This is a genomic window from Bacillus sp. HNG (genome assembly GCF_003400205.1).
Classification (GTDB): domain Bacteria; phylum Bacillota; class Bacilli; order Bacillales; family Bacillaceae_L; genus Ferdinandcohnia.
This window is the reverse complement of record NZ_QUQV01000012.1, coordinates 1-57,671: the sequence shown is the minus strand read 5'-3', so window position 1 is coordinate 57,671 and position 57,671 is coordinate 1. Positions and strand designations below refer to the sequence as shown.

The following is a 57,671-nucleotide window of genomic DNA, read 5'->3' as shown; positions in this document are numbered from 1 at the left end:
TGATAGAAGTTTCCCCTTAATCCTTTAACCTCAAGCTCTGGATTTCCGAAAAATGACTGAACCGCAACATTACCCAAACATAAAATGAGCTTAGGTTTCTGTTCCTCCAACTGAGCATATAAATGCTTGATACAGATTTCGCGTGTCTTCTCTTTATCATAGGCGCGTTTGGGCTGTCTTTTTATAATATATGTAACATACAATTGTTCTTTATCTATTCCTGCTTCATAAGCTGCTTTCTGCAGGGTCTGCCTTGTTCCACAAATCATCGGATTGCCTTCACGATCTTCACGTGCACCAGGATTATCCAAAATAAGCATGATTGGTGCTTTCGGATTCCCCTCACCCCATATCATTCGCGAGCCCTGCTGATACAAACCACACTCCTTACAATCTTTTTGATTTTCAGGCGTTGGATCCTCCCGCCACATAACCGGACAAAACGAATTCACATCCCATCACACTCCTTGAGGTTAGGATAACCAAATCTGGAATATGAAAATCTGGACTCATTCATATAGTCCGGATTTTGTTAAAGTACATTTTCACTCACAATTTGGAAAATAAGTAGCACTGTTACAACCCTTAAAATCGGCTTAACATATTGAGGCTTTAACTTTTGGGCAATCCGCACCCCAATTTGCGCCCCTGTAAATGATCCTAACAACAATGCAATTGTAACTGGCCATATTATTTTACCAGTCGCAATATAGGTTATCGCAGCCCCAAAACAACTCGAAAACGTAGCAAGCCTAACTAATCCAACTGCACGAATATATGCGACATTTAAATGATTATATAAATAGAGCATTAACGTCCCCTGCCCAGGACCAAATAATCCATCATAAATTCCAATACAGAATAGCCCTGGTGCACTTATTTTATTGAACTTCAATGGTTCATTTCCTGTAAAATTTCCTTTTCCCACAAAGGAAACAATGAAAGCAAACAATAGCAAAACAATTGCCACTATATACATGTTTTCAGCTGAAATCCTTGAAGCAATAAAGCCGCCACTGATTCCACCGGCTAGGCTAACAGGTATAATCCATAAAGATTCTTTTAATGAGAGTTCCTTTTTCCGCAATAAGTAGAAAAAGCTTGAGAACGAACTAATTGTGTTCGAAACCTTATTCGCGCCAATCGCCGAATGAACCGGTACTCCTAATAGCAACATCGATGGCAGGCTGATTAATCCCCCACCACCAGCAAGCGTCCCTAAAGTCGTTGCACAAATCCCAATAAAAAATAGAATAATATATTCCAATTACTACCACCCCTTGTAACTTAAGTATAGTGGCAAAAGGCTGATTAGAAAATGTAATCTTCGTTATATGAATAGATAAGTTTTTCCTATAGTGTTGGACAAAAAAAGCCACTTGCTATCAATTTTAGCAAGTAGCCTTCCTCTTTTTCTCTATCCCATGATTAACAAATAAATAAAGAACACAACCATCATAACTAAACCAAATGGGGCACCGAATTTTGCCCATTCTTTACTTGTAATTCCAAGTTTGTTTGCTGAAATGATATTTGGAATATTTCCTGGGATTAACATTCCACCACTAATGATAAGTCCTAGTAACAAGAAGCGAATGGTTTCTGTACTCATCGATGAACTAATTTCAGCAGCCGCTAGTGTAGCATTATCTAGAACGGCTGAAATCATGTTGATCCAGTATAAAGCTCCTGGTTGTAAATGTAGTAAGTACTGGTTTACTAATGGTTCATAACCAGCGCCTAGAAGAGTTAAACCCATTACGAATAAGTAAATTTTAAAAGATCGAATAATAATCTCAGAGTAGCCTTCTGCTTGGTTGTCCCCATCTAGTCCACTATCACCCTCAATTGGTTTTAAGACAAAGAATGCTACAACCCCTATCGCAAGAACAGCAACAATAACCTCAACCCCAATCAACTGAAAGAGGTAAAAGAAATTCTCATTTAATTTGTTTGTTGTTATCGTTGATAATGGTTCCCCCACTGGTGTAAGCACGGCGCCTAATCCAATCGAAAAACATGCTAGGATAACAGCTCTAATTTCAGTCTTACGATCTAAACTTAAGGTACTTACAATTGATACGAGAACGATCGCTGCAATAATAGCAGTAATCACACTTGACAATAATCCTAAAACGACAATAATTATTGCAAGAAATAGACGAATGTCCATTTTGTGACTTACTTTTAAGATTGCCCCTTCAATTGGCTTCTTCAACCATTTGAACAACAAGCCCGCGATAAGGACTGCTAGCGTAATGAAAATTGGGTCTTTTAAGGCATGAACGAATAATTCCCCATTAAAGACGCCACTTACGAGTGCCGCTAGAAAGCCCATGACAAATAAAAAAGGTTCTAAGTTTCGTTCTATTGGTTTTACAACAAAAGGTAGAAATAAAACGAGTAGTAGAATGATAATAAGTCCAGCAGTCATAGTTTTTCCCCCAATCCCTGTGTTGTCGCGACTACTATTCAATAGTAATTCATTGTGAAAATTTTCACATGCCCTATTTGATAACGTTATCTCGACTATTTTTATTTTAACATACTTTTTAGAAGATCCTTCACTAAAATCCTTCCTAAGACGCACTTTTTAAAATTAACATGCCTACCTTTAACCTAAATCCGAAAATTCCCATACCCCTTCATGTTAATTATTCCTTTCGGCATCTTAATTACGCATATTTAATAGCATTTTATGCGTATAATTCGGTATTCAAGACTAATCCTAAGATAACAGCAGATTATGTCTACTAGATACGCTTAAAAGGAGTCTTATCACGATATACGTTGGATTATCACATTTGATTCCTTTACTTTATTATTGATATACTTACAATCGGTTAAGCGAACCGTACGTTACTATTTATTTTTCAAGAAATATTATTGTGAAATTATTCACAAACAAAAAAGGGAGTTGATAGGATGGGATCTGTTATCCAATCGGAGCAAAATCGCAACGAAGCGTTGAGTGATGATTATTCCTTGGATAGAGTACCACTTAACAAAAGAAACATGAGTTGGTTAAGTATAACGAATATTACATTCGGAATTGCAACGGCTATTTTTTATTTTCAAATGGGATCTGTTATGGCCCTTCAGTTTGGTGCTATTAACGCGATCATTTCCGCTATTTATGCGATCATCGTTGCCGGTATTCTTGGAACTTTCATTGCGTACTTATCAGCCAAGTCTGGTATGAACGTCAATCTATTATCAAGGGGTGGCGGTTTCGGTTATATTGGCGCATCATTAACCTCCATTATTTATGCCACAAACTTCATCATGTATTGTGCACTTGAAGGCTTAATTTTAGTTTCCGCAGTCCACGAATTCTTACCTATTATTCCTGAATGGGCTTTAATTCTATTCTTTGGTACCCTTGTCATTCCATTAAATTGGTTTGGAATCAAGCAATTGGACAAATTACAAAAATGGTCATTGCCACTATTTGGCGTCTTTTTAATTGCCGCAATTATTGTAGCAGCTATGACACCATCCTTATACGATGGAAGCTTTTGGTCTTACATGCCGGAAAATGTGCAAGTTGGAGGAACTGCTCTTCTTCTTTGTATTGGTATGCAGCATGGGATTATGGGATTAACTCCCCTACTTGCATCTGATTATGCACGTTTTCTTAAACCTAAGGACACGAAAATTGGAATATTTGCCATTGGATTTATTCCACAAATCTTTTGTTTCGGTGTGATGGGAGGCTTAGGTATTTGGTTTGGCGTTCGTCTTGGTGAGCCAAATCCTGGTGTGTATATCGTTACTCTTCTAGGTATGTGGGGAGCACTATTTACGATGATTACCCAAGTAAGAATTAACGTTACAAATATTTATAGTGGTTCACTATCACTTTCAAATTTCTTCGAAAATATTTTTCATTTTAAACCTGGAAGACGCTTTTGGGTCGTTGTCACCGGAGTATCTGCCATCATTTTAATGCTTACCGATATAGTCAATCATCTTGGCACAGTTTTGACCTTCCAAGGAGTTTTCCTTTTATCTTGGGCATCTATTTTAGTTACAGATGCTGTTTTTGTTAAGAAAATATTAAAGATTGGTCCTCGGTATTATGATGCTAAACAAGAGAACTTATTCAAATGGAATCCCGTCGGTGTTGGGGCACTGTTAGTTTCATGTAGTCTTGGTACTGTAGCTGCACTAGGATTTATGGGAACATTTTTACAAAGTACGGCAGCATTTTTTGCTAGCATTCTAGCATCGATCCTAACTGTTATTTTGGCGATTGCTACAAAAGGAAAATATTATATAAAGAAAGAAGCAACTGATATTAAAAAAGAAGAGTACGTCGCTTAACGTGTTAACCCTCTACATCTACGTGTAGAGGGTATTTTTTTGCAAACATTTACATTAAGCAGAATTTCACCTGAAAAATATATTAAAATAAGATATAATCAATTCTAGATATACTAATCTTATGAAAATTGCGAAATGGAGGAACTAATAATGTATCCTAATATCCTTAGACATCCTGGACCTACTCCAATTCCTAAAAAAGTGGAACTAGCAATGGCTCAGAATATGATCAGCCATCGCACTGAAGAATTTGTCAAACTATACCGAGACACTACGGAACGTGTCAAATCCGTTTTCGGGACGAAACAAGATATTTTACTTCTTCCTTCAGGGGGAACTGCAGCATTAGAAGCAGCTGTTGTAAATACGGTTTCCCCTGGAGACGAAGTAGTTGTCATTACAGTAGGCGCATTTGGTGATTATTTCGTTTCAATCTGCGAAAAGTATGGCTTAACGGTACATAAACTTGCAAAAAGTTGGGGTGAAGCTTGTACTAAGGAAGACCTGATTGACTTTTTGAAACCGCTATCTACTGTTAAAGCTGTTTTTGCTACTTATAATGAAACGTCTACAGGAATATTAAATCCAATCAGTGAACTAGCAGAAGTCGTACGCAATCATTCAGATGCTCTCTTTATCGTCGACGGTGTGAGCTGTATTGGGGGCGCCCCTGCTAAAATGGACGAATGGGGTATTGATATTTTAGTAACAGGTTCACAAAAAGCGATGATGCTTCCTCCTGGACTTGCTCTTTTAGCCGTAAGTGACCGTGCTTGGAAAGTGATAGAGGCTAATCCTACTACTGCCTATTATCTAAATCTATTAAGCTATCGTGAGTGGGCATCAAAAGGAATGACACCTAATACACCAGCTATTTCGCTCATTATGGGGCTTTCTGCGGTGTGCGATTTGATTGAAGAGGAAGGCGGATTTTCGAAAACGGTTGAACGACATGATGTCATGAAAAAAATGGTTCGGGAATCTATGAAGGCCTTATCAATTGGATTATTAACGAATGATCAGTATGCGTCACCAACTATTACTGCAATCCACGCCCCTGAAGGTTTGGATCTTCCAGCCTATTTAGGACACTTAAAGAAAAAGTATCATCTTGATTTTGCAGGTGGTCTTGGCCATCTACAAGGTAAAATTTTCAGATTTGGCCATATGGGCTACTGTTTCCCAAGCGATATCCTTCAAGCCGTTTCCCTAATGGAGGCAGGTTTACAAGACTTTGGCTATCGATTTGAGCCTGGTGCTGGGGTAAATGCAGCACAACATGTTTTCTTGTCCTCATTAAAAAAGTAACTCATATAAAATGCCAGGTCCCTTTCACATAACGCTAGTGAAAAGGGATCTGGCATTTGTTCTCTTGGAATGGTATGAAGTACTACTTATTCTTGGCTAATGTCGGCTTCAATTCGACTCATGAATTCCTCTGCCGCATTATAGCCTTGCTGCCTTAAATACCAGTTATTCGCTGCTGCCTCAATAAGACCAGCTACATCACGTCCAGGCTGGAGCTGGATTTCAATCGAAGGAATCTTAACACCCATATATTCCATGGTGTTAATTTCCTGATCCAAATCATTATACAAGCCATCTTTTTCCCATTTCGTTAAATGAATATCTAGAGAAATCCGTGTTTCATCTTGAAAAGCTTTACGTCCGTACATGCGTACCACATTTAATAATCCGATACTGCGGAGAGCCAGAAATTCTTTCGTCTTTTCATCATGTGTCCCCAGAATGGTTTGTGGGCTTAGCTTTTTCAAAACAACGATATCATCGGCTACGAGTCGGTGTCCTCTCCGAATTAGCGTATGGGCTGTCTCACTTTTTCCAACCCCTGAATTTCCACGAATCAGAATGCCAATCCCAGATACATTCATGCAAACCCCATGGACAGCAATTTCTTCAGCTAATTCCTTAATCAAAAAGGCATCCAATCTTACGATAAAGTCTGAAGTAATTTCAGGTTCTTTCGTTACTAACAATGGAATCCCTTGCTCGACACAATGCTTTTTTAAATAAGTAAGTCCTTCTTCCCCACATGTCACGATAAAACAAGGAGGATGATACTTAACAACATTCCCAATCCGGATTCTACGTTCTTCTTTTGTGAGTTTATGTAAATACGTTACTTCTTTTTTTCCTAAAATTTGAACCCTCTCTGTTGGAAAAAAGTCGAAGTGGCCAACGAACTCTAGCCCTGGACGATGCACACGTGATTGGCTGATTGGATTTTTCAACTTACTTTCACCGGCCAATACCTTTAATGAAAACTTGCGAACTAAGTCTTCTACTGTTATTTTTTTCACCCTACCATTCACCCGCCCGATAATCTTTTATTATTTGAATTATACTTTATGAATGGTGGAAGCGTCATCATGTTAGACCGTTTTTTTTATTAAAATTAGGAACGTTTTTCCACTTTTAAAATTTTGTACAATAACACAAAAAGAGCTCTCCAAATGGAAAGCCCCTACTCTTCTTATAACCTTTTCACAGTTTCCCAGATTTTTTCATTGACTGGAATTCCTTCTTTAAGATTCTTCTCGCGCTCTTTTGCTGTTCGTTCACCCGGGTAAAGTATATCTGTACCACCGTCCATTTTTGTTGAAGTTTTTATATACTCAGACATATTCTTAATATAAGCATCAGCGTAATTTTCACCCGCATAGGCGATTGGGTTAATTGCAATAAATACTTGTGAAATGCCTTCGTCCCTTTTATCCATTCTCATATCAAAAGTAGAGCGTCCTATAGATAAGGCCGAAACCACCATATCAATCGCTATTGAAAGCCCTGAGCCTTTCCAAAAACCAGCTGGAAGAATCTCGCCGCCGTTTAAAATAGCGTCTGGGTCATTCGTAAGAATACCCGCTGTATCATATCCTCCATCAAAAGGTAGTTTCTCTCCTGCTAACGAATAGGTTTGCAGCTTCCCGTATGAGAATAGAGATTGTGCCATGTCTAACAAAACATGTTCACCATTTTTTTTTGGGATGGATATAATCAACGGATTATTTCCAATTCGCTTTTCAGTTCCACCCCAAGGTGGCATATTAGGAAAAGTGTTCGTCATACAAATACCAATACAGCCTGCATTAGCTGCCTTCAATCCATATGTACCGCCCCGAAGCCAATGGTTTGTGTTGCTCAAGGCAACACAACCGATGCCAAATTCCCTAGCTAGTTCAACCGCTCTTTCCATTGCGATTGTTGCATTGATTGGACCAAAGCCCAGTTGCCCATCCCATTGCTCAAGCGCGCCAATCCCATTTCGTTTTTCAGGACGCACATTTGGTTTAATCGAACCTTCGTCTATCGCCTGCACAATAGAGGGAAACCTGTTCAACCCATGTGAATAGACGCCATCACGGCTATTATCGGCGATAATGGATGCTGCCGTCTCTGCCGTATCCTCTTCAAAACCTCTATTTAAAAGCACCCTTTTAAATTCACTTTTCAATTCATCATAAGGTACACGCATGTCCACTGCTCCCCTTGCCAAAATATTAACCCTCTATCCCTTTTGCTACTGGATTCTCCTCATAAGAAACCCAATCACTATAGCTTCCTGCATATAATCTTACATGTTTAAATCCTGCCATTTTTAAGGCAATAAAATTCGGAGTCGCTGTTACACCCGAGCCGCAATAAACGATGATCTCATCTTCCTTGTTAAGGTCTGCAAATCTCTTTTTCTGTTCGTTGCTATTTTTAAAGATACCTTGCTCCATACCTTCTACCCAGCACTTATTAATCGCCCCTGGAATATGCCCCGCAATTCGGTCTATCGGTTCAACCTCCCCTAAGTAGCGACTTTCATCCCTAGAATCTATTAAAACGGGAGATTTTTTCTTCTGCTTAACAATTTCCTTTACTTCCTCATAAGAAGCCAGCATGTCTTCACGGATACGAACTTCAAATGAAGCAGGTTCTCCTTTCGGTACCTCCTTCGTCATCGGGTATTCCGCTTCAACCCAGCCCTTAAAACCTTCGTTTAACACATATACTTTGTCATGACCAAGATAGGTTAGCAGCCACCAAAAGCGAGATGCAAACTGCCCCTCGCCACCATCGTAGGCAACGACTATTTTTGAATGGTCGATTCCTGCCTTCTCAATTTCATACTTAAACTGCTCCATATCTGGAAGTGGATGTCTTCCCCCATGCACTGATACAGGCGCGGACATCTGCTGTTCTAAATCAAAATAAAAGGCCCCTGGAATATGACTTTCCTGATAAAGCTGTTCCCCTTGGGTTGGATTTCCTAATGCAAACCGGCAATCGACTATTTTTACATCCTTGTTTTGTAGTTGATCAACAAGCCATTCCTTATTCACGACATAATCCACTCAAACCGCCTCCTTCTTCCAACTATTTACTGCATATCCCCATTTTACAATTAATTGTGGAAATCATTCAAAGAAGATGAAGAAAAATTGTTTTTTAATTGATTCTAGGAGAAAGATAAGGAAAATGAGGTTCGAAAGGATGAGTTCAATGAAAGCAACTGATCTACTTATAGATTGCTTGGAAAATGAGGGTGTTGAGTATGTGTTTGGCATCATGGGAAAAGAAACGCTTGATCTCATGAATTCGTTATCAAAATCAAAACAAATTACGTATATCAATGTACGTCATGAACAAGGAGCAGCTTTTATGGCTGACGTTTATGGAAGATTATCCAAAAAGGCTGGTGTTTGCCTGGCGACACTAGGACCAGGTGCTACCAATCTGATAACTGGAATAGCAAGTGCTACTCTTGACCATTCGCCGGTTGTCGCGATTACGGGACAAGCAGGCTTTGAAAGACAACATAAGGAGTCCCATCAATATCTTGATATCGTGAAAATGTTTGAACCTGCCACAAAATGGAGCGTTCAAATTAAGGATTCAAAAACCATACCTAAAATAATCCGCAGGGGTTTTAGGGAAGCTCAAATGGAAAAGCCAGGCGCCGTCTTAATTGAATTGCCAGAAAATCTAGCACCAGAAAACAGTGCTTCCCAGCCATTACCGGTTATACCTATCCCAAAAAGTAAACCTACTGTAGAAGCAATGGAAGCCGCACGGATTTTAATAGAACAGAGCCAAAAGCCGGTTATAATCGTAGGAAACGGGGTAGTAAGACAAGACGCTATGGCAGAACTCCATAAATTTGTTGAACAACTTCAATCACCGGTTATTCACAGTTTTATGGCAAAAGGAATTTTGCCCAAAGACCACCCACTTAATTATTTCACATTTGGGTTAATGAAGAAGGATGAAGCTTTACCTTTAATAGATGAATCGGACTTACTTATTGTCATTGGGTATGATGTAATTGAGAAACCGGCTATGGATTGGAATAAAAAGAAATGTCCAATTTTGCATCTCGACCCACTCCCGGCTGAAATGGATGAATACTACCCTGTAAAAGCAGAATTAATTGGAGACTTAAATGAGACATTACAGGCACTAACTCAACTGGAACTTCCATCAAAACAATGGGTACCCACTGGTAATCTAAAAGAACGAATGGAAACAATCTATCAAATCAATCAAGATGTAAAAGGAAAACAAGCTCTTTCCATCGAGAATATTCTTACCATTATCGAATCTCATTCAACAGAAAAGACCATTGTGGTCTCTGATGTTGGGGCCCATAAGCTAGCTATCGCCCGCACGTATCAACCAAAACAAGCTGGTCGACTTATTATCTCAAATGGATTAGCCTCAATGGGGATTGCCTTACCTGGCTCCATCGGTGCCAAACTAGCATGCCCAGATGCTCCCGTTATTTGTATTACTGGAGATGGAGGAGCTTTAATGAATATTTCAGAGTTAGAGACTGCCAATCGATTAGGGTTATCGATTATTGTGATTGTGTTAAATAATTTGACGTTAAAATTAGAGGAACAAATGATGAAGGAAAAGTTTTATCACAGCTTCGGAGCCAACTTTGGGAATCCCGACTTTCTGAAACTTGCTGAAAGCTTTGGGGTAAAGGGAGTTAGACCGACTCATTTGAATGAGTTCGACCAAATTTTGAAGGAAGCAATGAATAGCGATGAAGAACTTTTACTGATCGAAATTCAAATGCCAAGTTAATAGAACAAAATGGGGATGGCTATTCTGCATCAAAGCAAAATAACCATCCCTTTTTTCAAAATATCTTTAATTTCCCGGAACCAGATTACTTCATCTAACCATTCAGCTTTTCGATAAACACAACCTTAAGATAATTTCCTTCTTTAAACTCCCTAATGGTTTGGAAATCCCGAGGTAATGAAAATTCTTCGACCATTTTATATTTGCTGTTACTTTCCTTAAATGCCATATCAATAAAACCTTTAAATTTTTTCATATCAAATGACGCACTATTTGTTGAAGCGACAATGACCCCATTCTTCTCCGTTATCGCAATTGCTTCCTTCAAGAGATTCTTATAATCTTTTTCGGCACTGAAGGTAAACTTCTTTGACCTCGCAAAGCTTGGGGGATCAAGGATTACCATATCAAATTTCAAACCTTTTTTACCCGCATATTTAAAATAATGGAAAACATCTTCCACGATAATATCATGGGCTTCATAATCAATGCCGTTTACACTAAACTGCTCAATCGTCTTTGGTAAACTACGATTAGCCAGATCAACACTGGTTGTCTTTGCAGCCCCACCCAATGCCGCAAAAACAGAAAATGCCCCGGTATAAGAAAAGGTATTTAATACGGTTTTCCCTTTTGCATATTTATCACGAATGGTTCTTCTTACATCCCGCTGGTCGAGAAATACCCCAACCATCGCTTCCTCATTAAAATATACAGCAAAATGAACCCCGTTCTCTTTTACAAGAATCGGGAATTGGCCTCTTTCACCCGCCACAAACCCGTCTTCCTCAACAAATTTCTCATCTCCACGAAACCTTTTTTTCTGGTAAATCGCTTTATACTGAACAAGATTTTTTAGTGAGGTAAGCACATGGTCGAAATATGTATAAATTCCTTTGCTGTACCAATTAATTAAGTAATAACCATCAAAATAGTCAATGGTAAAGCCACCGATTCCGTCCCCTTCTCCATTAAATACTCGAAAGGCGTTCGTTTCCTTATCTTGAAAAAAAGACCTTCTTTTATCTAGGGCTGATTTAAGCTTCCTTTCGAAAAACGATTGGTCAATCTTTTCATCCTTGTTCCTCGTGAGCACCCAACCATACCCTTTATTTTGCTTACCGTAATAGCCCTTACCTATAAATGCATCATGTTCATCAACAAGGTTAATAAGTACACCTTCTTCCAAAGAACCGATGTTATTCATTACTTGCTTTGTAATCAAAGGGTATCCTTCCCTATACTTTTTCACAAGATTTGATTTTACCTGTATATTCAATTCCGTTCCCATGATCTCCATCCTTATCTCTTACCTACTTTTTACTTATGATACCTTTACCAAAGCCATTTTAAAAGGGGACAGTCCCACGTCACCTTAAAGTAACGAAGAACTGCCCCTTTTTTTACTTATTCATTGCAGAAAGGAAATCTCCTAATAGGCTGTCTAAATCGGATACATCCTCATCCTTTTCTTCTTCAATTTGGTTATCTTGCTTTGCTGTTTCCCAGTTAAATTGATTTAAATCATCCTCGAACGTATCACTATCATTAATAGAGGTAGTTTCATCCTCCTGTGAAGCTGCAATTTGCATCTCATTAGTCGCAACTTCCTCTTGAAGGTACAAAGCCTCGTCTAGATCCAAGGAATTGCTATTTAACGAAGCAAGTAGCGCTGTTGCACGAACTGGATCTGATAAGAGATGATAAATGATACTTCCAAGTAAGGCCTCGGAGTGCTCATGCTTTAGCCAGTTCCGCTGCGATTTACTTAATGTATGAGGGAGTGGAACCGTAATGACTTCTCTCTCCTTTGAGTAGGACTGACCAACACCTTGCATGACGAACTCGGCAATTTTACTTGAAAAATTTCTTCGCTCTGTTTCCTTTAATTTTTGTAGATGCTTTAATAAATGATCAGGTGTATCGGATGGTACGCGAAATGATATCGCTTGGCCCCTTTTCACCTCGGTTGAGGTAGACTTTTTCATAGAATCACCTTATTCTACTTCTTTACTGGTTCTTTCACCGGCTCTTGTGATACCTTTTGCTTCTCATTCTTCCTTACAAAATCCGTTATAAGCTTATAATAAGCGTTCGCCATCATCCAAATGCTCTCTTTTTCATCTTCAAAGAATTCAATATTATAGCCATCAAGATTATTATTTAATGTTTTGATATAATCCTTTAATACAATGGACCCGCCACCAACAAAATAGCAAATTTCCGTTTGCGAGTTTTTTAACCATACATTGCGGAGTAACCGATATTGCTTTTTCGCTAATTCGAGCAGAATTCGATCTGTTATGTCATGAACACTTGTCCGGCTCCCCTTTACCATAATATGATTACGGTTATTTTTTCTTGTGATAATTTCAACTACATCTCGGCGACTATCTAATTCTATTCCGTGCTTGGAGCGGATTTCTTCTCTAATTGCTTCCAATGATTCAGATACCCCAAGATTAAAGCCTTGAGCCTTATCATCATCGACCGTTCGGTTTCGAATAACCGCAATATCTGTTGAGAGTCCGCCAATATCTTGGATTAAAATTCGTTTATCAATTAAATCCTTATTGATTACCTTCAAATTATTATCCATTACCAGATTAATATAAGCGGCAAAGCCTTCAGGATAAATTTTAACTTCATTAAATTTAATATTTACCTTTAGCCCTTGGTATCTTGGTGTTACAAGAAATTCCACCTGATGAACGGAGCCAGTTAACTTTGATCGGTATCCAGCATCCTTTCCTTCCTTTACTTCTCGAAGCGGTAATCCTGTTCCCAACGTGTAATTCGCATCAATCACATTTTTTGAACGTGGAAAAGAAGCCGTGTTTTCTTCACTTACGGCATCCAATGCCAAAGTTGCAAAAAGCATAATCAATGTTTGATCTTCTTCTGATTTGCTGCTCCCTGGGTCCAATTCTGATGCACTGCCGCTTTTTGTCGCCAAATGGCCAACACGATAAATCACGTTATTTTCCTTTAAAGCAGGGGAGTGAACCTTAATATGTATTCCTTCCAGTGGGTCCTTACTATTTAATTCTTCTATTCCAATTACTGGACGATCCTCCGTGTCTCTAGCGATTATATTAGGTATATTTAATTCGTAATCTAGCTCTCCGAAGATCGCCTTTATAGAGTCATTTCCAACATCAACTGCTGCAATTCTAGACATAGACATTCAAACATCATCCCTTTTAGTAGATTTTTTTATTGCTATGTATGCCTTAATAAAAGGGTATAAGAGATTGCTAGATTCCTCAATAACTCTGGACGAAAAGAAACATAACTGTAAACCTGTAAACACCTTGTAAACATGTCGTTATTTGTAAACATTTTTGTTATCTTTGTGTACAAATTCGTACACATGGCGGTATTCCTGGATGTATACAGGTTTGTAAACATGTAAACGGAATTGTACACACTTTGTTTACAGTTTGTATACGTGTAAACAGATATGTAAACTTAAAAAATGAAAAGGGGATGCTCCAAAATATCTTGGATACATCCCCCACTGTTTGTATTCAACTTACCTAATTTGTCCATTTCCTCGAATTGTATATTTGGTAGAAGTAAGAGCAGGTAACCCCATTGGTCCACGTGCATGGAGTTTTTGCGTACTAATTCCGATTTCAGCGCCAAATCCAAATTCAAATCCATCTGTAAATCTGGTTGATGCATTATGGTAAACAGCCGCGGCATCCACTTCTGTGAAAAATTGCTCCACATTTTCAGCTGATTCAGAAATAATCGCTTCTGAATGCTTTGTTCCATATTGGTTAATATGGGCAATGGCCTCTCCTACATTCTCAACTACTTTTACGGCAACCTCTGGCCCTAAAAATTCCGTTCCCCAGTCTTCCGTACGAGCAGGAATAATATCCTTCCCTATTTGTTGGACTACTTCATCACCATGAATTTGAACATCATGCTCTTGTAAAGCCGTTATTAACTCCTCTAAGTGGTTAGACGCCCAAACCTTTTGTACAAGAACATTTTCAATCGCATTACATACAGATGGTCTTTGCGTTTTTGCATTAATCGCAATGTCTATAGCCATCTTAGCGTCAGCTGTTTCATCAATAAACACATGACAATTTCCTGCACCAGTTTCTAGTACTGGAACGGTTGAGTTTTGGACAACCGTCTGAATCAACTTTGCGCCACCTCGTGGAATTAAAACATCAAGATATTCATTTAGTTTGAACATTTCTGATGCTGTCTCTCGGCTAGTATCTTCTAATAATTGTACGGCCTCAATTGGTAGATTACTTCCTTCAAGCGCATGCTGGATTACCTTTACGATTGCTTTGTTAGAATGGATCGCTGTGGAGCTACCTCGAAGCACTACGGCATTTCCTGTCTTTAAACAAAGACTTGATGCATCTACTGTTACATTTGGTCGTGCCTCATAGATCATTCCAATTACCCCAAGAGGAACTCGAACCTGAGCAATTTTAAGACCATTTGGACGCTCCCATTCTTCTAATAATTGTCCAATTGGGTCTTCAAGCTCTGTCAAAAGAATAAGAGCGTCTGCCATATCTTGAATTCGCTGTTTATTTAGCGTTAAGCGGTCTAGTAATGACTCACTCATCCCATTTTCTTTTCCAGCCTGTAAATCTTTAAGATTTTCTTCTAAAATAAACGTTTGTTCCTTTATGAGTTGCTCAGAAATTGCAGATAGTGCCTTGTTTTTTTGTTCTGTGGACGCTTTTGCTAGAACCGAAGCTGCTTTTTTTGCCTTTTTCGCCTTTTCAATTAACTCACTCATATTTAACTCTCCTCCCTTTTTGACTTACCCAATTGTCCCTATGAATGACAACACCTTGATCACTGTTTACCTTAACCATGGCTTTGGTGCTGGATAATCCTTTTATTTCAATTAATTGATCGGAAGAAAAATTAACTTTTCCTTTTCCGATAATATCTCCCTTTACGTTCACAACCTCAACAACGTCATTGATTCTAAAATTGCCAATAATATTTGTCACTCCTGCAGGAAGAAGACTTTTACCGTGTCTTAGAATAGCCGTTGCTGCGCCCTGATCAACTTCAATTTTCCCATTAGGAATTGAATGTAAAGCTAGCCACTGTTTTGATGTATTCATACTAGTAAGTGAGGAGTTCCCAATATATGTTCCATCCCCTTTTCCTGCAAGGATATCAACAAATTTTTCCCCACCAGAACCAGAGCCAATAAACACTTTAACCCCGAGACCTAACGCAGTACGTGCTGCCTCAATTTTTGATTTCATTCCCCCTGTGCCTACCTTAGAACCTGTTTCGGTGGCACCACTTAACAGTTCATCATGAATGGTTTCGAGGAAATTGTACCTTTTTGCTTCTGGATGTGTTCGTGGGTTTTGATCGTAGATGCCATTGACATCGGTAATGATGATCAAAAAATTTGCATGTACGAGACCACTTACTAGCGCTGATAACATGTCATTATCCCCAAAATTTAATTCTTCTAGTGAGACCGAATCATTCTCATTGATAACAGGTACAACATTTCGTTTTAGCAGTTCCGATAAGGTTGCATAAGCATTATTATATTGGTCTTTATATAAGAAATTCTGCCTGGTTAACAACAATTGTGCAGCAACAATCCCATGTTTTTTAAATTCTTCGGTATACCCTTTTAAAAGTAAACCCTGTCCAACAGCTGCAGCTGCTTGCTTTCCCGCCACGGTTTTAGGTCGAGAAGAATATCCAAGATCCATAAACCCGGCTGCAACAGCACCTGATGAAATGAGAATGACTTCATGCCCAAGTTTCTTTAATCGTGCAATCGCATCAACGTGCTCGCGTAGTTTCTCAATACTAAGTCCACCATTTTGATTTGTTAATGAACTACTCCCTATTTTGACAACAATGCGTTTTTTCTTCATTTCATTCACCGCCAAATTGTTATAAAAAAAGGCCCTTCCATCCCTATAAAAAGGACGAAAAGACCATTGTCTCTCGTGGTACCACCTTTATTGGCACTAGAAATTCATTCTAATACCCACTCGAAAACCTTTAACGCGGGCAACGGTTAGGTTTTGCCTAACAGTTCAAGGGACAGGTTCAATAGCATTGCAGGCGCGTAAAATCTTTCAGCCGATGAATTTTACTCTCTTTTACCTGAGGACTATTTACTAGTTCCCTATCTTTACCTCTTATATATACAAGTGTGCATAACTAATTATGTTTTATGATTAGGAATATTATGAATCAAATTTGTTGCAATGTCAATGTCGCTAACTGATAATATGAGAGGAAGAATTGGGAATGAATGTTTTATCAAAAAAGGAAAATACTATTTAATTATAATTAATTAATGCATTATCGTTGACATAAATAATAATATCTATATAATAATTAGTATAAACAAGTAATAATTATAGATTTTTAGTCCATACTACTAATAATCTATTTTTAAATATAATAACAATGGAGGAATTTAGTATGTCACTTATTGGAAAACAAGTAGAAGAGTTCAAAGCACAAGCTTATAATGCCGGTACTGGCGATTTTATTGAGGTTTCTCAAGAAAACCTAAAAGGTCAATGGAGTGTTGTTTGCTTTTATCCAGCAGATTTCACATTCGTTTGCCCAACTGAACTTGAGGATCTTCAAAACCAATATGCAACATTAAAAGATTTAGGTGTAGAAGTATATTCTGTATCAACAGATACACATTTCACACATAAAGCATGGCACGATTCATCAGAAGCAATTGGTAAAATTACCTATACAATGATTGGTGACCCTGCACACGTTCTTTCTCGCCAATTTGACGTTTTAAGAGAAGAAGAAGGTGCTGCTGACCGTGGTACATTCATCATTGATCCAGACGGAATTATCCAAGCAGTAGAAATTAATGCAGATGGTATTGGCCGTGACGCTAGCCAATTAATTGATAAAATTAAAGCTGCACAATATGTACGTAACAATCCAGGTGAAGTTTGCCCAGCTAAATGGCAAGAAGGTGGCGAAACACTTAAGCCAAGCCTAGACTTAGTAGGTAAAATTTAAGGGGTGCCCAAAATGATACTAGATGCAGATATTAAGCAACAATTAGCGCAATATCTTCAGCTTTTAGAAAATGATGTGCTACTTAAAGTTAGCACAGGCTCGGATAATGTTTCAAAGGACATGCTGTCTCTCGTTGAAGAGTTGACAGCTATGTCTCCTAAAATTAAAGTGGAGCATACACAATTAGAAAGAACACCAAGCTTTAGTGTGAATCGTGTTGGCGAAGATAGCGGAGTGACCTTTGCAGGTATCCCTCTTGGACACGAGTTCACCTCATTCGTGTTAGCTCTCTTACAAGTTAGCGGAAGAGCGCCGAAAGTCGATCAAAAGCTGATCGACCAAATCATAGATTTGAAAGGCGAATACCACTTTGAAACATATGTCAGCCTAAGTTGCCATAACTGTCCTGACGTTGTACAAGCATTAAACGTAATGAGCGTTCTTAACCCTGGCATTACACATACCATGATTGACGGGGCTGCTTATAAAGAGGAAGTTGAAAGCAAAGATATCATGGCAGTACCAACCGTATTCTTAAATGGTGAAGCATTCGGTGGCGGTCGCATGACATTAGAGGAAATCCTATCAAAAGTAGGAGGTACTCCAGACGCTTCAGAGTTTGCTGATAAAGAGCCATTTGATGTTCTTGTTGTTGGTGGCGGACCTGCGGGTGCAAGTGCGGCCGTATATGCAGCACGTAAAGGCATACGCACAGGTATTGTTGCTGAACGCTTTGGTGGCCAGATTATGGACACACTTGGCATTGAGAACTTTATTAGTGTTAAGTACACTGAAGGTCCTAAGCTAGCAGCTAGCCTTGAAGAACATGTAAAAGAATATGACGTCGATGTAATGAACTTACAGCGTGCGAAACGTATTGAAAAGAAAGATCTTGTTGAAATTGAACTGGAAAACGGCGCTGTCTTAAAGAGTAAAACCGTAATCCTTTCAACTGGTGCCCGTTGGCGTAATGTCAATGTACCAGGTGAAGCTGAGTTCAAAAACAAAGGTGTTGCTTACTGTCCACATTGTGATGGTCCATTGTTTGCCGGCAAGCACGTAGCCGTTATTGGCGGAGGTAACTCTGGTGTTGAAGCTGCAATTGACCTGGCAGGCATTGTGAAGCATGTGACAGTTCTTGAATTTAATTCAGAATTGAAGGCTGACACTGTACTTCAAGATCGCCTTCACAGTCTTCCTAATGTAACAGTAATCACGAATGCTCAAACAACTGAAATTACGGGAACTGACAAAGTAAACGGTATTTCTTATGTTGACCGTGAAACTGAAAAAGAACATCATATTGAATTACAGGGTGTGTTTGTTCAAATTGGTCTTGTACCAAATACGGATTGGCTTGATGACACAATTGAACGTAATCGAATGGGTGAAATTGTTGTCGATAACCGTGGTGCAACGAGTATTCCTGGAGTGTTTGCTGCAGGGGACTGTACAAATAGTCCATATAAACAAATCATTATTTCAATGGGATCAGGTGCAACTGCGTCTTTAAGTGCATTTGATTACATCATCCGAAACAATTGGGATACAAAAGCTGATGAAGCTGAAAAGAAAACATTAGTTCATCAATAAGATTATATATAGGAAAGTCACTTTATTGCCCTACCGGTAGTAAAGTGACTTTTTTTATTTATATAAAAAAAGGTAAGAACGGTTTAAGTTCTTCCCTTTTTCTCATATTACGAATCCTCTTTATTCATGATGATTATCATGTCCATTATCGCCTTTAGGCAATGTCGTTGGCACCTGTGATTCTGTACCTGGTTCTACCAATAAAAATTGCCCCATCATACCGTCATCTTCATGACGCAGTAAATGACAGTGATACATATACGGAACATTAGGGTCAGGATAGTTACCAAACTCTACAACGATTCGAACCTTTGACCCATTTGGAACAAATACGGTGTCCTTTCTGCCTTTTTCATACTCTCGAGGTTCCTTATCGTTAATGTCCAAAATACGGAACGCTGCATTATGAATATGAAAATTATGAGACCAACCAAAATTATTAATTTCCCAAATCTCCGTTGTACCAGCTGGAACAACTTCATCAACCCGGTACATATCCATTACTTTGTCGTTAATTTTGTTCTCCATGGTTAATTTGAATTCACGAATCGGTGCATTCTTTGGTACTTCGATTGGCGGAACGGTTGAAAGCTGTCCATCTATTGGCTCTGATTCTTTTAAAGCTGAAGCTGCAATGATCTTCAACAAATCAAATTCCCCATTATCAATACCATTATTCCCACTATAACTACGGAGAATGGTTTCCTCTCCGGGCTTGAAATCCACCACGATTTCTGCACGTTCTCCAGGACTTAACATGATTTGTTCCATCGAAACTGGCTCTTGAAGAAGCCCAACATCATTCGCGACAAGCTTAAAAGAACGACCATCGGTAAAGCCAAAATGATATGCTCTTGCATTTGAACCATTCAACAATCGGAATCGAACCTGGCTTGATGTCACTTCAAGATACGGGTCATACGTTCCGTTTACAAGAATTTCATCCCCGAGTGTACCAAAAATCCCTTCTTCATCTTCTTTCATTTGACCATCACTCGCAAACAACTTATCTTGGATAATAAGCGGAATATCATCCACCCCATAATCAGAAGGAAGCTTTTTGGAATCTTCATCATCGATGATAAACATGCCAGCAAGTCCCTTATATACGTGTTGTGCTGTCTTCCCATGTAAGTGTGGGTGATACCAAGTAGTTGCAGATGGCTGGTCAATGGTCCAATGTGGCGTCCATGTCTCCCCCGCTTCAATCATCTGGTGCGGACCTCCATCCATTACAGCCGGCAATCTCATTCCGTGCCAGTGTAAAGTGGATGTCTCTCCTAGGTCGTTAACAACATTAAAAGAAACCTTGTCACCGCGCGAAACTCTAATGGTGGGTCCTAAATAAGTCCCATTAATTCCAAATGTGTCCGCCATTTTCCCTGGCAACAATTCAGTTTTTCCAGTTTGCATAGTTAAAGTAAAGTTTTTAGTGCCATCTGGTTCTATTGTAGGTTCGACAAGTTCTGGAATTTTTAATGGTTGCGTAAAGTCTAGCTCTCCTACATTTGTTATGATTTCTTCCTTTCCACAACCTGCCAAACTAATCATCAGTAAACTCATTAGTAGTGCAAAAAATCTATTATATGATTTCAATTTTTTCCCTTACTTCCTCTCTTACCCATTTGGTAGAATATGTTTTAAACCTTGTGTCTAGTCTATTTTACTACGTTTTTTCTTTGTCCATTTTGAATTACCACTTTGTCATAATTTTGACACATAATTAGTAAATAACGCCAACTTCTCGTCGATAAATAATTGTGTTTATATCCTAAACTTCGACAGTTTTGTCTCATCCTTTAAGGTACTATCTTAATAATGCTAATTACCTATTTTAAGGAGACCTAAGAAAAAAGGAGGTTTGTAATGAAGGATAAATTTGTTCTCATTACAGGTGCAAATTCCGGGATTGGAAAAGCTGCAGCGCTTAAATTTGCAGAAGAGGGATATCATGTGATTATGGGTTGCCGCAATATCGAGATTAGTTCTGTTGCCCACAGAGAGATTATTGAAACCACCAAAAATACCCATGTAGATTTAATGAAGCTTGATGTCTCTTCCTTCGATTCAATTCATGCATTTTGCACTGCTTTTAAAGAGAAATACCCACGACTGGACATTCTAATACATAACGCAGCGTACTTAAATCATGGAATAAAAGAATATAAACTCAGTCCCGACCATATTGAATTATCTTTTGCTACGAATACTTTTGGTCCTTTTTTAATGACGCGTTTACTAATTGATCATTTAGCAAAATCATCCGATCCAAGGATCCTCCATGCTTGTACAACAAACATCAAAAATTTCTTCGATCCAAAAAGAGAGATCGAATTCGACAATTTGCGTGGAGAACACAAGGATACACGTCCATATAGCACCTACAAGATGTATGGAGATTCAAAAATGGCGTTATTAATGTTAACCTTCAAAATGGCTGAAGAATTGAAAGGCATGGGTATTAAAATAAATGCTCTTCAAATTAACCGTGTAAAGCTATCAAAAGAGACGATTGACAAATTGAATTCTTTTTGGAAAGTGTTTGCCAAACTACAAAATCTTACTAACCCCGTACCATCTGGCATGGCCGACACATATTTTCATATCTGCACCTCGAATGATTTTAAAGATGTAACCGGACAGCTTATCAATCATAAAAGAGAAATTGTTCATCCAGCAACAACTGAAAAAGGATTTGCCCAATTAAAGAACGTCTTTGGTTCAAGTAGCTACCCTACTTACGCTATAAATCCTCAAAATGTAAAACAAATATGGAACATGAGCACTACGCTTACTAAAAATTTTACATTCTAACTGGTGAAAGCCCTTTTTTAGAACTGCTTAAAAACATCTACATCATTTTTTCCATCTCCATATATCAGATAGTAAAATTGTCTATGATTTAAATAATCGGATAAAATGGAAGATGTACATAAAACAATTTAGAGGAGTGGATGAGATGTCTGTAGATGTATATCTAGTTTTTAATGGCAATTGCCGGGAAGCTGTTGAATTTTACGCAAAAGTGTTTAAATGTGAAACACCTCAAATTATGACCTTTAGTCAAGCACCACAGAGTCCAGAATACCCGCTTCCAGAGGAAGCAAAAGATTTGGTGTTACATGCACGTCTTAACATTGATGGAAGTAATGTCATGTTTTCAGATAACTTCCCTGGTCAGCCATATACTGTTGGCGACAATGTTACACTTGCGTTAATTAGTAAAAATGTGGATGATTTAAAATCTTGGTATGAACAATTAAAAGATGGCGGCACAGTTGTTATGGAACTACAAGAAACCTTCTGGAGCAAGCTCTACGGTCAAGTAACAGATAAATTCGGAATCCAATGGCAAATTAACTATGACAACGGAGAGATGGCCATGTAAAAAAAAGATACAGACCTTTTCTTTTAAGAAAAGACTGTATCTTTTTTTGGCTTGTTTGAGTTTATTAAAATCTTCCGAAATGCCTCAACGAATTTCCCTCTTTTAAACTTTCCAATTCTTACATTGTTTTCCCAAAAAAAGACATGCTAATAAAAGGTAATGTGAAAAGACTTCCACTACATCCAAGATCCTCGAGTGATTACGCAGCTTTATAAACCTATGGTCGAAGGGAGTTTTATTGGTGAAATTGTTTCAAATCAGAAAAGGACAATTTGTCTATTACAATAATGAGTTACATAAGGTTTATGGGGTAAAACCAATGTATAAGCAATCTGTTCATCTTATAAAGTTAAGGGATTTATCACAGCATTTAACCAGTGCAGCACAAGTAGAAAGGTACAAGCCTAAGGAGCTTGATAGCTTTATTTTCAATCACAAGGCATATACGCTCAAACTCGACCAAAATGCTGAAGAAGGAGATTATATATTAATTCACAACCCAAGGCCCGATTCCTTAGATACGTATTCACTAAATGAAATTGAAATGGTTGAAACGGTAGATAAAAAAGGAATCATTACAAGTAATTCTCACGGCGTCAAGCACAATGAGTATATGTTAATGGTCCCCGGACGGGACAAAAACAGCCACCCGATTGATTTTAAAGACATGGAATCTGGTGATGTAGCAGACTTACAGGAGCTCCCACCCCAAAATGTGAATCTTTCAGACAATGTTTTGCTACCAGCCTTAGGAGACATCTATCAAAAAAAGGACAGTCCCGAATTATTTATAACGATGGTTCTGGCAGTTAAAGCCGAAACGGTTTATCTAGGAGGAGGACTAGAAGTATCGGCTTTTGAGTTGATGAACGCCGACAAGTGGGAGTTCCTTTATAATCTTCAGGATTAAGATAACCTCTTTTCATGTTCGAATGATGACACAAAAATATTGCATTTATTTTACTAGGAGGTTCCCATGGCTAAGAAAGGTCAAAACGGTTCAAGTGTTTTTATTATTTCATTAATACTTACTCTGATTTTTATTGTATGGGGAGTCTTTTTTACAGATAATCTCGCTCATGTCACCGATATCATCTATAATGGTTCAATTGATTACCTCGGCTGGGTATATCTTGCGGCGACCTTATTCTTTGTGATTTTCTCTGTATTTTTATTGTTCTCAAGATATGGTGATATCCGGCTAGGTAAAAAAACAGACCGGCCTGATTTCAATACCGCTTCTTGGCTTGCGATGTTGTTCGGTGCAGGGATGGGAATAGGGATTGTCTATTGGGGTGTTGCCGAACCAGTCACCCATTACACTAGCCCTCCCTATGGCGAGCCTTATACGATTGACGCAGCTAATACCGCAATGAAATATACCTTTTTTCATTGGGGTCTAGACCCTTGGGCGATTTATACAATCATTGGTTTAGCACTTGCTTTTTTTCAATATAATAAAAAGCTTCCCGCATCAATCAGTTCAGCATTTTATCCAATGCTTGGCGATCGAATCTACGGACCGATTGGAAAGACAATTGATATACTATCCATTTTCGCAACAGTTTTTGGAATTGCCACATCCTTAGGCCTTGGTGCCATGCAAGTTACGGCTGGAATGCATGACATATTCGGGGTTCCTAATGGGTTAATCGTACAGCTAATTGTGATTGCAGTCGCAACAGTCCTGTTTACAATCTCCATTAATACAGGCTTAGAGAGAGGAATCCAATACTTATCAAATGCTGCAATGATTTTATCGTTTGCGATTATGCTCGCAATTTTAATTTTGGGACCAACTTTGACTGTTATAAAAGTATTTTTTAATACAACAGGTCTCTATATTAGTGACTTTATTCATATGAGTTTAAGGTTACAGCCTTTTGGTACAGGGGAATGGATTGCATCATGGACTCTATTTTATTGGGCATGGTGGATTGCCTGGGCGCCATTCGTGGGAATGTTTATTGCACGCGTTTCTAAAGGAAGAACGGTAAGAGAGTTTGTTATTGGCGTCTTGATTTTCCCTACCCTTGGAACATGTCTTTGGATGTCCGTATTTGGGGGTTCTGCATTAGAACTTGTTCAAAACACAGGAAATCATGATCTAGCAACCCATATTACTGAAAATGTTTCATTGTCCATCTTTACATTCTTTGATTATCTCCCATTAAGTTCTTTGTTAAGTATTTTGGGGTTTGCGGTGGTCGCCATTTATTATATAACGGTTGCTGATACTGCCACCTTTGTACTCGGCATGTTGAGTGAAGGCGGAACATTAAATCCTTCGAATAAAATTAAAGTCACGTGGGGCGTTATTCAATCAGCTCTAGCCGCTGTACTGCTCTTAGCAGGAGGATTGGAGGTATTGCAAACAGCCTCCATCGCAGCAGCGCTTCCTTTTACAATTATCTTGATTGTCATGTGCTTCTCATTATTGAAAGGTTTAAAAAGTGAAGTTGACGTACAAAGAGGAAATAAAAATATAACCCGCTCCATAAAGAATTGACAGCACAAAAAATCTCCTTGATTCCAAGGAGATTTTTTATTGGATAACTTCCAAATAGAACCACTCTTATAAAGGATTGAAAAAGACCTGTCTCCCTCCTTTGTATGCTATAATAGTCTAATAGTTTTTGCGCATCAGGAGGTTACATAATGAAAATGAATAAGGGCATCTTATTTGTACTATTAGGTGCTGGATGTTTTGGTTTTACACCGATTTTTGCTAAATTGGGTTTTAGCTATGGTTATTCCCTCGGCCAAATTAATATTGTTCAGATGATTATATCCTCGTTTATATTATGGTCTATCACCCTAATAAAACGCCCTAGCTTTAAAGGGCTGAATAAAAAGAATGTCCCACAAATTATGATTACCGGTTGTTTTATCGGATTAACAAGTATTTTTTATTATGGCTCGATGCAGTATCTGCCAGCCTCATTGGCCATCATTTTAATGTTTCAATTCGTTTGGATTGGAATTATATTAGAGTGGATTTTCACCAAAATAAAACCCGCACCTATCACGATTCTATCTATCGTATTCATTTTGATCGGGGTCTTTTTTGCTTCCAATATAGTAAATGGCGACATCCAAGGGCTCCCTCTTAAAGGTTTCCTATTTGGGATTCTTTCTGCATTTACGTATGCGGGGTTTATTTTTTTCAGCGGAAAGGTTGCAGTAGATGTAGATCCATTAACTCGGACTTCCTTAATGGCAACTGGGTCAACCATCTTAATACTTGTCCTTTTCATGCGTGAAATACCATCCGTACTGCCATTGGAGACAAACTTATTATCAGCTGCCGCAGGTGTTTCACTATTTGGAGCCGTTCTTCCCCCACTCTTTTTCGCAGTGGGCTCCCCATTGGTTCCCGGTGGAATTGCGAATATATTAACATCCATTGAATTACCTATTGCTATTCTATCAGCCAGTCTTATTTTATCTGAAACCGTTTCGGGGCTTCAGTGGTTAGGTACAATTATTATAATAGCAGCGATTGCATTGAATGAACTTGGTAGTAGACTTACTAGAGCAAGAAAGCAAGTTGAGGGGTAGCGTTTTGGAAGCTTACTAGAACACCCTTCATAATTAAAGCGTCAATGACATAGAATAGTCTTTGACGCTTTTTTAATAAAAACCAATTATACCTTTTTAACAAACTCTGATTTTAATTTCATTGCTCCAAACCCATCAATTTTACAGTCGATGTTATGATCGCCTTCTACCAAACGTATACTTTTCACTTTGGTACCTTGCTTTAGTGTGGATGAACTTCCTTTTACTTTAAGGTCTTTAATAACCGTTACAGTATCTCCATCATTTAATATATTTCCATTTGCATCCTTGACTACATTATTATCTTCATTACTCTCCACTTCTGACCCTTGAGCCCACTCATGACCACATATTGGGCAAACCAATAATGCTCCATCCTCATAAGTGTATTCAGAATTACATTTTGGACAATTTGGTAGATTGCTCATAAATTTAATTCCTCCATTAATTATATTGATATCATCCTCTACATATTAGCATACTTTATACTTTACTATGACCAGCGGTATCCCTTTTTAAAGACTACCAGAAATATTCTTGCAATATAATTGCCATAGATGTTACCAAATTAACACCTCCCTGTTCTTTGTCTAGCAAAAATCTATGTTACGATTATTGAAAATTAGCAACTAAAGGAACATGGAGGGTAAAAGAATGCTTAAAAAAATGGTCTCAATTTTGGCGGGTACTGTGCTCTCAGTAACAGTAAGTGCTAATGTACAAGCTTCAACGATTACAGTTCAAAAAGGAGATACGCTTTGGGAGCTCTCAAGGGCAAATAACTCATCCGTAAAGAATATCAAAATGTTAAATCAACTTATGACAGACCTTATCCATCCTGGGGATGAACTTACTATAGTACCCGAAAAACAATATACAGTTAAGCAAGGGGATACATTATGGGATATAGCAAGGGATCATCAGGTTACAGTTTCTCAACTTAAACAGTGGAATCAATTACATACAGATCTGATCCATCCTGGATTAAATCTAGTAATCTTTGAAGGTGTAAAAGCAACGGCTGCTATTACTGCGGAAAAACCGGTACAGTCTGTTGAAGTAGCAACAAAGGTAAGTGCAAGTTCAGTACCTGCTGTTGAAACACAAAAGGAAACGATAGCTACAGCACCAACAACTGAAGCTGCAAATACTAGCACTGCATCAGCGCCAGCTACTGAAACAAGTAAGACAGGTTCAAAGGAATTTATCATGGAAGCTACAGCTTACACCGCAACTTGTGAAGGATGCTCAGGCATTACATCAACTGGAATTAATCTATTAGAAAACCCTAATGCAAAGGTGATCTCAGTTGACCCATCTATTATTCCTCTTGGCAGCAAAGTCTATGTGGAAGGCTATGGAGAAGCAATTGCTGGGGACACTGGTGGAGCTATCAAAGGAAACAAAATCGATGTCTTTATTCCTTCTAAACAAGAAGCCATCAATTTCGGAAGAAAACAAGTGAAGGTGACTGTTTTAGACTAATTCAGAATTAGCTTTGCTTTAGTTAGGACACTGCAAAATCATGAAATTCGAGGTTTCACAGTGTTTTTCTTATAAAATGTAAAAGCCACACTTGTGTGGCTTTTACAAAGGATTTTATTTAATGGCTCTCTGCGTTATTCAAACCATTCAATCGAACTTGGTTCAATATTAAAGCACCAATCATTTGAATGATCGTCTTAACAATAATTTGCCCTAAAATAGCCGCTGGTACAGCCTCCCAAGGTAGAATATTAGCCCCAAGAGGACTTAAACCAATCACTACAAAAATAACAGAATCAAGAAACCCTCCAACAATGCCACTGTAGAACACACGCCAAGCTATTGGTAGTTTCAATCTCGTATAAATTTCTGTATCAGCTGATTCGGACACAATAAATGAAATAGCCGAAGCCACCACAATCAATAATGTATCCCCCAGCATGAATGATACCAATGCTGATAAGATTAAAGCTATGAAAATAAATAAATATGTTTTCCTTCTACCATATTTATGTTGCACCAAGTCCCGGAGAATAAAGGTCGCTCCAACCAACAGCGTACCCATTGGCACGATAAAAATTCCAAACTGTAATGGCGCTAATGCTGCTGTTACCACATTTGCGGTAACAATCGATAACAAGTAAAATAGTATTCTCATGATATTACTCCTCTAAGTTTGATTTCCCTAAGTAAAATTCATCTAGCCCTTTTTTGCGCAATTTGCATGCCGGGCATTCTCCACAGCCATCTGCGATTATACCGTTATAGCACGTTAATGTTCTTTTCCGGACAAATTGAAGTGCTCCAAGCTGATCAGCAAGCTCCCAAGTTTGTGCCTTATTCAACCACATTAACGGTGTGTCTATCACAAAGGAATCGTCCATCGATAAATTTAACGTTACATTCAGCGATTTCATAAAAATATCTCGGCAATCAGGATATCCGCTAAAATCTGTTTCACTAACGCCAGTCACGATATGCTTTGCCCCTACTTGACGCGCTAAAACTCCAGCAAATGAAAGGAAGAGCAGATTTCGACCAGGCACAAAGGTGGATGGCAACTCGCCATTTTCTCCCGCTTCTACCTTTATTTCTTGACGTGTCAATGCATTCGGAGCAAGCTGATTCAGTAGCGACATATCAAGAATATGATGTTTGACACCCAGTTCTGCTGTTATATCCTTTGCACATTGGATTTCAAGCCGATGCTTTTGACCATAATCAAAAGTGACAGCTTCAACCTCTTCAAAACGCTCCTTTGCCCAAAACAAACATGTTGTGCTATCTTGACCTCCACTAAACACAACAATTGCTTTTTCTCGCTTCATTATCAAAACCACCTTTTAACGAAAAAACAGCACCCTAAGAAAAAGTGCTGTTTCTTAGTTTTTTTAAGAGGGTAGCTAAAAACCTCTTTCTTCATTCAATTCTTTTTTATCGATTATCGATTTTTTCAGGATTTAAGTCATGGTTCATTAAACGGTAATTCGCCATTTCCTCATATTTCGTTCCTGGCTTCCCATAATTACACCATGGATCAATCGAGATACCTCCACGCGGAGTAAATTTCCCCCATACCTCGATATATCTTGGATCAAGTAATTTGATTAAATCGTTCATTATGATATTCACACAATCCTCATGGAAATCACCATGATTTCTAAAGCTAAATAAATATAATTTTAATGATTTACTCTCAACAAGTTTTTTGTCAGGAATATATGATATATATATTGTCGCAAAGTCAGGTTGATGTGTAAGTGGGCATAGACTAGTGAACTCTGGACAATTAAATTTCACAAAGTAATCACGATTAGTATGAAGATTATCTACTGCTTCAAGTACCTCTGGTGCATATTCAAATGAATATTGGGTATTTTGATTACCTAATAGTGTTAAATCTTTTAAACCTTCTTCATGGCTTCGGCCAGACATAAAAAAAACCTCCTTGTAAATGTATCCCAACACTTGTCAAAAGAGGTTTAGCCAGTTCTATAAAATACGTATGTAAAAAACAGAAAAAGCCACATCCGCTTATGGACATGGCACTTGTCATGTTTCCATAGTTTTTTATAGAGGGTATCAGCTATGAACCTCTCCCATACTTGCCTGGGCATTCTTTACTTCAATCTAATATATAATATTTAGGTGAGAACGTCAAATGGAATGTTTAAAGATGCCATTATCCTTTCGGTGCAAAATCTACCGCCTGGCGAATAGCTTCAGTTAAGCTTCTTTCGTCCACAATCCCTTTACCTGCAATATCAAAAGCAGTACTATGGTCAACACTCGTACGAATAATGGGTAAGCCAACTGTTCGGTGCCGATAACAGCATCGGTTGAACTATTTTATAGAGACGTACTCCTTATCCTCCGATTCGACATAAGGTATGGTTAGTGGTCCTAATGGAAGTACCGCAACAGACATGTCTTCTCCATACTTTTCTTTAAGATGTTCTAACGTTGCTTCAATATTGTGTGTTGGCTTCAACATCGCCTGTGTCACTTGTTCATCAGTAAGCAGAGAATATACATATACATCCGCCCATACTTGTATGACTGCCTGCTTTTGTACTTGCCATTGATCAAAGGTTTTAAATTCAGGATTATTAATCATATCTAGGAGTTCTTGTGGGGTATTGGCCATCTTTAATATGTCCGAATAATTCCCGTGGCTTGGAAGTCCATCCGAGCACTCTGACGCGACAATAATCGATCCGCCTTTTTTTACGATTTTGTGGGCTGCACTCATACCTTTTACAGCTTGGTACAAATTTTGATCGAGTGGGTAGCCAGAATTTGATGTGATAACTACATCAAAACGCTGATCACATTTCGTCATTGCATGCTCTTTTGCAAATTCACAGCCTTTGTCATGGGCTGCTATTAATTCTCCAGCAAACACATTTGTAATTTGTTTTTCACGGTTCAAGGTAACATTCAGCATGAAATGTGGTTTGCACATCATGTTTATCTCTCTTGTCATCTCCTGCAATGGGTTATTCTCCATATTTCCCCAAGTAGCTAATGGATCACCGATCATCCTTGCATTATGGAAGGTCATTATGGTTTCTATCCCTGCAATCCCAGGCATGATTCCCTTTGGTCCACCCGAAAAGCCAGCAAAAAAATGAGGCTCAATAAAACCCGTTACAATTCGAAAATCTGCTTCAACATATTCTTTATTTAAATATACATCACATCCAAATTTACTATGTCCTACTTTGACCAGTGTTTCCTTGTTATGACATTGGTTATTAATAATCCGAATGTTATCAACAACCCATTGTCCTAACATTTGGATAAACTCTTCCTTCGTTTGGTCACGATGTGTACCCGTCCCATTAATAATCACAAAGTTTTCAAGCGGAACATGACTTAATTCTTTTATTAAAGCTGGGACGAGTTTTTCATTTGGTGTCGGCCTGGTAATATCACTAATCACAATGGCTACCTTATCCGTTGCTTTTACCATTTCCGCTAAAGGTGGTGACCCAATTGGATTTTTGAGTGCCGCTTTTAAAGCCCCCATTTCATCATTCAGTCCTGAGAGATTTTTCGGTTCAAGAATGAGTGCATGATCCGGAACATTGATCGTTAAGTTGTCTTTTCCATATAACAAAGTTGTTTGCATTTTCTTCTCCCTTTCATCCATCATTTCTAATAAATAACCACCCCTAGCCTCTTAATCAGCCAGGGGTGGGGTACTTTTTTATACTGGTAATCCAGGATCTTTTGGCATCTTAGGATTTTCCAGTTTACCGTCAATGCCTTTACTTCGTTGGTATTTATCCACCATTATTACAGCAACTGGACAAAGAATGGCTGTCGTTAAGGTAGATATTGAAATTTGCATCGTCGCCAAGTTCGCAATATCCTGATAAGCCTGGGCTTCTGCAGCGCTCATCATACCAGAACCTGATGCAACAACTGCAGCAGCTGCGATTGCTGCCGGCGTACCTACTGCATTACCTGCTGTAGACGCCTCAGCTACTGGCGCGATATAACTTTTTTCTCTAAACAGCTTAAATACGAGAATTCCAGTTAATCCAGTTAATACGACCGTCATAATCCCCAGAAGCAACCCAGCCCCAACGACGCTTGGATTGAAGAATGTCATAAAGTTCATCCCAGCACCTAGTGCAAACGCAAAGAATGGAACTGGTAGGATTTCACCCGGAGCTAAAAATTCACGAACCTCAGGGTCAAGGTTCCCAAGAATCATTCCTAATGCAATTGGCAATAAAACAGCGATAAACGCAATAATTGGGAATTTAGAACCTAAAAGACCTAATGACATTAACGTAAAAAATGGACCATCATTTAAGGATAAGACAGATACGGCACCTACATCCGATCTATTTCCATATTGGCCTGTCAAAGCTGCATACATCCCACCGTTTCCATTTGTCATTGCCGCAATTATTGCCATCGTTGATAACCCAAGAAAACCATTCATTGGATCAAAAAGGTATCCAAATACTATACCAACAGCAAGACCCGTTAAATATTTTGACGATGTCAGCAATACTCCTTTTTTCAAAGCAATTCCACCGACTCTAAGATTCATCTGGCTACCTGCACAGAATAGGAATAATGCGATCAATGTTAATGAGCCATTTTTAAATAACGCTTCAGAAAAACCACCAATACGTAAAAGCTCATAATGGCCGTCAGCTGTTGGAGCAACTCCTAAAGCTTTTAAAAAATTCATAACTGCTGGTATGTGCATTTGATCCACTGTATTAAACAATGCCCCTAGCATCAATGGTACAACCATCAATCCACCTGGTACTTTTTCAATTGCTTGCTTAATCTTCATTTCTTTTCTCCCCCTGTCTATTAAAAAAATAAGTGCGGCAAACTTGCTCAGCTGTTTGTTCTAATAACTTTTTCGTTTCCTGCATCGCATCCTCTAAACGTAATGGACGATTAATAATACTAAATACCGCAATGACCCCAAATTGATACAACGTTTGAATTCCTTTACCAACAGACCCTGCAATTATAATAGTTGGGATGTTTAGTTTATTTGCTGTTTGTGCCACCCCCATTGGAGTTTTTCCAAATGCCGTTTGAAAATCTACCTGTCCTTCCCCCGTGATCACAAGATCAACATCCTCAAGATGATCGACAAGTTTTGAATATTGGATAACAACATCTATCCCTCTTTTCATTGTTGAAGGGAAAAATGCTTGAAAGGCTCCGCCTATTCCTCCGGCAGCTCCAGCACCCGGCATATCATGTAATCGGATTCCTGTTACCTGTTCTACCACATTCGCCCAATGGGTAAGATTTTGATCGAGGATCTGAACCATTTCATCTGTTGCACCTTTTTGTGGTCCAAACACATGAGAAGCTCCGTTATCACCTACAAGTGGATTTTCCACATCCGAGGCAATTAAAAAATGACTTTCATAAATCCGTTTGTCAAAATGATCCATACGTACTTCGTGAATTTGACTTAATGCACCTCCACCAAAGCCAATATCGTTCCCTGATTTGTCAAGAATTTGTATACCAAGAGCCTGTAGCATACCAACTCCACCATCATTTGTGGCTGAACCACCTATCGCTAATACAAATTTTCGGTACCCATCGTCAAGTGCTCTCTTAATTAATTCTCCGGTACCAAAGGTTGTTGCAGTCAATGGGTTACGCTCTGAAAAACTTATTAAATCCAAGCCAGAAGCACTGGCCATTTCAATAATGCATGTCTCATTATCACCTAGAACCCCGAAAAATGCCTCGATCGGTTTACCTAGAGGACCAGTTACAGTTACTGCAACTTTATGTCCTGCCGTCGAAGTAATGAGATTTTCCATTGTTCCTTCTCCACCATCTGCCATAGGTATTAATTTTGTTTCTGCATGTGGAAATGCATTTATTATTCCCTTTTCAATTGACAAGGCTGCTTCAATTGCTGTCACGCTGCCCTTAAATGAATCGGGTGCAATTAAAATTTTTATTTTGTAACCCTCCCGTTGTAAACGTTTACAATTATCTGTTTATTTATTATAACGTACTTGCTTCAAATCTTCTTTATATGTAAAATACAAATTATTATATAAATTCAAATAATTATTTGTGCGCAATAACCAAAAGGAGAATTCAATGATCACGCGGGAAATTGCTGAGATGCTTGTAAAGGAAACATCCAAAGTTATGAATTTAAATATTAATATAATGAATGAAGAAGGAGTCATTATTGCAACGGGTGACCCCTCTCGTCTGAATTCAATCCATGAAGGTGCTTTAGAAGTTGTTAAAACCGGACAACTACTTGAAATTACATCCGAAAATCAAGGGCAACTTCGTGGAACACAACAAGGAATAAATTTACCGATTCATTTTCATGATGAGGTTGTTGGAGTCATTGGTATTACTGGAAAACCAAGGATGATAGGTGATCGTGGTGGTCTTGTAAAAATGATGGCAGAACTTTTAATTAAGCAAGCTTATATGGCTTCACAGACGGAGTGGCGCCAAAGAACAAAAGAAATGATTATCGAAGAACTATTAAAGGAAGAACCGAACACAAGTAATATTGAACGCTGGCTTAGTCTACTTCAAATGAAGCTAAAGGGTCCTTTCGTCATTAGCTTAATCGAGATCGTTGATTATTCTTTTTCAAGTCACTTGCTTATTAAAAACACGGAAGAAGTGATTGGTAAAGGAAAGGTGCTAGCAGGATTTGTACATGTTAACAAATTGCTGTTGATTTTATCTGAGGTTTCTCATGAGGAAGCAAAAAAGAAGTTAACAAACCTTCATAAAGAATTTGAAAGAATGCAGGTTCATGCTCGTTTGGCATACTCTTCACATATTGATCATCTTCTTATCATTAACCAAGGTTTTTGTGAATGTGAAATGGCCTTAGCCATAAGTAAATCTGAACATAAAGTAATTTCTTATCTAGACATCGAACCTGAGGCACTCGTTCACCAAATTCACCCGAAGCTAGCTGAACCGTTTTGCAAAAGAATACTACAGGGCGAAGGTGATCTTAATAATCATTTAGACACGCTCCAAGCATTCTTTGACTCTAATTTTAATATAAAGGAAGCGGCAAAAAAACTTTACATTCATCGCAACACTTTAATTTACCGTCTGAATAAAATCAAAACAGAAAGCGGATATGATCCGCAAAACTTTAACGATGCCTTCGCATTACAAATGGCCATTTGGTTACATAAAAGAGCTAGTTCTCCACCGAATTGAGGAGGTAGAGAACTAGCTGTTAAAAGAATCATAGTAATTGTATTAATTAGTGTAACGAATACATCTTTTTAATCCTTCATATCCTTTTTCCATCGTTAAGTCGTTGCTGCCGAGGAAGCAGCTGCTTGGTCAGCTTTCACACAATCAATGGCGACAACGATTGCAATGATGATGGCTTCCACCTCTTCATTTAAGATTTCAACCTTGTAGCTATCACCCCATGTAAACCACTCTTTGCTCACTTTGCCGACAACTTCCCCATGCTGTAAAACCTGAAAATCCATATCCCACCAATTGCCATGTACTTCAATCCCTGCAGCATCAATCGTATAACGTGCTTTAAAGAAGGAAAACTCTTTTTTAATTGTTAACACTTCCCGACCATTCACCTCAACGAAAAAATTGGGTAACCAGCTAAATACTTTTTTCGTAATGAGTGCAACTTCATCTCGTTTTGTATTCATAATGGAGAAGGTCTTAGGAACTTTCATAAAGCTTCCCTCTACATAATAGACATCCTTCTCCTGCTGATCTTTAACCGTAAACTTGCCACTTAAACTAAATACCTTTTGTTTTATATACAGTTGTTTCATCCAATCCTCCTCTCTCATTTTCGGAATTACCTACTACTTTCTATTATAAAATTATCTTACGATATGAATCAGTACATCTTTATATGTTCTACATGTTTTCCTCGAATACCTTCCTACCGAAAAAAGGGCATGCAACTATGGTTGCATACCAGACCCTGATTCATTCAACTTTTAAATGATCAAACTATTTTACATAATTACGCAGTTTGCCGATATGCTCAACCTCAACAGTAACTATGTCTCCTGATTTCATTGGGCAGCTTCCTGAAGGTGAACCAGTAGCTATTACATCGCCTGGCTCCAGAGTCATCACATTCGAAATCCAACTGATAAGATAAGGAATGGACAAAGACATCTGATTTGTATTGCCTTCTTGTACCACTTCCCCGTTTAACGTTGTAACTATGTTTAAATTAGTTGGATCTACTCCTGTCACAATCCAAGGACCCAAAGGTCCAAATGTGTCAAAACCTTTGCCTCGTGTAAATTGGGGATCCTTTTTTGTTAGATCCCGAGCCGTTACATCATTAAATATGGTATAGCCAAAAACAAAATCCAACGCTTCATCTTCCTTAATATTTTTCCCACGTTTCCCTATAATGAGTGCCAGTTCGCCCTCCATTTCCACCTGCTTCGTTAAGTGTGTTGGGGGAAGAATGATTTCCCCCTCATTTGGAATCAGGGAAGATGTAGGTTTTAGAAATAAAAATGGTTCTTTGAGATTAGCCGTACCCCCGGTCTCCTCTGCATGTTGTGCATATGTCCATCCAAAATTGATAACCTTTTGGGGTGTAACAGGCTCTAGTATTTTCACATCTTTAACTTTAACTTTTACGCCATCAAATTTGAACTTATCGTTTATCATGTCATTAAAATTACTCGATAACTGTAAAATTTCGTCATCTTCTACAATCCCATAATATACTTGGTTATTTTGACTCTGATAACGAACGATCGTCTGCGTTTTTTGCAATAACTTCATTTTCATACTTGTACCACCTAATTTTTTCATTTACTCTACTAAACTAGTCCGTACCTCTCTCTAATAGTAACCAAAATACCTTAAAATGAAAACGTTTCCTTAATAAAGTTATTTTCGGTAATTAAATACTATTTTGTACATATTGTTCACAAAAAGTAGAGTTTTACTAAAAGGCATTTCTAGCAAACGTATGCTAGAATCATTTTAATAGAAAAGGTACCAAACCTATCTATTGACATCATATTGTTTGATCATCGTTGGAGGAAAGAAAAATGAAAACAAACATAAAAGAATGGACAAGTGGGTTGAAAAATGGAATTCCCATTGCAATCGGTTATTTTGCGGTTTCGTTTACCTTTGGCATTCTTGCCGAGCAAGCCGGGCTAAATCCGTTTGAAGCCGTCTTGATGTCCGTAACAAATTTAACATCAGCTGGACAGTTTGCTGGACTTTCGTTAATTGCCGGTGCTGCAACAGTCGTCGAAATTGCTATCACACAGTTAATTATCAACTCTAGGTATTTTCTAATGTCGTTTGCCTTATCCCAAAAGATTGACCCAAACACATCCTTTTTCCATCGTTCAATCATGGCATATGGGATTACAGATGAGGTCTTCGGGGTGACGGTTGCGGTTCCTGGAAGGTTAAGTCCTTATTACGCTTATGGCGTGATGAGTGCTGCGGTCCCAGGTTGGGCACTGGGTACATTATTTGGAGTTATTTCTGGCAATATACTACCACCAAGATTAATTAGTGCCCTAAGTATTGCCCTGTTCGGAATGCTGATTGCTGTTATTGTCCCTCCGGCAAAAGGGAATAAAGTCCTTACCGGATTGATTGTCATATCGATGGTACTAAGTCTACTATTCGCTGAGTTGCCGTTTCTTGAATCCATCTCATCCGGTGTGAAAATTATTATCTTAACGATTTTAATTGCAGGTATTGCAGCGTTTGCCTTTCCGGTAAAGGAGGATACGTATGAATAATGCTATTTTTTATATTTTGGTAATGGCCGTTGTGACGTATCTCATTAGGGTGCTTCCACTTACCCTTGTCAGAAAAGAAATCAAGAATGTTTATATCCGATCGTTTTTATACTATGTTCCATTTGTGACATTGGCTGTGATGGTTTTTCCGGCCATTTTAGACGCAACAGAATCGACATGGTCTGCGCTAGTTGGCTTTATTGTAGCCATTCTTTTTGCCTACCGGGGGGCAAGCCTAGTGAGTGTCGCGTTATTGGCCTGTTTATCGGTTTTTTTAATCGAACTGCTTTTGTATTAGGTAAGAGATTTTATTCAAAACCATATCACCTCCTACATATTTGAAGGATGAGATATGGTTTTTTGCATTGTTCTACTCCTTTTTACCTATATGCAACTCTCCTCTTCAGTAATGCACGCTAATTGAACTAGGACTAAATAACCAAAATATTTTAAATATTATTAATAATAAATGCACATTTCCTTAACATTTGAATCCTATCATTAATTTGTACAGGCCATATATCAAAAATTTTAGGAGGAAATAGTCAATGAATAAGAAAAAGCTAGTCATTCCCGTTTTAAGTGCAGCACTTCTATTCCCGACTGCAGCAAACGTATTTGCACAACCAAATAAACCACTTGAGGTTACAAAGGTTGATTTTATAGGTATGGAGGCACCTAAAACACAAGAGGAAAAATCAACTATGCATACGCATGCTAAAGCCCTCGTGACATTATCAGATGGCTCCCAAAAAACGATGGAATTAGACTATCACTCCTTAGCTAAGCCAGGTGAAGTCATTAATGGAAAAATTGTTGGGGGTGCCGTGGATGTTAACGGTAACGCTATTACACGTGCCGATGGAAGCCCAATTTTTTCTACTGCACCAGATATGAATTCCCTGTTAAGTGTAAACGGAAAGAGTGGAAAATTATATTTAATCAACCATTTTGAAAGTATGCCAAAAAATGAAATCGGTGAAATGCCAAAAGCCGTTTACTTAAATACTGTCGTTCAAAATAAGGAAACGGGTGAATTGAAAATAACGGATATTGAACCAATTGATTTTTCTGCTGATGGTGGAGTATGGACACCTTGTGCGGGCGTTCTTTCCCCTTGGAATACTCATTTAGGCAGTGAAGAATACGAACCGGATGCACGTGCACATGAAAAAAATCCAGAAAACTCTAAAGTCACACAATTTGCACGTAACTATTATCAAGATGCAAATGCTGTAGGAAATCCATACCTTTACGGCCACACGACTGAAATTACAGTATCCCCAAATGGTAAAGCAGAAGCTGTAAAACACTACAGCATGGGTCGCTTATCCTTTGAAAATGTAGCCGTTGCTCCAGATAATCGTACGGTTTATTACGGTGATGACGGTGGTTATGTAATGCCATTCATGTATATTGCAGACAAAGCTGGAGATTTATCCGCTGGTACGCTATACGCTGCTAAATTTAATCAAACCAGTGCTGAAAATGGTGGTGCTGGTGAATTTGAATGGATTGAATTGGGACATGCAACAGATGAAGAAGTGAAAGATCTATCCCGAACTTTAACCTTCAGTGACATTTTTGAAGCGACAGACGATCCCGCCTATGCTGAGGCAAATGGATTTTCTCATATCAAAACAACTGTTGGCGAAGAATACTTAAAAGTTAAACCAGGTATGGAAAAAGCCGCGGCATTCTTGGAGTCTCGTCGTTATGGTGCCATTCTTGATGCAACATCTGAGTTTAATAAAATGGAAACACTAACGTTTAATAAAGCTGATAACAAGATTTATATGGCAATGTCCTATGTAGAAGGTGGGATGTTAGAAAAACCGAATGACCCTGTTGATGATATCCGCTTGCCAAAATTAAGCGCAGGTACAATCTATCAAATGAATATTGCAGCTAACCAAAAGGATATGAATGGAAATTCCATAAATAGTGATTATGTTGTTACTGATATGCATGGGATGTTGAACGGTGAAGATCTCCCATCTCCAGATGCTGATGGGAATACAGCACATCCAGATAAGATGGCGAATCCGGACAATATTGTATATGATGAAGAATTAAGAACTCTGTTTATTGCAGAAGATAGTGGCATGCATACCAATAACTTTGGCTGGGCTTATAATATTGATACGAAAGAACTTGAAAGGATTATTTCAGCTCCGGATGGCGGTGAAGTAACTGGCCTACAAGCCATAAACGATTTAAATGGGGAAAATTACCTCATGGTCAGTTCTCAAAATCCAGGAAACATTGGATATATTGATCTTCCTAATGTCGGAGAAAAAATAAAACCTGGAAAAAACAAATAATTTATTTCTCATATGGAAGTAAAAATCCGCCCTCGCAAGTGCTTGGGCGGATTTTGATTTTGCAGCTATAAATTAAAAAACTCCAACCAAGTCAATAAAAGGCAGGATTTTTTTTAGATTTGAAGTTTTCACCTCTATTTGCAATGATCGACCATAGATCCCATGGATAACGACTTGGTGGTAACGAATAAACCCCTATCGGTTCGTTCCTAACAGGATGCTCGAAATAAAGCGAATGGGCCCAAAGCGCAAGTTGCTGGCCTGACCTCTTTAGATGCCCTCCATACTTTTGATCCCCAAAGATTGGATTACCTATAGTTGATAACTGAATTCGGATTTGATGAGGTCTCCCCGTGTGAAGATTCACAGAAAGTAGACTAAATCCTTTTTTCGATTCCATAACCTCGTAATCTAGCACTGCTTTTTTAGCGTTGGGATGAGTAGAAGGGACAACGAATACCTTATTCTTCCGATGATCCTTATGAAGATAATGTACAAGCTGCCCCCTTTTCTTCTTTAGGGATCCATGAACAACTGCAAAATAATTTCGTTCAATCACATGTCTGCGAAACATATCCGATAATCTAGAAGCCGCCTTAGACGTTTTTGCAAACACCATGGCACCTCCAACGGGACGGTCTAAACGATGTATGAGTCCCAAATATACATTACCAGGCTTTTGGTAGCGTATTTTTATATCGTTTCTTAGCATCGTTAACAAATCAAGGTCTCCACTACTATCTTCTTGTACAGGAATATTAATTGGCTTTTCTACCAAAAGCAGATGATTATCCTCATACAAAATGGGAATTTTCATAGAATTCTCTTCTCCTTAAGGCATATTTCATCTATCATACCATCTTTGTAAGAAATATTCGCCAATTGCCTACATTCCCTTTTTAATGTTATCCTATGTTTTCAGATATTGTGGTGACCGTAAACCTTGTCCATATTTTTTTATCATTCTAAAGAATGATGTCTGGGTACTTTTTCTAAAATAAGGGCAAAATATCCATTGCAATCATAAAAATAGAGGTTGCTATGCGAGCGGAAACGATACTGGAAGCATATACATCATGTTTAAATCATCAGGAGGTTACATATGCAATATGTTATTTCAATTTTAGGTATTCTTGTTGTCTTATTTTTAGCTTGGCTAGCAAGCTCCAATCGAAAAAAGGTGAAAATTAAACCTATTATCACAATGCTTGTTATTCAAATCATTTTATCCGTGTTCCTATTAAATACAGAATTTGGATTTATCCTTATCACAGCCATTTCAAATGTTTTTAACAAACTGCTTGAATATGCAGGCGAAGGGATTTCCTTTGTATTTGGCGGCATGGCAAACGAAGGAGAGGCTCCCTTCTTTTTAACTGTATTGTTGCCAATTATATTTATTTCTGTCTTAATTGGGATTCTCCAGCATCTGAGAATTCTACCGCTTCTTATGAAGGGAATTGGATGGCTATTAAGTAAAGTGAATGGGATGGGGACCCTTGAATCATATAACGCAGTGGCTTCGTTAATGGTGGGACAATCCGAGGTTTTCATTACATTAAAAAAACAACTCGGCCTTCTTTCAAAACAGCGTTTGTATACTCTTTGTGCTTCAGCGATGTCGACTGTATCCATATCCATAGTGGGTGCCTATATGACAATGCTTGAACCAAAATATGTTGTCACAGCTTTAGCATTAAATTTATTTGGTGGTTTTATCATAGCTTCTATTATTAATCCGTATGAGGTACAACCAAATGAAGATATGTTAGAGATACAGGAATCTAGAAGGCAATCATTTTTTGAAATGCTCGGGGAATACATCCTTGATGGTTTTAAGGTTGCCATTATCGTCGGGGCCATGTTAATCGGGTTCATTGCACTAATGGCGGGAATCAATCACGTGTTTGAGCTCATATTTAATATATCCTTTCAGCAAATTTTAGGTTATATTTTTGCTCCAATTGCCCTCATTATGGGAATTCCTTTATCAGAGGCCGTTAATGCCGGGGGAATTATGGCGACTAAACTCGTGACGAATGAATTTGTCGCGATGTTGGATTTATCCGGAGGTAATCATAACTTTAGTTCCCGCACCCTTGGGATTCTTTCTGTATTCTTGGTATCCTTTGCCAACTTCTCATCCATCGGGATTATTACCGGGGCGGTAAAAAGCTTGAACGAAGAGCAAGGAAATGTCGTCGCAAGTTTCGGGCTGAAGCTATTATATGGTGCCACACTTGTAAGTATCCTATCAGGTATCATCGTTAGTTTAGTTTTATAAAAAATGGAACCCACTACTTAAGTAGTGGGTTCTATGTTTAATCTAGCTATTTAAGGAATACATTAATACCCATTAACAAAGTTATCAATGGTTTCCCTTTCGTCTTCTGTCAGTTCCCTTTTTACGTGCTTTTCGTATTCCTCTATGATTTTCGATTTATCACCACCGAACATATCTGTATATTTCGCAACGGTTCTAAGCTTTGCGACTTCCTGATTATATTCATCTTTTGAAATCGGCCTTTGGTGAGAAGGGATATATGTATCTGCATCAAATGATTCTAACTCATCTAAAAGCGCAAGAGTTGTCTTGATTGTATAGTTATCCTTTTCCGAAAAAATATCAGGATATATACAATCACCCAAAAATAGAATTTTTTCTTCTTTGATATACACAATGACCGAGTCGGCTGCGTGATCTCCCCCAACGTGTTGAACTACACAAGTTACCCCACCAAGGTCAATTTCCGCTCGTTTTTCTATGGTTATATCCGGTAAGACAATCTTGATATCTCGGTGATCTGTATATTCATTCTTAATAGCCCTCGCACAAAATTCAATTTCAGTTCCTTCTTTAACTCGTTCATCTATAGCCTCGTCCGACCATGAAAGCGGAATGAGTTTCTCCATTTCCTCTTTTGTTTTTGTAGAAGCAATTGAAACTGTATTTGGTAAAGCTGAAAGGCCAAAGATATGATCCCAATGCCAATGAGTAAGAACAACCATATCAGGATGCCCTACCTCATTTTTCAACGTTTCTTTCATAAAATAATGGGCATGGTCTTCCGAGTTACCTGCATCAATCATTAATGTCTTGTTATTTCCAACCACCATCCCTAAAATGGGCCGGTCGGTCTCAGATATTGGCGTGATATACCAAAAACTCTTTCCTATCTTGTTTATTGAGTGCATAACGGGGTGACTCCTTTCTTTTATCACTATCTTTCGTCAAATCGCGGTTAATTACTCTTTTCTCAAAAAGCGAAAAAACCGCATTTACTTATAGTACGGCTCTTGTGTGATTTTTTAAAGGTTGTTTTCACAAACTTATTGCTAATCGTTCAAAATACTTTTTTATTCCACCCAAATTATCTCTGTGTGTCTGGAATATTAAGATAACAAACAATATTTTTACAAATTATTTACAGCAGGTTAAAAGAGTACCTTTAGAATGAAAATGTTGACTTTGGTATTACATTTTATTGGGGAGGTTACACCTTGAAACTAGAGTTAAAAGATATATCCATGAAATTCGATGATGTGACCGCAGTTGACCATTTAAATGTCTCGATTAATGAAGGTGAATTAGTTTGTCTTCTTGGACCAAGTGGCTGCGGTAAAAGTACAACATTATTCATGTTAGCAGGTTTATATAAGCCAACTTCGGGTGAGCTATATTTCGGTGATAAATTAGTAAATAACATTGAACCGGAAAACCGCGGGATTGGTATGGTCTTTCAAAATTATGCACTTTATCCGCATATGACAGTGCTTAAAAATATCATGTTTCCTTTAAAGATGACAAAAGTACCAACAAAGGAAGCCGAAGAAAGAGCTATTGAAATGGCAAAGCTTGTTCAAATCGATCATCTACTCGACCGTAAACCAAAACAACTTTCTGGCGGACAGCAACAGCGTGTAGCGATTGCACGTGCCCTTGTTAAAAAGCCATCATTATTACTTTTAGATGAGCCCCTTTCAAACCTTGATGCACGCTTACGTTTAGAAATGCGTGAAGAAATTCGCCGAATTCAGCAGGAAGTCGGTATTACAACAATTTTTGTTACACATGACCAGGAAGAAGCTATGAGCATCTCTGACCGAATTTTATTAATGAAGGATGGAAAATATCAACAATATAGTCCACCACAAGAAATGTATGATCATCCGGTCAATGCTTTTGTTGGAAAGTTTATGGGAAGCCCCCCTATTAACATGATTCCAGTCTCATATAATCAGGAACGATCTATTTTCACAGTTGAAAAATCGGACGAGTCTTTTACAAGTGACCTGCGTTTGAATACAGAACTTTCTACTTCAAACAAGATGATTCTAGGTGTGCGTGCTGAAGATTGGTTAATCGGGGCTCATAACGCAACTTTTTCTCTAAAAGCAAAAGTAGAAATGGTTGAACGAATTGGGCGGGATACATTATTAAGTGCAATTATAGGTGAACACTCAATCCGTGCCTTAATTAATCCAGAATTTGAAATTCAGGCTGGTGACCATGTGGATCTATCCGTTCGAAATAACCGATTCCACTTATTTGATGCTCAATCTGAAGTAAATCTAAATGTCATTCCTTTACAAGGAGGGCTTTTGATTGAATCAAAGACCAACATTATTTAGTACATTTAAAGCTCTCCTATATTTAGCACCAGCACTCGTCATTTTAGGTGTTTTTAATTTTTATCCAATTATTAAATCCTTTTTAATGAGTTTTTATACAGACTATGACTACTTTAATGACATTGTAAAAGAATATGGGTTTGCAAATTTTACATATATTTTTCAGGATAAGGAATTTTGGACAGCGATTAAAAATACCTTTATTTTCGTCCTTGGTGTAGTTCCTCTATCCATATTAATATCGCTAGGTATTGCGATTCTACTAAACTCCAATATTAAATTAAGAGGTTTATTTCGATCTATTTACTTTATTCCGTTCGTCACCTCTGTGGTAGCTGTCTCTATCGTTTGGCGCTGGATCTACCATACAGAATATGGGTTAATGAACTATTTTCTTAGTTTCTTAAATATTGAACCTATTAAATGGTTAACCGATCCACAATGGGCAATGCCTGCACTGATCATCATGAGTATTTGGAAAGGATTAGGCTATAACATCATTATCTTCTTAGCAGGCTTGCAGAATATAGACAAGCAGTATTATTTAGCAGCTCAAATTGATGGTGCCAAACCTTTTAAACGATTTTTACATATTACTGTGCCACTTTTATCACCTACAACATTCTTTGTTTCGATTGTGGCGATTATCAATAACTTTAAAGTGTTTGATGAAATCTTTGCTTTGTTTGACGGTAAACCCGGTCCAGCTTATAGTGCCCAAACGCTCGTTTACTATATTTATGAAAAGTTTTATAACGAGTGGGAATTTGGTATTGCCTCTGCAGCCGCCTATGTTTTATTTATCATCATATTCATCTTTACCCTTATCCAATTATACATTGGAAAACGCAGGGTGACTTACTGATTGGAGGGGGAAAGAAAAATGCAGGGAAAAGCAGCACTTTCAAAAGGTTTTATCTATCTCTTATTGATTCTTGGAAGCTTATTAATGCTATTACCATTTATTTGGATGCTTAGTACATCCTTAAAGTCTTCCGGTGAGGTAACAGCAATGCCTCCTATTTGGATTCCAGAGGATTTCAAATGGGAAAACTATGCAGAGGCCTTTGAAATGGCTCCTTTTGTTAGATATATCATCAATAGTGCCATTGTAACGGTACTATCAACAATTGGAGAATTATTAACGACAATCCTTGCAGCCTATGCATTTTCACGAGTGAATTTTTATGGACGCGATTTTATATTTGCTATCTTGCTCGGGACTATGATGGTTCCAGGGGAAGTACTGTTAATTCCAAACTATGTAACTCTATCGAATCTCGGTTGGATTGACCAATATGAAGCACTGATAGTTCCCTGGCTTGCTAGTATCTTCTCTATCTTTTTATTACGTCAATTCTTTTTGGGAATACCTAAAGAATTGTCTTATGCAGCAAAAATTGATGGCTGTCGTGATTTTCGATTTCTGTGGACGATTATGGTGCCATTAGCGAAACCCGCTCTCATTACCATTGTATTATTAAAAGCAATTGGAAGCTGGAATGCATTCCTTTGGCCATTAATTGTGACTCAATCAAAAGAAATGCGAACTCTTCCTGTTGGACTTACCTCCTTTAGTACAGAAGCAGGAACAATTTATGAATTATTAATGGCTGCATCAACCATGATTATTCTACCGATGATTATCCTTTATATCATCCTGCAGAAGTACATTATTGAAGGTGTTGCGAAAGCTGGAATTAAAGGCTAACCAGGTCTCATCCTTTAAGGAGGTGATACTCACGAATCTAGTCATCTATCATGGGCCCTACTCAATTTCATACGAATAAAAAATATTATGTTGATTTATAGGAGGAAACGATTTTGAAAAAATTCTTACTAACAATGCTTTTTTTAATTTTAGCGGTGACATTAATGGCATGTAGCGATGGAGAAAAAACAAACACAGATAGCAAAGAAGCTGAAAATAAAAATGCAACAGAGGGTCTTGTAACTTCATTAGATGAGCCAGTTGAAATTGAATTCTGGCATGCTATGAGTGGTGGACATGAAAAAGCATTAGAAAAAATCACAAATGATTTTAATGAGTCTCAAGAAATGATTACTGTTAAACTAGTCAATCAAGGTAGCTATGGTGACTTGTCTACAAAAAATATGGCTGCAGCGAAAGCGAAGAATCTTCCTGTATTAACTCAAGCTTATGAAGACTGGATTACTGAGTATCTTGAAAATGATCTAGTAGCAGACTTAACTCCATATATAACCCATCCTGAAGTTGGTTTCAGTGATGATGAATTAAATGATATTGTTGAAGTTTTCCGTGAAATGAATGTTTGGGATGGCAAATATTACGGAATGCCTTTTAACAAAAGTACTCGTATTATGTTCTACAATGTGGATTACTTAGAAGATGCTGGTGTTGAACCTCCAACTACTTGGGACGAGCTTTATTCAGTAGCTGAAAAATTAACAGGCGAAAAAGATGGAAAGAATGTAATCGGGCTTGGCTTAGAAAACTCTGTAACTCTAGAGTTTAACCAGTGGGTTCATCAAGCTGGTGGTGTCTATTTCGATGAGGAATCAGAGAAATTTATGATGAATTCCCCTGAAGGAAAAGAAGCATTAGAATTTGTTTACGGAATGATTGAAGATGGTATTGCACGTACAGCTGGTGAAGATGGATATATGTCTGAACCATTTGCACGTGGAGATGTAGGCCTTTATATTGGATCTTCTGCTGGTATTCCTTATGTAGCTGCCCCTGCTGAGGAAAACGGAATAAACTGGGCGGCAACTGTATTACCCGAAGGTAAAAAAGCAGCTACTCCATTTGCAGGAACAAACGTATCTGTTTTCGCATCTGCAACCGATGAAGAAAAATTTGCTGCTTGGGAATATATTAAATTCTTAATTAACACTGAAAATACAACTTATTGGGCAATGCAATCTGGTTACCTACCTATTCGTTATTCTGCTTTAGAAAGCGAAGAATGGAAAGCATACATTGCTGAAAACCCTGAATATGGTGTAGGTGAACAACAATTTGATGCAGGTTTCTATGATCCTCGTATTAAAGGAGCTTATGCTTTAAAAAATGCTGTGGCAAAAGAGCTTGATCGAGTACTACTTGGTGAAATTTCTGTTGAAGAAGGCTTAACAAATGCAGAAGACGCTGCCAAAAGAGAGCTTGGTCAGTAATAGATAGTTTTGACGTTTAACATGAAGGAGCCTGGAAGTACCGGTTCCTTCAATTTTATTTTATAAAAGGTGGAAATGGCATGACTCATAAAACAACTCTTACTTTTTATGGTGGTCTAAGAACAATCGGCGGAACCATCATCTCTTTGCAATATGGTGATTCTCGGATCATCTTTGACTTCGGACTTGTATACAATCCCCAAAATCATATATTTGATGGACAAATCAAGTTAAGGAAAAGCTCAGTTGTGAGGGACTATTTAAAACTTGGTCTTATTCCAAGTATTGATGGAATATACAGCAAAGAAGACCTTCCCGATCATACAACTCTTATTTCGGCTGATACCTATCATGGCAATACAGCTATTCTTATTTCCCATTTACATTTAGACCATATGGGAGCAATGGGATTGATTGCCCCCTCCATCCCTGTATACATGACAGAGGACTCCTTAAGTTTATATCAAACGTTGGAATTAATTGGTGAGAGAGTACAAGGAAATCGGGATTTTCAATCTTGTACGTCCAATCGGCCTTTTTCAGTCGGTAAAATTACGATTACACCAATTCAAGTTGACCATGATATTTTAGGCGCTTGTGCCTTTCATATTCAAACACCTGATGGATCTATCCTTTATACTGGAGATTTGAGAATTCATGGTGCACATCCAGAGCGGATTCGATCGTTTATTCTGAAAGCAAAGGAAATCGGATTCGATGCTGTGATTATGGAAGGAACCACTTTATCTAGCGAAGAAGAATTACCTGAAGAAGCGCTTGTTGCTAACAAGGAACTTCCCGAAGATGTGGTTACAGAAACAAGGATTCCATCCAAAATGGCTGAGGTATTAAAAGCAACCAATGGTATAGGTATTTTTAATATCTACCACCGAAATATTGATCGCATACGCGGGATCTTACAAGCTGGAGTTGAATCTGGTCGAAAAGTTGTGTTAGAAGCTGAGACTGCCCAAATCGCATTAAACCATTTAGGAGCACAAAATTTCCTCGTGTTTCAATCCGAAGAAATGAGACAATCCCCTGTTCCGAAATGGCAAGCTCAATTATTTAATAAGATTTCTACGATTTCATATAAGGAGATTAACCAAAATCCAGAGCAGTACCTTGTTCAAAATTCCTATGATCGTTCCCTGGATCTTTTTGATTTGAATGTAGAGAATGGCATTTATCTTCACTCAAATGGAGTACCATTAGGTTCATTTGATCCTGCATTTCAAAACCTGGAACGGGTATTGCAGCTCATTGGACTTGAACGAGTAGCGATTGGAACTGGCGGACATGCGATTCCGCAACATTTAAAATACATTGTCGATGAACTGGATCCAGCAACACTTATCCCGCTTCACAGCTTTTATCCAGAAAGATTGAAGCCGAAAAATGGAGTGCAGCTATTACCTCAATATGGCAAGACCTACCTTTTAAGTGAAGGAAAAATAATGGAGCAATAAAATGAAGCCGCCACTGCGCGGCTTCTATGTTCTATTTTAAAATGTCTGCAATGGAATTCGTTACAATAATAGCCCGTGGTTTATAATCAGCAAGATAGGTGACTGCCCCTTGGCCACCAAGGTAGAAGGCTATATCCTTTTGCTTTTTAGCAAATTGCTCCAATCTTTCTAGAAGATGAGGATCCGTTTCAAAAGGTATTGTGGTTGTAGCGGACAACAAAACCACATCTGGCTTTAATTTGCTTACCAATGATTCTATTGCTCCTGGAGCTGGAGATGCCCCGATTAATTGGGTTTTCCACCCTTTCATCATGAACTGCAATAAGGTCAGATGCAGGGGTACTTCATGATGTTCATAAGGCAGACATGCTCCGAGAACGAATGGTGCATCTTCCCGATATTGATAATTTCGTCTAATCTGAACTAAGAAGTCTCTTACAACTAGACTCGATACAGATTCCTGATATTCATCCCACTCATGGTTCTCCCACTTTTTCCCTACCTCTTTTAAAAAAGGAACCACGATATTTGTTAAAAAGCGCTCTAACCCTACATGATGGTATGCTTGTTTTAAAATATACGTTAATTCTATTTCATCACAGTGCCTACCTTTTTCTAGAAGCTGGAGGACATACTCATTCCACTGCTCGTAATTAGGTAATTTTTCCTCTTTCATTGGTACTTCAGGTTCTTCAGAAAACTCTTTTACAAGAAGAGCCGCTTGTTTTAGCGAGTGACCTTGTTCCGAAAGTAATTTGATTTTTAAAAGCATTTTTACATCCTGTTGACTATATATTCTATAACCATTCTCTAAACGCTTCGGTTGAATAATCCCATAACGTTCTTCCCATTTCCTAATCACTTGTTTCGATAATCCGGTCATATCTGCAACTTGTTGAATGGTAAATAACCCTTTTTCATCTGATTGAATCATTCCGTTCATCCCCTTAATACCTTGTCGAGTCCTGTAGATATGTTAAGTATAACCAATGCTTTCAGCTTGTACAATGTTGTCCAGATAACATTGTACAAACATTTAAGTTGAAGGATCTCCTTCATGATGATCAAACACTCCCATTAATGTATAATGTTTATAAAATATAATTATACAAACATTTGACAAAGCGAGTTGTCTTAGTTAATAATGAAATAAAATATAAATCTAATATGTTATTAGAGAAAGGGAGTGAAATGGTGTTCTTAGCATGGCAGGAAATAAAAAAAAATAAACTTCGCTTCACCTTAATTACAGGAATTTTAATGCTTGTTTCTTATCTTGTATTTTTTCTCTCTGGACTTGCCACTGGTCTCGCTAGTCTAAATAGGGAAGCCGTTGATAAATGGAATGCAACTGCTATTATCCTAACCGAGGAATCAGATAAAAGCTTATACCAATCATTCATGTCCACCGAGCAACTTAAAGACATTGAGGCGAAAAAAACGGCTGTAATTGGTCAACTAAACGCGATTGCCAACAACGGGGAAAACAAGCAAAATATATCTCTCTTTGGTATTAAAAAAGAAGAATTTCTGATGCCAGATGTGACGGAAGGAAAACCTTTTGAAAGAACCAATGAGGTTATTGCCGACGATTTTCTTAAAGAAATGGGATTCAATTTAGGTGATCAATTATCCCTATCCTCCAGTGACCAACTGTTAACCATCGTTGGATTTACAGATCAAGCTCGATTTAATGCTGCACCTGTTCTATATTCCAATCTTGAAACCTTCCACCAAATTAAATTCGGTGAAGGAGCTGATCAGAAAATAGATCAAATTAACGGGATTGTTGTTCAGGATGAGTCTATTACAAATCTCACCCAAAATACTGACCTGGAGACCATCGAAATTCAATCATTCATTGAAAATTTACCTGGTTATACGGAACAGAAACTCACCTTAAATTTCATGATTTACTTTCTCTTCGGGATTTCATCCATCATCGTAGCCATTTTCTTGTATGTGTTAACCGTGCAGAAGATCAGTTTGTTCGGGGTCATGAAAGCTCAAGGTATTTCCAGTTCTTATTTATCGTGGTCCGTTGTTGCACAAACCTTTATTTTAGCGTTTATCGGGACATTGCTCGGATTTGTCTTAACACTTCTTTCAGGAGCCTTTTTACCAGCAGCTGTTCCTGTTTCATTTGATCTCGCCTTAATGATATTTTATGGGCTAATCCTAATAATTGTTGCAACTGCCGGTGCCGTTTTCTCAGTCTTGACGATTGTTCGAATTGATCCACTGAAAGCGATAGGAGGATAAACATGGCCGTATTAGAGTTACATCAAGTAAAGAAAAGTTTTGGTAGTGGTCATAAGATGGTAGAAGCCTTAAAGGAAACGGATTTTCATGCTAACCGAGGTGAATTGATTGCTATCATTGGACCATCAGGGTCTGGAAAAAGTACCTTTCTTACTATTGTTGGCGGGTTATTATCACCTACTTCAGGTGATGTCATCATCAATGGGCAAAACCTAACCGCTTTGAACGAAAAAGCACGCTCACAAATTCGACTTAAGGAAATCGGATTTGTTTTACAAGCGTCCAACTTAGTTCCCTTTCTCACCGTAGCCAATCAATTGAAACTGTTGGACAAAGTGAAAAAAGGTAATATGACAAAACAGGAGCGAAATCAACTATACGAAGACTTAGGTATTGATGACTTACTCATGAAATATCCCTCCGACTTATCCGGTGGGGAGCGCCAGCGTGTAGCTATCGCGAAGGCTCTGTATAGCAATCCTTCAATTATTTTGGCTGATGAGCCGACAGCCTCCCTCGACTCAGACCGAGCCTATGAAGTTATGGGTCTATTAAAAGAGGTAACAAAGCAGAAAAATACAACGACTATTGTGGTAACCCACGATATTCGGCTCGTAAGTTATTGTGACAAAGTTTATAAAATGACGGATGGTGTCCTTTCCACTGCAATCGAGAAACATGTGAAAAGGCCGCAAGTTTCATTCGAAGAGAGAATGGATCCTGTACTTCAATCAGAGGGGTGATAAAAAGGTAATTTTCCTTTCATAACCATCTTTGATTCAGAACTAAAAAGTAGCTCTACCCTATGCGTAGAGCTATTTTTGTTTATAATGACAAAAAACTTAAATCTTTTTAGGATTAAGACATATATCTATTAAAAAAGATGGGAGTTGATTACTTGAGCACTTTTTATCCTGAAAAATTATCTGTTGAATATATGGATGGTGTTACCTCTACGCATCCTGTTATACCAAGACGTTACACACTAACACACTCTGATTTAACAGGAGACCTATTTTTAACCATTGGATTTGATTATGCCTGGAATAAAATCAATTCAATGAGAGATGAGGTATTAGGCGAATGGAGGCAAAGTGGAAGTTCCTTTTTTTATTGTGTTTATGTATATATCGATCAAGGACAATTTAACCAGAATGTAGCAGCAAAACGAAATGAAATATTTAGACGTGAATTACCACTTGCATTAACAGCAATTCGCTATGGCGATCGAGAATTTTTCAACTCATTCCCTCATTTAGACCAAGTTCCCATCATTATTACCTTTATGTCCACGTATCCACAGTTTGCAAGACAGGAAAATTGGGGTACCTTCCAGAATTTTAACAGCTATATTTAATCACAAAATGGTCCATTCCCATACGGCTGACCCTTAAGTCCGAGTGTCATTTTGGCATGTAAAAAATAAGCTTGGGTATATTAACTTTATACTTTTTATACCTGGGGTGATATCAATGAATTTACAATCTGGAACATATTATTGGCCTGTTACTTTTCCTGATGCTCCCTCATACCCAGCATTGGAAGAAGACCTATCTTGTGATGTATTAATTATTGGAGGTGGAAGTTCCGGGGCACAGTGTGCATATTATCTTGCTGATACTAATTTAGATGTGGTTGTAATTGAAAAATCAAAAGTTGGCAGCGGTAGCACTAGTACGAATACAGCTCTCATTCAATACTCCGGTGAAAAAATGTTTACAGATCTGATCAATACCTTTGGAGAAAATTACATAAAGAGGCATTTACACCTACTAAAAGAGGCCATTAATGACATTGAAGCATCCTCAAAAAATGTCTCAATTGATTGTGAATTCAACAGAAGAGATACTCTTTATTCTGCTAGCTGTACAGAAGACGTGGAAAGCCTAAAAAAAGAATATGAATTTTTAAAGCAGAATAATTGTGAACTTTCTTTTTTAACAAAGGAAGATATTGAAGCAAAATATCCTTTTAGCAGAGATGCCGCTATTTATTCGTACAATGATGCAGAAATCAACCCTTTCCGATTCACCCATGCTTTGTTGGATTACTCCACCAAAAAAGGAATCCGTGTATATGAACATACAGAAATGAACGGTCACCATTATGATTAACTATACTATAATAATAGTAGACCAATTAGTATAATATATAAACCTATTCTATTATTTTTTTACATATTGTAATTATTAAACAGATTTTAAAAAATAGGTTCAATATGTATAATATGTCGGTTCAGGGGGGGACATAGATGAAAGTTCAGGAAGTCATATTGGAAAACAATATGAAAAGATACATGTTACTGGATGACAAAGGGATGCCAGTCCTTTCAGTGATGAAATACATAAAATACCTAGATACACGGGGGAAAAGCCCAAATACTCAAAAAACGTACTGTTATGCATTGAAGGAGTATTTTATATTCCTAGAGGATGTAAATCTAGGATATAAAGATGTAAGATTAGAAGATTTGGTGGACTTTATTGCATGGCTTCGCAATCCATACGGAATAAATAAAGCAGTTCCACTTCAACCAACTGAAGCGAGAAAAAAGGAAAACACTATCAATCTAATTCTTACAGCTGTAAATGGTTTTTATGATTATTTATATCGAAATGAAGAGCTAGATAAAGCCATGGTTGATTTAGTCACGAAAGAACAATTGTTTAAAGGGGCAAAGAGGGCATATAGAGATTTCCTCTACCATGTTAATCAAAATAGTCCATCGCATAAAAACGTCCTGAAGGTGAAGAAGAAGAAAGTAAAGTTAAAAGTGTTGTCAAAAATGGAAGTTGAAATACTCTATAATGTAGCAACGAATATTAGGGATAAGTTGTTAATACACACTCTATATGAGACGGGCTTACGAATTGGAGAATTACTTTCGCTCTTTATTGAGGATTTTGTATTTGATCATAAGGGCGGTCATAGGATTAAGCTCGTTGACCGTGGTGAGCTTGAAAATGGTGCCAAGCTAAAAACTGGTGAAAGGGAAATTTATGTCTCGCAATCACTTATGGACCTATTAGACGATTATCTTTATGAAGTGATTGACGATCTTGATATTGATACGAATTTTGTCTTTGTAAAATTAAAGGGGAAAAATATTGGACACCCAATGAATTATCAAGATGTTTCTGCTCTATTCAAACGGCTACGGAAAAAAGTAAAATTCAAAGTCCACCCACACCTTCTTAGGCATACTCACGCAACCATGTACTACAGACAAACTGGCGACATCAAACAGGTGCAAGAGCGTATAGGGCATAGCCAAATCCAAACGACTATGAATTTTTATCTTCATCCTTCCGAAGAAGATATTCGAAACAACTGGGAAAAGGCTCAGTCAGCGTTTCAAATCAGCAGCAAATAATATAGCAATGGGGAGAAATGAAATGAACCTAAATGAACAAGAAGAATCTGAGGATTCGTTCTATCAGCGATTGACGAAAGAACTTTCCTTTTATAATGAAAAGGTGAAAACCAAAGAGGGATTAACTAATCGTGCTGTTAATGACCCATATTTTTTATTGAATGATACATGGAGTATTGAAAAACTTGCCACAATCGAAAATTTTAAAGATGCGATCGCAAACAAAAAATTTAATCGAACGAACGTTATTTTTAGGTTCAGTAATCCTCAAATTCTACTAGAAATGAAATATTTCGTCTTCAGGAAAATGTTCGATGATAATTGGACTATTAACACTTTATTTGTTCAAGGAAATTATAATTTAAAACAGTTAGGACTTTTTCTGGAGGAAAAATTTCCGAGATTAAATTCTATTTTAGATCTTGACATCGAAAAAGCTAATAAAAGGTGGATGATGTGGCTTCAGGAAAAGGGAATCGGTACACATACTAAGGATAAAAGGTATGAGCATCCCGTTAAACGACCTGTAACAAAGTTTCTTATAAGTGTTTATAATGATTTATCAAAACTACTTGATTTTCGGGATGAATGGGAAAAAGAAGTTTGGGATGTGCGTAATCTAAACCAGAAATACGGGATTTATTATAATCATGCTCGTAGTCATGTGAAGCTAGATTTTACAGTTGTGAAACAAATCCCTTTCCGTTTTGAAATACAAAAATGGCTGAAAATGCGCCTTCTTTCAAATGACTTAACCTGGGGTACAGCCGTTAATTATATGGTCAGCATTCCAAAGTTTCTGGATTTTATCTTTAAATTAGAACCCACATGGAAAAATCTTAATGAACTTTCACGATCTCATTTTGAAAAATATTTGGACCAATTACATAAAGAAAATGCCGAAAGGCAAAGAGTATCGCATTCTAATGAATACGTTACAAAAGCCATTTCTTCGGCAAATAAATTTCTTGAAGGTTTACAGACGATCGATTCACCTTTAGCACCTAAAAAAGATATCAGAACCATCATTTTCAGATATGACCGTCCTAAAAGAAAAAAGAAGTCAAAAAAAGTAGACTATATTCCTGATTCTGTTTTACAACAACTCTTTGACAATATTAATTACCTCCACGAGGAAGTTCAGCCTATCATATGGATAAGCTTCAAGACAGGATTAAGGGTGTCTGATACCTTGAGGCTGACACAAGATTGTTTGTTAAGAATTAATGGAAAATACCAACTTGTTTCAGACGTGACCAAAACATATTTAAAAGATCATTCGATACCAATAGATGATGAATTGGCAGATGTAATTGCGGTATTAATTAAGAATTCAAAGGAAAACAGTAACGAAGAAAACAATCCGCAAAACTACATATTTGTTCGCTATCGAGGTGTCCGAAAGGGAAGACCGTACTCTGCCGATTGGATTGGTGAAAGACTTAATTCATTGGCGAAAGAGAAAAAAATTGTTGATGAAAAAGGAGATATATATCATTTCAGAATGCACCAATTTAGGCACACCTACGCTGTTAAAATGTTAAATAGTGGCGCAGATATCTTTACAGTTCAGCAGTTATTGGCACATTCCTCTCCTGAAATGACGCTCGTTTACGCAAGATTATTAGACACAACCAAGAGAAAAGTGTTCGAAGAAGCAATGAAGCAAGGCTTGTTTAGTTTTGATCTGAACGGAGAAATGAAACAAATCAAGCCAAATGAAGAAATTCCTGTGGATATTTTAGAAGTCTTGTGGCGTGAACAAAAGTTAAGTGCTGTTGACAATCCTTACGGAACTTGCCACGCTAGAATCAATGGAAATTGCCCACATGCAGAAGAGCCTCCGTGTCTTACATGTAATGGCGGTAGCCCTTGTAAGGATCTCGCAATAGGATTTTCTGAATTAGACATCCAAAAATATGAGCTGCTTGTAAAGACTTCCTCTAGGACTATTGAAGCGCTAGAACAACGTGGTCGTCAAGATATTGCTGAAAAGAACAAAAAGAACTTGGATCGATATCAAAATATCTTAAACACCATCCAATCCGGCAAAATTATTTTTGGACGCTTGGACCGCATTAAAAGAAAGCAGGGTTTGGCAAATGTCTAATTATGATCGAAAAGAACAGTTGAAAAAAATCCACGAGAGCCGTAAAGCAAATACGGCTCTAAAAGTGGACGGAGCAATCAAAAGGCTTTTAAAAGCAAATGAAAGTATTAATTTTAACAGCGTATCAAAGGAAGCCCGCATTGCAAAAGCAACGTTGTATAACAACGAGGACTTCCGTTCGAGAATTGAAAAATTAAGAAACCAACAATCGCAAGTACCCACCCCGAAGCAAGTGAAACGGGAAATGAATGAAAGCAACAAGGATGCCCTCATTGCATCCCTAAAAAGAAAAAATCAAAAGCTAGAACAGGAAAACAAGCAATTAAGGGAGCAGCTGAAAGTTGCTTATGCAGATGTTTACAAAAAGTTATGAGGGAGAACAACGTTCTCCCCTTCTTTTTCAACTAACGAAGCAGGTTAGTGGAAGAAGGATTAAATTAACCATTAACAGAATATTAGTCTTATATAAATAATATTTTTGTTTTTCATCAATAAAGGGGTGGAGGAAATATGCTCTGGGTAATAATATTTTTAGTTATTGTGGTTCCATTCTTATATGTATTGGTAAAGGATTACAGAGTTATAAAAAATGAATTAAAAAATAATCCCGTATCCATTTTAAAAGAACTTCTATTCATATTAAGTCTTTTTGTCTTTTTTGCTGGTTTAATTAGTAAATACTATATGCTTTCAAATGTGGCCGCAATCTTTTTACTTTTACTTTCTTTAAAAAGGTTGTTAAACCTTTGGAAGACTAACAAGATAAGAGTAATTTATACTTTGGTTCTCTTCATTTTATTTTTTTCTTTACCCTACCTTTTAAATTAAGGGGAAGCATTCCTGTCATAAAAATAAAGTCTTTGAAGAAATTTACTTAAAGTAAAGGGTGCGTTGATCTAAGAAGGATTACGCACCTTTTTGCTGAATTTATTGAACTAACGTTGCAGAATAGCATTCCTGTAGATCGTTATATATCAGGTTTGAAAAAAATAAAGCCCCTCAGTAAGATATGAGTATAGACACCACTCTAACTCAGACTCTTAAGGAGGAAGCCCTACTATGAATTTTAAAATGCA

General features: G+C 37.8%; 52 protein-coding genes, 1 pseudogene and 1 riboswitch (1 of these 54 running past the window's edge). Of the genes and pseudogenes, 28 read left to right on the top strand and 25 right to left on the bottom strand.

Features of this window, described 5'->3' with window-relative positions; all coding sequences use genetic code 11:
- From DZB84_RS18875 to DZB84_RS18865, 3 genes are all read right to left on the bottom strand, one after another.
- Positions 1-452, bottom strand: partial view of a uracil-DNA glycosylase gene (locus DZB84_RS18875; protein ID WP_116353868.1) — the 5' portion only. 124 nt of this gene lie to the left of the window's left edge; only the first 452 of its 576 coding nucleotides appear in the window; it begins with the start codon at positions 450-452; the stop codon falls past the left edge of the window.
- Positions 453-532: 80 nt separating this feature from the next.
- Positions 533-1,267 carry a sulfite exporter TauE/SafE family protein gene (locus DZB84_RS18870; protein WP_116353867.1) on the bottom strand — a complete coding sequence of 245 codons (735 nt, stop codon included), beginning with the start codon at positions 1,265-1,267 and terminating at the stop codon, positions 533-535.
- Between the two features lie 150 nt (positions 1,268-1,417).
- Positions 1,418-2,434 (bottom strand): DUF1646 family protein, encoded by a 1,017-nt coding sequence (locus DZB84_RS18865; protein ID WP_116353866.1) that lies wholly within the window; start codon positions 2,432-2,434, stop codon positions 1,418-1,420.
- A 491-nt stretch (positions 2,435-2,925) separates the two neighbouring features.
- On the opposite strand from DZB84_RS18865, the gene DZB84_RS18860 reads away from it, so the two are divergent.
- Complete coding sequence (locus DZB84_RS18860; RefSeq protein ID WP_116353865.1) at positions 2,926-4,326, top strand: purine-cytosine permease family protein; 1,401 nt, start codon at positions 2,926-2,928, stop codon at positions 4,324-4,326.
- A gap of 150 nt (positions 4,327-4,476) precedes the next feature.
- Complete coding sequence (locus DZB84_RS18855) at positions 4,477-5,634, top strand: pyridoxal-phosphate-dependent aminotransferase family protein (protein ID WP_116353864.1); 1,158 nt, start codon at positions 4,477-4,479, stop codon at positions 5,632-5,634.
- An 86-nt stretch (positions 5,635-5,720) separates the two neighbouring features.
- Here DZB84_RS18855 and hprK read toward each other — a convergent pair whose 3' ends face one another.
- The 3 genes from hprK to DZB84_RS18840 form a co-directional block, all read right to left on the bottom strand.
- Positions 5,721-6,647, bottom strand: a complete 927-nt coding sequence (hprK, locus tag DZB84_RS18850) for an HPr(Ser) kinase/phosphatase (RefSeq protein WP_116353863.1) — start codon at positions 6,645-6,647, stop codon at positions 5,721-5,723.
- Between the two features lie 173 nt (positions 6,648-6,820).
- Complete coding sequence (gene yiaK / locus DZB84_RS18845) at positions 6,821-7,822, bottom strand: 3-dehydro-L-gulonate 2-dehydrogenase (protein WP_116353862.1); 1,002 nt, start codon at positions 7,820-7,822, stop codon at positions 6,821-6,823.
- Positions 7,823-7,847: 25 nt separating this feature from the next.
- Positions 7,848-8,690: a sulfurtransferase gene (locus DZB84_RS18840; RefSeq protein WP_116353861.1), complete on the bottom strand. Its 843-nt coding sequence runs from the start codon at positions 8,688-8,690 to the stop codon at positions 7,848-7,850.
- A 139-nt stretch (positions 8,691-8,829) separates the two neighbouring features.
- Between DZB84_RS18840 and DZB84_RS18835 the strand changes: the two genes are divergently transcribed.
- Positions 8,830-10,428, top strand: a complete 1,599-nt coding sequence (locus DZB84_RS18835; RefSeq protein ID WP_223254511.1) for an acetolactate synthase large subunit — start codon at positions 8,830-8,832, stop codon at positions 10,426-10,428.
- 94 nt (positions 10,429-10,522) lie between these two features.
- On the opposite strand, the gene DZB84_RS18830 is transcribed toward DZB84_RS18835, so the two are convergent.
- The 5 genes from DZB84_RS18830 to proB all read right to left on the bottom strand — a co-directional run bounded on the left by DZB84_RS18830 (position 10,523) and on the right by proB (position 16,328).
- Positions 10,523-11,719, bottom strand: coding sequence for a class I SAM-dependent rRNA methyltransferase (locus tag DZB84_RS18830; protein WP_116353860.1), 1,197 nt, complete (start codon positions 11,717-11,719; stop codon positions 10,523-10,525).
- Positions 11,720-11,831: 112 nt separating this feature from the next.
- Entirely contained in the window at positions 11,832-12,416 is a 585-nt protein-coding gene (locus tag DZB84_RS18825) for a hypothetical protein (RefSeq protein WP_116353859.1), read from the bottom strand.
- Between the two features lie 14 nt (positions 12,417-12,430).
- Positions 12,431-13,615: a ParM/StbA family protein gene (locus DZB84_RS18820; RefSeq protein WP_116353858.1), complete on the bottom strand. Its 1,185-nt coding sequence runs from the start codon at positions 13,613-13,615 to the stop codon at positions 12,431-12,433.
- A gap of 348 nt (positions 13,616-13,963) precedes the next feature.
- A complete protein-coding gene (locus DZB84_RS18815; RefSeq protein WP_116353857.1) occupies positions 13,964-15,208 on the bottom strand; it encodes a glutamate-5-semialdehyde dehydrogenase in 1,245 nt (414 codons plus the stop codon).
- Complete coding sequence (gene proB / locus DZB84_RS18810; protein WP_116353856.1) at positions 15,201-16,328, bottom strand: glutamate 5-kinase; 1,128 nt, start codon at positions 16,326-16,328, stop codon at positions 15,201-15,203. Before proB ends, DZB84_RS18815 begins: the two co-directional genes overlap by 8 nt.
- A 559-nt stretch (positions 16,329-16,887) precedes the next feature.
- On the opposite strand from proB, the gene ahpC reads away from it, so the two are divergent.
- Both ahpC and ahpF read left to right on the top strand, forming a co-directional pair.
- Entirely contained in the window at positions 16,888-17,457 is a 570-nt protein-coding gene (gene ahpC / locus DZB84_RS18805) for an alkyl hydroperoxide reductase subunit C (protein ID WP_116353855.1), read from the top strand.
- 12 nt (positions 17,458-17,469) lie between these two features.
- On the top strand, positions 17,470-19,050 hold the full coding sequence (ahpF, locus tag DZB84_RS18800) for an alkyl hydroperoxide reductase subunit F (protein WP_116353854.1): 1,581 nt from the start codon (positions 17,470-17,472) through the stop codon (positions 19,048-19,050).
- Between the two features lie 120 nt (positions 19,051-19,170).
- On the opposite strand, the gene DZB84_RS18795 is transcribed toward ahpF, so the two are convergent.
- Positions 19,171-20,601: a multicopper oxidase family protein gene (locus tag DZB84_RS18795; protein WP_223254510.1), complete on the bottom strand. Its 1,431-nt coding sequence runs from the start codon at positions 20,599-20,601 to the stop codon at positions 19,171-19,173.
- A 315-nt stretch (positions 20,602-20,916) separates the two neighbouring features.
- On the opposite strand from DZB84_RS18795, the gene DZB84_RS18790 reads away from it, so the two are divergent.
- The 5 genes from DZB84_RS18790 to DZB84_RS18770 all read left to right on the top strand — a co-directional run bounded on the left by DZB84_RS18790 (position 20,917) and on the right by DZB84_RS18770 (position 25,999).
- Positions 20,917-21,864: an SDR family NAD(P)-dependent oxidoreductase gene (locus DZB84_RS18790; protein ID WP_116353853.1), complete on the top strand. Its 948-nt coding sequence runs from the start codon at positions 20,917-20,919 to the stop codon at positions 21,862-21,864.
- Between the two features lie 145 nt (positions 21,865-22,009).
- Positions 22,010-22,438, top strand: a complete 429-nt coding sequence (locus DZB84_RS18785) for a VOC family protein (RefSeq protein WP_116353852.1) — start codon at positions 22,010-22,012, stop codon at positions 22,436-22,438.
- A gap of 241 nt (positions 22,439-22,679) precedes the next feature.
- Complete coding sequence (locus DZB84_RS18780; RefSeq protein WP_116353851.1) at positions 22,680-23,348, top strand: hypothetical protein; 669 nt, start codon at positions 22,680-22,682, stop codon at positions 23,346-23,348.
- Positions 23,349-23,414: 66 nt separating this feature from the next.
- Entirely contained in the window at positions 23,415-24,947 is a 1,533-nt protein-coding gene (locus DZB84_RS18775) for a glycine betaine uptake BCCT transporter (protein WP_116353850.1), read from the top strand.
- A gap of 149 nt (positions 24,948-25,096) precedes the next feature.
- Positions 25,097-25,999: an EamA family transporter gene (locus DZB84_RS18770; RefSeq protein WP_116353849.1), complete on the top strand. Its 903-nt coding sequence runs from the start codon at positions 25,097-25,099 to the stop codon at positions 25,997-25,999.
- Positions 26,000-26,085: 86 nt separating this feature from the next.
- Here DZB84_RS18770 and DZB84_RS18765 read toward each other — a convergent pair whose 3' ends face one another.
- Positions 26,086-26,427, bottom strand: a complete 342-nt coding sequence (locus DZB84_RS18765; protein WP_116353848.1) for a zinc ribbon domain-containing protein YjdM — start codon at positions 26,425-26,427, stop codon at positions 26,086-26,088.
- Positions 26,428-26,653: 226 nt separating this feature from the next.
- Between DZB84_RS18765 and DZB84_RS18760 the strand changes: the two genes are divergently transcribed.
- Complete coding sequence (locus tag DZB84_RS18760) at positions 26,654-27,484, top strand: LysM peptidoglycan-binding and 3D domain-containing protein (RefSeq protein ID WP_116353847.1); 831 nt, start codon at positions 26,654-26,656, stop codon at positions 27,482-27,484.
- A gap of 118 nt (positions 27,485-27,602) precedes the next feature.
- Here the strand turns inward: DZB84_RS18760 and DZB84_RS18755 are convergent, their stop codons facing one another.
- From DZB84_RS18755 to DZB84_RS18725, 7 genes and pseudogenes are all read right to left on the bottom strand, one after another.
- The gene (locus DZB84_RS18755; protein ID WP_116353846.1) at positions 27,603-28,142 is read right to left on the bottom strand and encodes a VUT family protein; all 540 of its coding nucleotides are present in this window, start codon (positions 28,140-28,142) and stop codon (positions 27,603-27,605) included.
- A 4-nt stretch (positions 28,143-28,146) separates the two neighbouring features.
- The gene (queC, locus tag DZB84_RS18750) at positions 28,147-28,812 is read right to left on the bottom strand and encodes a 7-cyano-7-deazaguanine synthase QueC (RefSeq protein WP_116353845.1); all 666 of its coding nucleotides are present in this window, start codon (positions 28,810-28,812) and stop codon (positions 28,147-28,149) included.
- A 106-nt stretch (positions 28,813-28,918) separates the two neighbouring features.
- Entirely contained in the window at positions 28,919-29,419 is a 501-nt protein-coding gene (gene queF / locus DZB84_RS18745; protein ID WP_116353844.1) for a preQ(1) synthase, read from the bottom strand.
- A gap of 121 nt (positions 29,420-29,540) precedes the next feature.
- Positions 29,541-29,587: riboswitch (PreQ1 riboswitch) on the bottom strand.
- A 79-nt stretch (positions 29,588-29,666) separates the two neighbouring features.
- Positions 29,667-29,801, bottom strand: a pseudogene (locus tag DZB84_RS18740) (4-hydroxythreonine-4-phosphate dehydrogenase PdxA); the annotation flags it as partial.
- Between the two features lie 27 nt (positions 29,802-29,828).
- Positions 29,829-31,118, bottom strand: a complete 1,290-nt coding sequence (gene larA, locus DZB84_RS18735) for a nickel-dependent lactate racemase (protein ID WP_116353843.1) — start codon at positions 31,116-31,118, stop codon at positions 29,829-29,831.
- 78 nt (positions 31,119-31,196) lie between these two features.
- A complete protein-coding gene (locus DZB84_RS18730; RefSeq protein ID WP_116353842.1) occupies positions 31,197-32,306 on the bottom strand; it encodes a 2-keto-3-deoxygluconate permease in 1,110 nt (369 codons plus the stop codon).
- A complete protein-coding gene (locus tag DZB84_RS18725; RefSeq protein WP_116353841.1) occupies positions 32,296-33,453 on the bottom strand; it encodes a glycerate kinase in 1,158 nt (385 codons plus the stop codon). Before DZB84_RS18725 ends, DZB84_RS18730 begins: the two co-directional genes overlap by 11 nt.
- 145 nt (positions 33,454-33,598) lie before the next feature.
- Here DZB84_RS18725 and DZB84_RS18720 point away from each other — a divergent pair, with 145 nt between their 5' ends.
- Positions 33,599-34,705: a CdaR family transcriptional regulator gene (locus DZB84_RS18720; RefSeq protein ID WP_116353840.1), complete on the top strand. Its 1,107-nt coding sequence runs from the start codon at positions 33,599-33,601 to the stop codon at positions 34,703-34,705.
- 95 nt (positions 34,706-34,800) lie between these two features.
- Here the strand turns inward: DZB84_RS18720 and DZB84_RS18715 are convergent, their stop codons facing one another.
- Positions 34,801-35,298, bottom strand: a complete 498-nt coding sequence (locus tag DZB84_RS18715) for an LURP-one-related/scramblase family protein (protein WP_116353839.1) — start codon at positions 35,296-35,298, stop codon at positions 34,801-34,803.
- 184 nt (positions 35,299-35,482) lie between these two features.
- Complete coding sequence (locus tag DZB84_RS18710) at positions 35,483-36,286, bottom strand: fumarylacetoacetate hydrolase family protein (RefSeq protein ID WP_223254509.1); 804 nt, start codon at positions 36,284-36,286, stop codon at positions 35,483-35,485.
- Between the two features lie 266 nt (positions 36,287-36,552).
- Here DZB84_RS18710 and DZB84_RS18705 point away from each other — a divergent pair, with 266 nt between their 5' ends.
- The 3 genes from DZB84_RS18705 to DZB84_RS18695 all read left to right on the top strand — a co-directional run bounded on the left by DZB84_RS18705 (position 36,553) and on the right by DZB84_RS18695 (position 39,590).
- Positions 36,553-37,266 (top strand): AzlC family ABC transporter permease, encoded by a 714-nt coding sequence (locus DZB84_RS18705; RefSeq protein ID WP_116353838.1) that lies wholly within the window; start codon positions 36,553-36,555, stop codon positions 37,264-37,266.
- On the top strand, positions 37,259-37,564 hold the full coding sequence (locus tag DZB84_RS18700; RefSeq protein ID WP_116353837.1) for an AzlD domain-containing protein: 306 nt from the start codon (positions 37,259-37,261) through the stop codon (positions 37,562-37,564). The genes DZB84_RS18705 and DZB84_RS18700 overlap by 8 nt, the downstream gene beginning before the upstream one ends.
- Positions 37,565-37,814: 250 nt before the next feature.
- Positions 37,815-39,590 (top strand): PhoX family protein, encoded by a 1,776-nt coding sequence (locus tag DZB84_RS18695; RefSeq protein WP_116353836.1) that lies wholly within the window; start codon positions 37,815-37,817, stop codon positions 39,588-39,590.
- 91 nt (positions 39,591-39,681) lie between these two features.
- On the opposite strand, the gene DZB84_RS18690 is transcribed toward DZB84_RS18695, so the two are convergent.
- A complete protein-coding gene (locus DZB84_RS18690; RefSeq protein WP_116353835.1) occupies positions 39,682-40,407 on the bottom strand; it encodes an RluA family pseudouridine synthase in 726 nt (241 codons plus the stop codon).
- Between the two features lie 285 nt (positions 40,408-40,692).
- Here DZB84_RS18690 and DZB84_RS18685 point away from each other — a divergent pair, with 285 nt between their 5' ends.
- Entirely contained in the window at positions 40,693-41,874 is a 1,182-nt protein-coding gene (locus DZB84_RS18685; RefSeq protein ID WP_116353834.1) for a NupC/NupG family nucleoside CNT transporter, read from the top strand.
- Positions 41,875-41,936: 62 nt separating this feature from the next.
- Here the strand turns inward: DZB84_RS18685 and DZB84_RS18680 are convergent, their stop codons facing one another.
- The gene (locus DZB84_RS18680) at positions 41,937-42,785 is read right to left on the bottom strand and encodes an MBL fold metallo-hydrolase (RefSeq protein WP_116353833.1); all 849 of its coding nucleotides are present in this window, start codon (positions 42,783-42,785) and stop codon (positions 41,937-41,939) included.
- Positions 42,786-43,091: 306 nt separating this feature from the next.
- Here DZB84_RS18680 and DZB84_RS18675 point away from each other — a divergent pair, with 306 nt between their 5' ends.
- From DZB84_RS18675 to DZB84_RS18655, 5 genes are all read left to right on the top strand, one after another.
- Complete coding sequence (locus DZB84_RS18675; RefSeq protein ID WP_116353832.1) at positions 43,092-44,222, top strand: ABC transporter ATP-binding protein; 1,131 nt, start codon at positions 43,092-43,094, stop codon at positions 44,220-44,222.
- Positions 44,197-45,087 carry a carbohydrate ABC transporter permease gene (locus tag DZB84_RS18670; RefSeq protein WP_116353831.1) on the top strand — a complete coding sequence of 297 codons (891 nt, stop codon included), beginning with the start codon at positions 44,197-44,199 and terminating at the stop codon, positions 45,085-45,087. The genes DZB84_RS18675 and DZB84_RS18670 overlap by 26 nt, the downstream gene beginning before the upstream one ends.
- An 18-nt stretch (positions 45,088-45,105) precedes the next feature.
- The gene (locus DZB84_RS18665) at positions 45,106-45,933 is read left to right on the top strand and encodes a carbohydrate ABC transporter permease (protein WP_116353830.1); all 828 of its coding nucleotides are present in this window, start codon (positions 45,106-45,108) and stop codon (positions 45,931-45,933) included.
- 113 nt (positions 45,934-46,046) lie between these two features.
- The gene (locus DZB84_RS18660) at positions 46,047-47,381 is read left to right on the top strand and encodes an ABC transporter substrate-binding protein (protein ID WP_116353829.1); all 1,335 of its coding nucleotides are present in this window, start codon (positions 46,047-46,049) and stop codon (positions 47,379-47,381) included.
- An 80-nt stretch (positions 47,382-47,461) separates the two neighbouring features.
- Positions 47,462-48,850: an MBL fold metallo-hydrolase gene (locus tag DZB84_RS18655; RefSeq protein ID WP_116353828.1), complete on the top strand. Its 1,389-nt coding sequence runs from the start codon at positions 47,462-47,464 to the stop codon at positions 48,848-48,850.
- Between the two features lie 31 nt (positions 48,851-48,881).
- Here DZB84_RS18655 and DZB84_RS18650 read toward each other — a convergent pair whose 3' ends face one another.
- Entirely contained in the window at positions 48,882-49,784 is a 903-nt protein-coding gene (locus DZB84_RS18650) for a MerR family transcriptional regulator (RefSeq protein WP_116353827.1), read from the bottom strand.
- Positions 49,785-50,044: 260 nt separating this feature from the next.
- Here DZB84_RS18650 and DZB84_RS18645 point away from each other — a divergent pair, with 260 nt between their 5' ends.
- The 7 genes from DZB84_RS18645 to DZB84_RS18615 all read left to right on the top strand — a co-directional run bounded on the left by DZB84_RS18645 (position 50,045) and on the right by DZB84_RS18615 (position 56,968).
- Positions 50,045-51,112, top strand: a complete 1,068-nt coding sequence (locus DZB84_RS18645) for an ABC transporter permease (RefSeq protein ID WP_116353826.1) — start codon at positions 50,045-50,047, stop codon at positions 51,110-51,112.
- 2 nt (positions 51,113-51,114) lie between these two features.
- Entirely contained in the window at positions 51,115-51,855 is a 741-nt protein-coding gene (locus DZB84_RS18640) for an ABC transporter ATP-binding protein (RefSeq protein WP_116353825.1), read from the top strand.
- Positions 51,856-52,010: 155 nt separating this feature from the next.
- Positions 52,011-52,469, top strand: a complete 459-nt coding sequence (locus DZB84_RS18635) for a staygreen family protein (RefSeq protein ID WP_116353824.1) — start codon at positions 52,011-52,013, stop codon at positions 52,467-52,469.
- Positions 52,470-52,584: 115 nt separating this feature from the next.
- Complete coding sequence (locus DZB84_RS18630; RefSeq protein ID WP_116353823.1) at positions 52,585-53,226, top strand: NAD(P)/FAD-dependent oxidoreductase; 642 nt, start codon at positions 52,585-52,587, stop codon at positions 53,224-53,226.
- A 137-nt stretch (positions 53,227-53,363) separates the two neighbouring features.
- Positions 53,364-54,485 carry a tyrosine-type recombinase/integrase gene (locus tag DZB84_RS18625; RefSeq protein ID WP_116353822.1) on the top strand — a complete coding sequence of 374 codons (1,122 nt, stop codon included), beginning with the start codon at positions 53,364-53,366 and terminating at the stop codon, positions 54,483-54,485.
- A 22-nt stretch (positions 54,486-54,507) separates the two neighbouring features.
- On the top strand, positions 54,508-56,595 hold the full coding sequence (locus DZB84_RS18620) for a tyrosine-type recombinase/integrase (RefSeq protein ID WP_116353821.1): 2,088 nt from the start codon (positions 54,508-54,510) through the stop codon (positions 56,593-56,595).
- The gene (locus DZB84_RS18615; RefSeq protein WP_116353820.1) at positions 56,588-56,968 is read left to right on the top strand and encodes a DUF6262 family protein; all 381 of its coding nucleotides are present in this window, start codon (positions 56,588-56,590) and stop codon (positions 56,966-56,968) included. Before DZB84_RS18620 ends, DZB84_RS18615 begins: the two co-directional genes overlap by 8 nt.
- Positions 56,969-57,671: the final 703 nt, after the last annotated feature.

Bases quoted from the DNA above. Each gene is read 5' to 3' on its own strand.
- DZB84_RS18865 (WP_116353866.1), bottom strand. From the start codon at position 2,434: ATGACTGCTGGACTTATTATCATTCTACTACTCGTTTTATTTCTACCT.
- DZB84_RS18860 (WP_116353865.1), top strand. From the start codon at position 2,926: ATGGGATCTGTTATCCAATCGGAGCAAAATCGCAACGAAGCGTTGAGT.
- DZB84_RS18855 (WP_116353864.1), top strand. From the start codon at position 4,477: ATGTATCCTAATATCCTTAGACATCCTGGACCTACTCCAATTCCTAAA.
- yiaK (WP_116353862.1), bottom strand. From the start codon at position 7,822: ATGCGTGTACCTTATGATGAATTGAAAAGTGAATTTAAAAGGGTGCTT.
- DZB84_RS18835 (WP_223254511.1), top strand. From the start codon at position 8,830: ATGAGTTCAATGAAAGCAACTGATCTACTTATAGATTGCTTGGAAAAT.
- DZB84_RS18830 (WP_116353860.1), bottom strand. From the start codon at position 11,719: ATGGGAACGGAATTGAATATACAGGTAAAATCAAATCTTGTGAAAAAG.
- DZB84_RS18825 (WP_116353859.1), bottom strand. From the start codon at position 12,416: ATGAAAAAGTCTACCTCAACCGAGGTGAAAAGGGGCCAAGCGATATCA.
- DZB84_RS18820 (WP_116353858.1), bottom strand. From the start codon at position 13,615: ATGTCTATGTCTAGAATTGCAGCAGTTGATGTTGGAAATGACTCTATA.
- DZB84_RS18815 (WP_116353857.1), bottom strand. From the start codon at position 15,208: ATGAGTGAGTTAATTGAAAAGGCGAAAAAGGCAAAAAAAGCAGCTTCG.
- proB (WP_116353856.1), bottom strand. From the start codon at position 16,328: ATGAAGAAAAAACGCATTGTTGTCAAAATAGGGAGTAGTTCATTAACA.
- ahpC (WP_116353855.1), top strand. From the start codon at position 16,888: ATGTCACTTATTGGAAAACAAGTAGAAGAGTTCAAAGCACAAGCTTAT.
- ahpF (WP_116353854.1), top strand. From the start codon at position 17,470: ATGATACTAGATGCAGATATTAAGCAACAATTAGCGCAATATCTTCAG.
- DZB84_RS18795 (WP_223254510.1), bottom strand. From the start codon at position 20,601: ATGATTAGTTTGGCAGGTTGTGGAAAGGAAGAAATCATAACAAATGTA.
- DZB84_RS18790 (WP_116353853.1), top strand. From the start codon at position 20,917: ATGAAGGATAAATTTGTTCTCATTACAGGTGCAAATTCCGGGATTGGA.
- DZB84_RS18785 (WP_116353852.1), top strand. From the start codon at position 22,010: ATGTCTGTAGATGTATATCTAGTTTTTAATGGCAATTGCCGGGAAGCT.
- DZB84_RS18775 (WP_116353850.1), top strand. From the start codon at position 23,415: ATGGCTAAGAAAGGTCAAAACGGTTCAAGTGTTTTTATTATTTCATTA.
- DZB84_RS18770 (WP_116353849.1), top strand. From the start codon at position 25,097: ATGAAAATGAATAAGGGCATCTTATTTGTACTATTAGGTGCTGGATGT.
- DZB84_RS18765 (WP_116353848.1), bottom strand. From the start codon at position 26,427: ATGAGCAATCTACCAAATTGTCCAAAATGTAATTCTGAATACACTTAT.
- DZB84_RS18760 (WP_116353847.1), top strand. From the start codon at position 26,654: ATGCTTAAAAAAATGGTCTCAATTTTGGCGGGTACTGTGCTCTCAGTA.
- DZB84_RS18755 (WP_116353846.1), bottom strand. From the start codon at position 28,142: ATGAGAATACTATTTTACTTGTTATCGATTGTTACCGCAAATGTGGTA.
- queC (WP_116353845.1), bottom strand. From the start codon at position 28,812: ATGAAGCGAGAAAAAGCAATTGTTGTGTTTAGTGGAGGTCAAGATAGC.
- queF (WP_116353844.1), bottom strand. From the start codon at position 29,419: ATGTCTGGCCGAAGCCATGAAGAAGGTTTAAAAGATTTAACACTATTA.
- larA (WP_116353843.1), bottom strand. From the start codon at position 31,118: ATGCAAACAACTTTGTTATATGGAAAAGACAACTTAACGATCAATGTT.
- DZB84_RS18730 (WP_116353842.1), bottom strand. From the start codon at position 32,306: ATGAAGATTAAGCAAGCAATTGAAAAAGTACCAGGTGGATTGATGGTT.
- DZB84_RS18720 (WP_116353840.1), top strand. From the start codon at position 33,599: ATGATCACGCGGGAAATTGCTGAGATGCTTGTAAAGGAAACATCCAAA.
- DZB84_RS18715 (WP_116353839.1), bottom strand. From the start codon at position 35,298: ATGAAACAACTGTATATAAAACAAAAGGTATTTAGTTTAAGTGGCAAG.
- DZB84_RS18710 (WP_223254509.1), bottom strand. From the start codon at position 36,286: ATGAAAATGAAGTTATTGCAAAAAACGCAGACGATCGTTCGTTATCAG.
- DZB84_RS18705 (WP_116353838.1), top strand. From the start codon at position 36,553: ATGAAAACAAACATAAAAGAATGGACAAGTGGGTTGAAAAATGGAATT.
- DZB84_RS18700 (WP_116353837.1), top strand. From the start codon at position 37,259: ATGAATAATGCTATTTTTTATATTTTGGTAATGGCCGTTGTGACGTAT.
- DZB84_RS18695 (WP_116353836.1), top strand. From the start codon at position 37,815: ATGAATAAGAAAAAGCTAGTCATTCCCGTTTTAAGTGCAGCACTTCTA.
- DZB84_RS18690 (WP_116353835.1), bottom strand. From the start codon at position 40,407: ATGAAAATTCCCATTTTGTATGAGGATAATCATCTGCTTTTGGTAGAA.
- DZB84_RS18685 (WP_116353834.1), top strand. From the start codon at position 40,693: ATGCAATATGTTATTTCAATTTTAGGTATTCTTGTTGTCTTATTTTTA.
- DZB84_RS18680 (WP_116353833.1), bottom strand. From the start codon at position 42,785: ATGCACTCAATAAACAAGATAGGAAAGAGTTTTTGGTATATCACGCCA.
- DZB84_RS18665 (WP_116353830.1), top strand. From the start codon at position 45,106: ATGCAGGGAAAAGCAGCACTTTCAAAAGGTTTTATCTATCTCTTATTG.
- DZB84_RS18655 (WP_116353828.1), top strand. From the start codon at position 47,462: ATGACTCATAAAACAACTCTTACTTTTTATGGTGGTCTAAGAACAATC.
- DZB84_RS18650 (WP_116353827.1), bottom strand. From the start codon at position 49,784: ATGATTCAATCAGATGAAAAAGGGTTATTTACCATTCAACAAGTTGCA.
- DZB84_RS18640 (WP_116353825.1), top strand. From the start codon at position 51,115: ATGGCCGTATTAGAGTTACATCAAGTAAAGAAAAGTTTTGGTAGTGGT.
- DZB84_RS18630 (WP_116353823.1), top strand. From the start codon at position 52,585: ATGAATTTACAATCTGGAACATATTATTGGCCTGTTACTTTTCCTGAT.
- DZB84_RS18625 (WP_116353822.1), top strand. From the start codon at position 53,364: ATGAAAGTTCAGGAAGTCATATTGGAAAACAATATGAAAAGATACATG.
- DZB84_RS18620 (WP_116353821.1), top strand. From the start codon at position 54,508: ATGAACCTAAATGAACAAGAAGAATCTGAGGATTCGTTCTATCAGCGA.
- DZB84_RS18615 (WP_116353820.1), top strand. From the start codon at position 56,588: ATGTCTAATTATGATCGAAAAGAACAGTTGAAAAAAATCCACGAGAGC.